Source organism: Streptomyces sp. NPDC056061, from assembly GCF_042266885.1.
In the GTDB taxonomy this organism is placed as follows: domain Bacteria; phylum Actinomycetota; class Actinomycetes; order Streptomycetales; family Streptomycetaceae; genus Streptomyces.
Genome location: NZ_JBHJWQ010000012.1, coordinates 57242 through 114912, shown reverse-complemented (window position 1 = coordinate 114912; position 57671 = coordinate 57242). Strand labels below are relative to the sequence as shown.

The following is a 57671-nucleotide window of genomic DNA, read 5'->3' as shown; positions in this document are numbered from 1 at the left end:
CGCCACGTTGATGAGGAACTGGCGTTCATCGTTGAACCAGGCCAGCGGATCGGCGAGCAGGTGATCGGCCTCGGCCGGCCGCCAGGAGACCAGGTCCATCTGTGAGATGCCCTGGAAGTCGACGCTGAGGGTGTCCGCGGCGAGGTCGGCGAGGTGCAGGCTCGCCCCGAGCAACCGGGTGAGCGCGGCCGTACGATCCCGTTCCGGGACATCCTGCTCCACCCGCTCCCTGCTGAACATTCGTACCAGGTCGTGAAGTTGGTAGCGGATTTCTGTGGCGCCCGCCGAACCGATCTCGACCAGGTGTACCTCGACCAGGTCGTCGAGGACGGCCTCCGCCTCGGACAGCCCCGCGTCCAGCAGCGCGGCCAGCGACCAGGCGGCAAAGCTCGGCCCGGGCAGCAGGGCGATCATTCGCAGAGCGTGTTGCGTGGCCGCGGCCATCTGCTGGTAGGTCAGTTCGAGGCTGGCTCGTACGGCGATGTGACCGACGGCCAACTCGTCGAGCTTGCGCTGCTCGTCGGCGAGGCCGCGCGCCACCTTGGCCAGGGGCCAGTGCGGCCGGGCGGCCAGCCGCGCACCAGCGACCCATACCGCCAGAGGAAGGCCGCCGCAGGTCTCCACGATGGAGCGGGCCGCCCCGGACTCCGCGTCGGTCCGGTCCCGGCCCAGCATCTCGCGCAGCAGGTCGAGCCCCGTCGCGGGGGCCAGTACGCCCAGGGGGAGCCGCCGGCCGCTCAGTTCCGCCATGGTCGTCCGGCTGGTGATGATGCTGGCACAGCCCATGCCGCTCGGCAGGAGGTCACTCACCTGCTGGACGCTGGCGGCGTTGTCCAGGACGACGAGCATCTGCTGCCCCGCCAGCAAGGTCCGGTAGAGGTGGACGCGGCCGGTCAGCTCCGCGGGCACGGAACCGCCGCGGATGCCGAGCGCGCGGAGAAAGGTGCCGAGGACCGTGAACGGGTCGGCCGGCTCGTCGCCGAAGCCCCGCAGATCCGCGTGGAGCTGACCGTCCGGGAAGCGGGAGGCGAACAGATGCCCCGTATGCAGGGCGAAGGCGGTCTTGCCCACTCCGGCGGGGCCGGTGACCAACAGCGTCGCCGGACCAGTTCGTTCCTCCCCCAGTAGCCGACGAGCCTCCTCCACCTCGTCCTCCCGGCCGACGAAGAGCGGCTGTTCCGCCGGGAGGAGCCGGGGTACGAGTTGGCGTGCCACCGGCGGGTTCACCACCGTGTCGCTCCTGCCGGCTGGTTTCGTGATGGCGGGTGGTGCAGCGACGTGGGGCGCTGCCAGCTCGGGGGCGTCGGCGAGGATCCGTTCGTACAGCTGCCGCAACGCCGTGCCGGGGTCGACACCAAGCTCGTCGGCGAGTCGCAGCCGAGCGCGCTCGTACACCTGCAACGCTTCGGCCTGCCGTTCGCACCGGTACAGGGCCAGAATCAGCTGACCGATCACCCTTTCGTCCAGCGGATGCGCCTCGGCCCGGGCGGCCAGTTCGCTCACCACCCCATGGTGCTGCGCCAGGCGCAGCCGCACGTCGACCAACTCCATCTGGGCGGCCAGCCGCTCGCCGTCGAGGCGTTGGCGCTGCGCGTTGAACCACGGGGTGTCCACCCCGGCGAACGCGCTGCCCCGCCACAGCGCCAAGGCTTCTCGCCACAGTGCCTCCGCCTGTTCGTCACTGCCCGCCTTCCGGGCACTGACGGACAGATCGCGGAAGCGCTGTACGTCCACCACCGAGGGCTCGACCGCCAGCCGGTAGCCGCCGCCCCGCTCCCGTGTGATGGCCGTGCCGTCAGCCGCCAGGGCGCGCCGCAGCCGGGAGATGTATCCGTACAGCTTCCGGCGGCCGTACGCCGGCTCGATGTCTCCCCACACACGGTCCACCAGCGCATCGGCCGACACCACCCGGCCCGATTCCACGAGCAGCGCCGCCAGCACGCGCCGCTGCATCCCGTGCCCCACATCGACAGAGACCCCGTCTCGCCGAACCTCGATGGTCCCCAGCATTGCGAAGCGCGTGACCATCACACCCCCTGCGTCACCCGATCATCTCCGTCACACTCTGTGCCCCCTCGACGTTTATTCCTAGGCGGATTCAAGCTTTTCCGAAGGTTTGCCGAAGGAGAGCCGACCTGAACCGAGAACTGCGGGCGCTGGTCACGCCGGAGGGGAAGCGTTACCCGGAGCTGAACGGGTGGACGAGAGCGGCGCGTTCGGTCTGGGCGGCTGAGGCGGAACGAGATCCCGCCGAACCCGCTGGTGCGAGGTCGCGTACGCCGACCCGCCCATGCCGAGCGGGTCGGTGGACCGGCACGCGTACGTGGTGTGCGTGCTGGAACAGCTGCGAGGGCGCGCAGAGCCCCGAACCGCACCGCCCTCCTCACCGTCTCACGGCCGCTTCACTCCGCTTTCCCTCGCTGACCACCGGGTGCGGCCCGATTCCAGACTTCCGGAAGGTTTCCCGAAGCCCGCCCCGACACAGTGAGAGCGCAAAACCCGCACGAACCCCGACAGCTCTGCGACGGGCCGAGCCCGGTCAGCCGTTGGGCGAGTGCGGGGGTTGGGCGCGGGGCGGCGATGCACTCGCCGGCTTCGCGCAGAAAGCAACAAGTGCCGTGCGGGAACAGTCGAGGGCTGGACCACGAACAGCACGGCATCGGCCAAGCAGGGATACAGCGGAAGGAGTCACAGATGACCAAGATCGTGCAGGCGGTCGCCGATCGCCTGGTGGAGCGGCTGGTGCCCGGGGCGACGGCTCACGCGGTCAAGTGCAAGCGGGCCGGCTCGAAGTGCATCAACGGCAGCTGCGCGGGCCAGAGCAAGTACACCCAGTACCGGGTGAACTGCGACGACGGCAGCTACTACTACGAATTCGGCCACTGCGGCTGCTGAGCATTCGGCCTTCGCCGGAACAGTGAGAGGGGCGCCGGCGGACCCCCGGCGCGGGTCCGCCGGCGCCCCTGATCTTCGTGAATCCTCGTACTCCACTGGCACGACGGGAGGGTGTGTCTCGACATGGAGTTTGCCGCAATGTCCTGCCGGATCCTGCTCGTGATCGTCTTCACGGTCGCGGTGGTGAGCAAACTCCGCGGTACGGATTCCTTCGGGGCGTTCGTGCGCTCCGTCCAGGGGTTCGCCGTGCTGTCCCCGCGTCGGGGACGCGCCGTCGCCCGCCTGGTGACCGGGGCGGAGGCGGCGGGGGTCGTACTGCTGTTGCTGCCGGGGCCGGTGGCGATCGCGGGGTTCGCGCTGGTGGGGTGCATGCTCGGGGCGTTCACCCTCGCCATCGGGGCTTCGCTCCGTCGCGGTGTGCGAGTGCCGTGCCGGTGTTTCGGGGCTTCCACGAGCGGCGCGGGCCCCCTGCATCTCATCCGCAACGGCTTCCTGATCGCCGTGGCGGTGACCGGTGCCGTCGGGACGTCCCACGGCCTGCCGGAAGCACCGGGCGGCCTGGCGGTGGCCGTCGGCACCGGCCTCGTCCTGGGCGTCGTGGTGACCGTCCTCGACGACGTCTCCGAGTCGCTGCGCGACGCCTTCCCCGTCGCCGCACGGAAAACACAGAGGTGATCATGTCGTATCTCATCGCGGCCGTCGTCCTCGTCGGCGTGCTGTGCCTGCTCGACCTTCTACTGACTGCGGGGCTGATCAGAAGGCTGCGCGCGCAGCAGGCCCCGCGCGCGTCCGCGGCTGCGGACGGGTTCACCGATGACGGGATTCTTCCCCCGGGCTCGATCGTCGGCCCCTTCGAGACCCGGACCGTCGACGGCCGCCCGCTGCGAAACCGCGATCTCGGCACCGGGACTGTCGTGGTGTTCCTGTCTCCCGGTTGTCCTCCGTGCCACGCGCAGTTGCCACGGGTGGTGTCCGCGCTGGGAGCGGTTCCCGCGGACGGGGCCGTCGCCGTCGTCGCGGGCGGGATGGACGGGGACGCGGATACCGAACACATGCTCAAGGAGCTGGGGCCGGTCACCAGGGTCGTGCACGAATCCATCGCGGGACCCGTGACCGAAGCGTTCGCGGCCAGCGCCTTTCCCGTCATGTGCCGGGTCCGTGCCGTCGGTGACGAACTCGTGGTGGAGGCGGTGGGGGAGCACCTCCTGCCGGCCCCCGCCCCCTCGGTCCTGTGAGGACGGCGCAGGCGTCGTCGGGGCTTCGGCGGCTGGCTGACGTCTTCCGCGCGGCGACGGGGCTTGCCTTCAGGGCGGCGCCCTGGCATCTCCTGGCTCTCATAACCCTCACCGCCCTCGGAGCGGTACTGCCCATCGCCTCCGCGTGGACGGTGCGGGCGGTGTTGGACCGGTTGGCCGCCGGCAGCGGGCTCGACGCGCTCCTCATGCCGGCCGGGCTGCTCGCCGCGACGGGAGTCGCCGCCACCGCGGTCCTGCAGATCGTTCAGTACGTCCAGGCCCAGATGCAGCGTGCGACCGGGCTGAGCGCCCAGAACTCCCTGTACCGGGCGGTGGACGCCCTGACCGGCCTGAGCAAATTCGAGGACCCGCGCTTCCTGGACCGGCTGGGACTGGCCCAGCAGGCCGGGGGCATCATGCCGACGCAAGCGGTCAACAGCGCGCTGGGGGTGCTGCGAGGGATGCTCACCATCGGCGGGTTCCTCGGCTCGCTGATCGTGCTGAGCCCGCTGCTGGCCACCGTTGTGCTTCTGGCCGGCGTGCCGGTACTGCTCGGTGAACTGGTGATAAGCCGTCGGCGGGCGGCGATGTTCTGGAGCATCGGCCCTGCGGAACGCCGGGAGCTGTTCTACCTCCAGCTGCTGACCAGCACGCAGGCCGCGAAGGAGATCCGGCTGTTGGGCATCGGCGGTTTCCTGCGCGGGCGGATGCTCGCCGAACGCCGTAAGGCAAACGCGGCCAAGCAGGAGGTGGACCGCCAGGAGCTCGTGATCCAGTTCGGCCTCGGGATACTCGCCGCGGTGGTCGCCGGTCTGGGTCTGCTGTGGGCGGTCCGGGCCGCGGAGCAGGGCCGCATCAGCATCGGAGGCGTCTCCCTGCTGGTGACCGCGCTGCCCGCCGTGCAGTCGGCACTCGCCGGACTGGCCAACGAGATCGCCAACGGGCACCAGGCCCTCCTCCTCTTCGATCATTACGTCGCGATCCGGGAAACGAAGGACGACTTGCCGGTCAGCACCCGCCCCCAGCCGGTGCCCCGCCTCCGGAAAGACATCGAACTGCGTGACGTCTGGTTCCGCTACAGCCCGGAACACCCCTGGGTGCTGCGCGGGGTGAATCTCACGATCCCCGCGGGCGGCTCCGTCGGCCTGGTGGGACTCAACGGAGCGGGAAAGACAACGCTGGTCAAGCTCCTGTGCCGCCTGTACGACCCGGACCGCGGCCAGATCCTGTGGGACGGGACCGACCTGCGGGCGTTCCACCCCGCCGAGGTGCGCGGGCGCATCGGGGCCACCTTCCAGGACTACATGGAGTACGACCTGACCGCCGGCGAGAACATCGGGCTCGGCGACCTGGACCGGATGACGGAGCAGGACGGCATCGAACGCGCCGCGCGCCTGTCCGGGATGCACGACGCCATCACCGGCATGCCCGACGGCTATCGCACCATGCTGAGCCGGACCTTCTTCTCCGAGGAGGACAAGGACGACCCGGGCACCGGCGTCGTCCTGTCCGGCGGGCAGTGGCAGCGCCTCGCCCTGGCCCGGTCGTTCCTCCGCGACGACGCCGACCTCCTGATCCTCGACGAGCCCAGCTCCGGGCTCGACGCCGAGGCCGAACACGAGATCCATCTGCGTCTGCGCGACCATCGGGCAAGCTGTACCAGTCTGCTGATCTCGCACCGGCTCGGCGCCCTCCGGGACGCCGACCTTCTCGTGGTGCTGGAGAACGGCCGAATCATCGAACAGGGCACTCACGATCAGCTGATGCGGGCCGACGGGGCCTACGCCCGGCTGTTCGCGATGCAGGCATGCGGCTACCGGTCCGGAACACCGGTGACCGCCCTCGACACCTGAGGAGGTGCTCCCATGCGGCCATCCGGCCTGCGGCCGTACCCGCTCGCCGTCATCGCGGTAGGGACGCCCCTGCTGGGCGTACTGCTGGCACGGCGCCGCTTCGTGGTGATCACTGTCGCCGGCGCCAGCATGGAACCGGCCTTTCGAAGCGGCGACCGGGTGCTGATCCGACGGCTCGGCCGGAGCGGGCGCACCGGCATCAAGAGAGGAGAGGTCGTCGTCGCGAGCTGGCGACCGCCCTCCGGCGACCCGCCGACAGAGCCCGCGGAGACGCCCGGCAGGCATCGCCGGCCGACCGGCGAGGCACCCGGTGCCCGAGGCTGGATGATCAAGCGCGTCGTGGCAGGCCCCGGCGACCCGGTTCCTGAGGGCCTGGGCCCCGCCCTTGTCGCTGAGGCCGGTAAGCCCGTACCGCAGGACCGGTTCGTGGTCATGGGCGACAACGCCGCTCACAGCCACGACTCCCGCCACACCGGCTACGTCGCAGCGTGCGACATCCTCGGAGTGGTGATCCGCAGGCTCGAACGCCACCGGTGAGGCGGACAGCGGTTATGGCGCCACTTCCGCAACGGCCATGACCGGCACGGCGGATCAACCGGGTGCCGAGCGGAGGGCGGCCCAGGTCGCCGGGCCGACTTCGCCGTCGACAGCCGGCATGGACCCGCGGCCGAGATTGACGTGTACAACCCGGCACCACCGCACCGAGTCCGTCCGGACACCAAAGAGCAGCATCCGCACTGCCCGGCGCCGCGCGCCCTCGCCGAGGGCGCCGCTCGGGCGACCGGCCCGCCAAGTCGCCCTCGTCCGACGGGCGAAGCGGCGTGACGCCCACGACGCAGACCACCGCGACAGAGCCGGCCCGAGTCACGGGCCGGCTCTGTCTCTCACTTCGTACGGCTGTCGGCGTTCGCCGTCACCGGTCGACCGCTCGGCTGCGAGGCGGCCTCGTCCGGGAGCAGCAGCCGGGGCGGCGGAGCCGCACTCCGGCGTACCCGGAGCGCTCGCACGGTCACCTCGCCCCCAATCGAGTGATCCGTAGGGGCAACAAGCCTGGCTTGAGCAGGATTCAGTGGCAAAGAGGAAGACCGGCTGCCACAGGACAGGTGCCCTGACTCTTCGATGCCTCATGGCCATCGCCGCCACTGACCTGTCGCCATGAAAGTTGAGCGTTTCTCACCGGCGGTTGAGCGCGTGTGGGTCCACTGTCCGATTCGCGCCGCTGAATGCGTCGTCCCGGTCCGGTGTCCGGCCGGGGGCCCGGTCGGTGTCGGAGTCCTGCCGTACGGCAGGTGGGGCGGCCGGGCGGGTGCCCTGGTCGAAGGCGGCGCCGATGGCGACCACGACGGCTCCGGCGATGAGGATGAGGGAGACGCCCCAGGTGGCGTGGGTCGCGCTGGCGCCGACGATGGCCAGGGCCGCCAGCGGGGCCAGACCGCCCGAGAGGGCGGCGCCGATCTCCCGTCCGGTGCCGACTCCGCTGACCCGGACGTCCGGCGGGAACTGGCGGGAGAGGAAGGAGCCCTGCGGGGCGAACATGGCCGGTGCCAGCACGCCTGTCGCGATGATCAGGCACAGCCAGATCACGGTGGAGTTCTGGGTGTCGAGCAGAACGAAGAACGGAAAGGCGAAGAGCGCCGAGGCGATGCCGCCGCCCGCGAGCACCTTGCGGCTGCCGAAGCGGTCGCTGGCCCAGCCGAAGAACGGCACGGTGACGATGGCGGTGGCACTGGCCAGGGCGATGCCGAATGCGCCGACGCTCGGTGAGACGTCTTGGTAGTCCGCGAGGTAGGCCAGTGAGAAGGTCTTGAAGATGTAGCTGAGGGCGTTGTATCCCAGCGAGACGGCCAGGACCACGAGGAGGCCGCGCCGCTGCTTGCGCAGCAGGGTGACGAACGGCATCTGCGGGGCGGTGTCCTGCTCCTGCGTCTTCTTGCTGCTGTGGAAGTCGGACGATTCGGGTACGCGGCTCCGCACCCACAGGCCCACGCCCGCGAGGGCGAAGCTCGCGAGGAACGGGACGCGCCAGCCCCAGGTCAGAAGTGTCTTCTCGTCCAGGGAAGTGAGCGCCGTGACGGTCAGCGACGACATCAGCAGCCCGAGGTTGAGTCCCAGGGCCGGCCAGGCGCCCTGACGGCCGCGTCGGTTCTCGTCGGCGTGCTCGTAGGCGACCACTGCCGCGCTGCTGTACTCGGCTCCGGCGCCGAGGCCCTGGAGGATGCGCAGGATCACCAGGGCGGCCGGCGCCGCGATGCCGGCGGTGTCGTACGTGGGCAGCAGTCCGATCAGCCCTGTGGAGATGCCCATCAGGACGAAGGTGATGATCAGTACGTTCCGTCGGCCGATGCGGTCGGCGAGGTGACCGAACATGATGCCGCCCAGCGGGCGGGCCAGGAATCCGGCCGCGAAGGTGGCGAAGGCGGCCATGGTGCCGGCCGCGTCGTCGGTCTGCGGGAAGAAGATCTTGCCGAAGACCAGCGCGGCCATGGAGGCGTAGAGGTAGAAGTCGTACCACTCCAGCGCGGAGCCCACGATGGTGGCGGTGGCAACGCGGCGGCGGGCGACGGCGGGGGACGGTCCGGGGTCCTGAGCGGCTGTGTGCGGGGCGTTCGCCATGGGCTGTCCTCGATCACCGTTGGAAGAGAGGGGCAGGGGCAGGGAAGGGGAAGGGGCGGCGGGTCCTGTGCCGGCGGGCGGGGAGCGGCCGGGCCGAGGTCAGGCCTCGGCGGACTCTTCGCGCACGGCCCGGGCGGAATCCCCGTGGCCGAGCTGTTCGAAGACGTCGGCCGCGATCCGGCTCCCGATGCGGAGGCTCGATGTGGCCGCGGGTGACGGCGCGTTGAGCACGTGGACGGCGCGCGGGGTGCGGTTGATGACGAAGTCGTCGACCAACTGCCCGTCCGCCGTGACCGCTTGTGCGCGTACGCCGCTTCCGTGCCGCCGCATGTCCTTGCTTTCGATCTCCGGGACCAGGCGGCGGACGTCGCGGACGAACAGCGGCCAGAGGAGCGACCGGCTGATCTCGGTGACCCCATGTCGCCAGAATCGCCGCGCGAGATGGCGCAGGGCCGGGTCCCGCAGCAGCTCAGCCACCATGCGGGGGTCGACGTCGCGCCAACGGTAGCCCTGGCGGGCCAGCGCGGGTACGGCGTTGGGCCCCACATGGACCGAGCCGTCGAGCATGGGGGTGATGTGCACGCCGAGGAAGGGCAGTTCGGGGTCGGGCACGGGGTACACGGGGTTGTTGACCAGCCCTCGGCGGCCGGGCCTGATTTCGGCGTACTCTCCGCGGAAGGGCATGATCCGTACCGTAGGGCGGTCACCGGCCGCAGCCGCGATCTTGTCGCTGTGCAGGCCCGCGCAGTTCACGAGGGTCCGGGCCCGGAGTTCCTCACCGGGCGTGTGGATCACGGTCCGGTCCGCGGTGGCGGTGAAGGAGAGCGCCGGTGACCCGAGGCGCAGCTCGGCGCCCAGTTCGGTCAGCTCGGCCGCCAGCGCCCGGCACACCAGGGCGAAGTCGGTCATCGCGGTGTCGGCGACCGACAGCGCGGCCACCCCGGAGACATGCGGTTCCCGTTCGGCGAACTCGGCGCGGCTCAGCCGCTGCACCGTGACACCGTTCGCCCGGCCGCGCTCCGCGAGCGCGTCCAGGCCGGGGAGTTGCGCCGTGGATGTGGCCACCACGAGCTTTCCGGTGCGTTTGACGGGCACCTCGTGCTGCTCGCAGTACCGGATCATTTCCTCGCCGCCGGCCCGGGCCAGCCGGGCCTTGAGGGAGCCGGGCGCGTAGTACAGGCCGCTGTGGATGACGTTGCTGTTGTGCCCGGACTGGTGGGCGCCCCAGCGCTCCTCCTTCTCCAGGACCGTGACGGACAGGCCGGGCCGGGCCCGCAACAGCGTCCGGGCTGTGGCGAGCCCGAGCAGTCCTCCTCCGATGACGGCGACGTCGACGGCACGTGACATCCTGCAGCCCTTTCTGATGGCGCGAACGCGAGATACGCAGCGACTGTATACATTCGCTGCGAGCGGAGTGAATGTATACAGTCGCTGCGTGGGTGCACAAGAGATAGAGTGCCGAGGTGACCCGAGGAGCCCGCACCCCCAGCTCGAGCAACAGCGCCGGTGTCATCGCCGATCGGCTACGCACAGCCATCCGCGACGGCGGACTGCTCCCTGGCACCCACCTGGTGCAGGAGAAGCTCGCGACCGAGCTGAAGGTGAGCCGAATCCCCCTGCGCGAGGCCCTGCACGCGCTGGCGGCCGAGGGCCTGATCGAATTGCAGCCGCAGCGCGGGATGGTCGTCGCCGAGCTCAGCCACGGCGAGATCGCCGAACTCTTCGAACTGCGCCTCCAGCTGGAACCGCACCTGGCCGAGGAAATCGTGCGCGGCTGCCGCGACCGGGACATCGACGAACTCCAGGACCTCGCCGACGAGATGCGCCGCCAGGGCGCCGACGCCGCGAGCCGGGCCTCCCTCAACTACGAGTTCCACCGGCGCGTATACGCCCTCTCCGAACAGCGGCTCACCCTGCGCTTCGTCGACCAGTTGCTGCACCTCGTCGAGCCGTACAGCCGACGCTGGGCGCGCTCGGGCCACGACCTCGAACGCATCGACGACGAACACCAGCGGATGGTCGACGTGTTGCGCGACCGTGACGCCGCCGCGCTGCGCCGCGTGATCACCGCGCACGTTGAAGGCGCCCGCGATCACGTCATGGCCGCCCACCGGGAAAAGTGACCTTCGGGCCGTTGCCGACGGCCGGACTCGCGGGCGCGGTAGTGAATTCGGCCGCAGTCCGGCAGCGCACCGGGCTGCGGGCCCCGCGCGAAGTACCACCCAGTCCCCGGGAGCTGGAACAGCACCGGAAGGGGCGTCGACTCCGCCCCGGCCGGCTCACGGCTGCGCTGTGCGCGACCCTCCGCGCGTACCGGCGGGCCGGGCGCCGGGTGCTCCACCCGGGCACGGGGCCGGTCGTGCGCCGGCTGCGGGGGCGGAGCGGCCCGGAGGCGGTCCACTCGGCCCGGGTCGGCTTGCGCGGCGCGGATGTCCGTCCTCGCTTCCCTGTGCCGGTACTTCGGCGTGCAGGATGTTCGCGAACTTCTCCGAGGGCTGTCCCGTAATCCCTGGCGAGCGTGCGACGACAGCTACGGCACCTCGCGGCGCTGTCGGAACCTCCGCATACACCCAGTATGCGGAGGTCCCTCCGCCTTGCGACGCACCGCATCCGACGCCGCGCGCTGATCGACCACGGATTACGGGACAGCCCTGGGCCGACGGATCCGGACGTCTTCACCGTGACGGAGTCGCCGTCGGCGAGCAGACGGGGCAGGAGCGGTGGCAGCACGTCAGGGGCGTGGGCCGATTCGATGCGCGGCGGTGAGGACGGGCGCGCGGCTTCGACGAGCGCGGTCATCCCCTCTGCGGTGTCCGCAGCGACCAGGACACCGATACCCACGCCCTGGCCGAGGAGTTCCACGACCGGCTGCGCGGCCGCGCCGGGTGGTGGCGACTGCGGTCGTGGCCGCGATCGCGAGACGGAGTGGCGAATAGGCGATCCGGTCAAGGCGCCGGAAGTGCGGTGGGACCGATCCCGGGGACAGCAGGTCGGTCCGCCCCGAGAGCCCGGCCGCACCGCGCACGCCGAGCACGGCCGCGACGCCGACCGCGCCGAGCCGGGACAGCGCCGGGCGCCGCCGAGGCCGTCCCGCGACCGGCAACGCCGCGGTTCCCAGCGCGCCTGCCACCGCGAAGCACGCCACGGGGCCGGGGGCGCCGCTCACCGGCGTCACCGGCCGCAGGACGGCCGACGTGCCGCTGCTCATCGGCACCACCGTCGACGAATTCCGTACCCCCTCGTCGGCCGCGGACGAGCTGAGCGAGGAGTCCCTTCACACGGCGGTCGCCGCGGTGGGGCTGGAGCCCGCCGATGTCGCCGACCCGGTCGTCGGCCACTTCGGCCGGACACCGGCCGGCCGGGCGGAGGCCGCCGGGGTCACCACGACCACCGAGCCGAGCTTCGACAGGGCCGACACCATCGAAGAGGCATGACACACCTCCAAGCCCGGCCCGCGCCATCCCCGCCGAGCCTGAGGCGCTCAGAAAGTGCTTCTCCATAGTTCCGTGTCGGAGATGGCCAGCCGGCCCGGTCGCTGAGTGGCGGTGTCCGGGACGACCGCTTTCACCAGGGGCTGGTCGCCCTTCTCCAGGGTCACCTTCGTGCCGTCGAACTTCGGCGCTTCGGCGCTGACGACCAATCGCAACTTGGCCTCCAGCCGTTGCGCCGTCGCATAGTCGTCGACTACGAGACAGAGGACTTCGGCATTCTTCGCGGCGGAGGTCGCCTGCTGGCCCACAGCGGCCAGAGATACCGGGTCGGAGGAACGGGACGGGGCGAAGTCCGCACGGTAGACGTCTCCCAGGCACTCGGCCGCGCGCCGGTATTCCTTGTTGTCGGCCAGGGAGGAGCCCTTCTTCGGAGTGACGGTCGGGACACGTTCGGAGTCCCTGGAGGAGTAGGAGATCTCGTCCCGCGAGACCTGGATGGAAATCCCCGTGTTCCCGGGACGCGTCCAGACTTTCTCGCCGTCCTTTTCGCTCTGCGTGTAGCCGTCGGACTTCAGCCGTTTGGTGATCGCCGTGGCATCGAATGAGCCTTCCAAGTGGCCTGTCCGGTCGGTGTCGACCGCGGTGTCGATCTGGGTCACTTTCAGGGTCTGCCCCAATGGCCCGGGCCCGTACTGGTTCAGCAGGACGCTGCTCGGATGCGCGACGGAGCTGAACCGCTCCGAGTCGCCGCTACTCAGTTTCCGTACCCTGGCAGCGTCGAGAAAGGTCACCTGCTTGACGCCGTTGTCGTCGACCAGGGTTCCGAGCCCACCCAGTAGCTTGGAACGGTTGTCTCCGTCGTCGGAGCCGGACGAACAACCGGTGAGCGCAGCCAGAAGGACAGTGGCGAAGGCGACGGCGCCGACGGCCGATCCGCGTGCTGTTATCCGCATGCTCAAGGACCCTATATCGGTGTCCGTCGCCGTGTCGGTGAGCCGACGACGTCGCCGCTCGACAGCGGCGGGAGCGCAGTGCATCCCAGCCACCGGGGTCCGGGTGGGCGGGCATCAGGTGCCGTCCGAGGCCGAGCAGGCTGCCTGCCGTTCGCCAGGGGCACCAATGCCTCGGCGAGCCGGATCGGCCCCGGCAATCCGTACTCGTCCTGGTCGGTGAGCCGCCGGCTGTTGAGGAAGGCGGTGCCGTGCACGGTGAAGTCGGCGAATCCGTCGTGCCGTCGCCGCCCAGCCGGTCCACTCCGACACCGCACGCTCGGGCGGGTCGGGCTGCGGCGGGCGGCCCCCACCGGTCGTGGGCGGGCCCAGGGCCGTCGAGGTCGCCGCTCGGTGGCAGCCTCGCGGCGGTCCAGTCGTAGACGCGTGATCCTTTTCCGCTCCGATGTCACGGCCACCGACGACGATTCCCGGCAAGAACCTGAACTCGCAGTCCTACGCAAGGGTTTCGCCCTCGTGCCGACCGCCGTGGAGATCACCAACCGACTGACCACAGCCACCCCGGCATGAGAAGACGAGCAGCGGGCGAACGTTGCCTGATGCGGCACTGGAGGTCGTACATGTTCGTCCGGCCGCGTGCGTGGTGACGTCCGGCGGGCCGACAAGTCCCCAACAGGCTGGTCGGGACGTCGGTGAGGCGATGGGGCAGGTCCATCAGCGGCGTCACCACGCCACATCCTCGCTGTCAGGCGACGGCCGCTTCGAGGGCCACGCGGACGCACTCCAGGGTGTGGTCCACGTCCTCCTCGGTGGTCGCGGCGTTGAGCCGCCGGTCGCCTGTGGGGAGGGCGGGCTGGAGCACTCCCTGTGCCGGCAGGGAGGTGTGGTAGCGCGCGTACCGTTCGCCGTCGGACTGCATGGCTTCCCGGAAGTTCATGGGCGCGTCGGCTCGGAAGCAGACGCACCACTCGGATCCGAGGCCCACCACCACGGCCTCGGCCCCGGTCTCGGCGATGGCTTTCTCGATGCCGGTGCGCATACGTTCGCCGCGGGCGTGGAGGATGCGGAAGACGTCGTCGGTCTCCATGATCTCCAGCGTCTTGTTGGCGGCGGCCAGCGCGTATGGTGAGGCGTTGTACGTGCCGTCGATGGTGGCCTCCGTCTTGGAGCAGGCGCCGAGGTGTCCCATCACGGCGTCGGAACCGGCGAGCCCGGCCAGCGAGTATCCGTTGGCGACGGCCTTTCCGAAGGCGGTGAGGTCGGGTGTGATCCCGCAGATCGACTGGTAGCCGCCGATCGCCGCGCGGAATCCGGTCTTCACCTCGTCGAAGACGAGCACCGTCCCATGGCGGGTGCACAGTTCACGCAGGAGTTCGAGGAATCCGGGCCGCGCGGGCACACAGCCGAAGCTGTGGACGTAGCCCTCGGCGAAGGCGGCCTCGACCCGGGCCTCGATCTGGTCACGCTTGCCGACCCAGGTCGGGGCGCTGCGCCGCGCGGCCCGGTCCCGGGTGGGGGCGTCGACCCCGACGCCCGACGCCTCCGGGCCGGACGCGTCGAGCAGGCGGCGCAGCCCCCCGCCGCCCTCATGGATCAACGGCGGGTCACCTCGTCCGGTGGCTGCACGCTGCCGCTGACCACCAGGAAGTCGGTCGTCACCGGGGAGAACCCAGGGCCCTCGGCGGTGATGATCCGGGGCCCGGTCTCGTCCTTGGCGAGGATGAGCAACTGGCCGATGAAGGTGCCGTCCGGCAGCGGAACCGTCGGCGCCGCCGCCGCGGTGATTCCCGGCTTCCAGGTGAACCGCACCGGCACGCCCGGCGGGAAGTCCTTGCCGCGCACCGAGGTGACGAAGCCGGGCTTGCCGACCTCCGGCACCGCGACGATGCGCGGTTGGAGGATGCGCAGTCGCTCCCGGGCGGTGTTGTCGCTCTTGTCGGCGTCCGTCCCGGTGGTGGTGAGCTTGCCGGTGACCTGGGCGGTCAGCGCCTTGTCGGGGCTGAGGACGACCCGGACGACAGTGCTCGCACCCTGGTCCAGGTCCGGCAGCACGCACACCCAGGACTTGTCGCAGCCCTCCGGCGGCCCGTTGTTCGGGATGCCCTCGGGCAGGCTGATGTGCAGCCGCAGCCCGGTCGCCAGCGCGTTGCGGCCGTTGCGCACGGTGTACGTCACCACGACGCGCCCGCCGACGTAGCCGGGGTTCGGCTGGGCCGTGAGGCGAAGTCCCGGCCCGGCGTCGGGCTCGGGCGGCGTCGGGGGCACCGTGGGCGGTGGCGTGGGTGTGGGCGGCGTGGGTGCGGGGGGCGTGGGTGTGGGGGTCGTCGGGGGCGGGGCCTCGACGACCGGCACCACGGTGCGGCCGGCGTTGTCGCTGGGCCGCGGATCGAGGACGCTGCTGGTGACCGACCAGTCGATCGGCGCGTCGCCGGGCATGACGCCGGTGACGGTGACGGTCACCGGCACGGTGGTGTCGGGTTGGACCACTCCGATGTCGCACTGGAGGGAGGCGGCGTCACAGGAGCCTCCGGGATGCGACAGCTCGGTGATCCGCGCGCCGGGCGGCGGCGCGGCGGTCAGCTTGGTGCCCGGGGAGGCGGCGGGGCCGTTGTTCACCACGTCGACGCGGATGGTGGTGGTCTTGCCGACGGTGACCTCCGGGACGGTGCCGGGCGCCTGGAGCGCGAGGTCCACGGACTGCTGGACGCTGGGTTCCTTCTGCCGGCCCGGGAGTTCCGCGGTGAGCGAGGTGAGGTCGCCGGACTCGACGTCCAACAGGCTCAGCTTCTCAGGGCTGTTGATGGCGGATTCGGCGCGGGAGCTGATCACCAGGCCCTTGCCGTCGGCCGTCCAGGCGGCGTCCCGCGGCTGGAACGGTCCGGTGACCGAGGTGTCCGGGAGCTCCGCGTGGCAGCCGTCGGGGACGTCGCGCGCGGCCGTGGGCACAAGCACCTTGCACTCGTCGCCCGACAGGGACGTCAGGAGGATGCCGTTGCGTTTGTCGCCGTCGTAGCCACCGCTCCTGCGGTTGAAGGCGAGGCTGAGCCCGTCCGGGGAGAACGCCGGGCTGTCGTCGACAATCGTGCAGCCGCCCGGGCAGATCGCGGCGCTCAGATCGCGCTGCCGGCTCAGATCGTTCACGGGCACGGCCCAGATGTGCTTGTTCCCGCCGTTCCCGTCGATCACCTCGGTGCGGGTGAAGGCCAGGGTGGTGCCGTCGGAGGACCAGGCGGGCTGGGCGTCGTTGCCCCGGAGCTGCCCGGCCGGCGGAGTGATCCGGCCGGTGATCGCACCCGTGGCCGCGTCCGCTATGAGGATACGGCTGGGGCCCGCGGCCTCCCCGACGCCGCCCGGCGAGGTCCGGGCGAAGGCGAGGTACTTGCCGTCCGGGGAGAACGTCGGGTCGGTGTCCCAGTCGTTCGCGCCGCGCTCCGCGAGCGGCATGGACGCCGCGTTGGAGCCGTCGGCGTCGACCATCCAGATTCGCTCGATCCGGCCGTCGGGACCGTCCTCGAAGCGGGTGACGGCGATCCGGCGGCCGTCGGGCGTGTAGGTCTGCCGCTCGGTCCACGGGTCGTGCTCGGCCTCGGGCTGGAACAGCGGGTCCTTGGTGGGATCGGTGTTGGTGTCGGCCGCCGGATCCTCGTTGAGGATCGTCACATCCAGGTCGCGGGGGTCGGACCCGTCCATGCGGGCATCCTGCAGCGTCACCACGTGCGCGCCGGAGAGGTCGTCGTTGGGGTCGTCGTTGGGGTCATCCGCCGTGGTGCGCTCCACCACCACGCCGCCGCCGTCGAGCGGTCCCCGCCAGGTGGGCGACAGGACTTCCCGGTCCTCGTTGAGCACCAGCTCGGGCTCCTGGACCGAGTGCGCCACCGACTTGAACACGTGGTCGTAGTCGCCCCGGCACGTGCAGGTGGTCTCGGGGCTCAGGAACACCAACCGGTCCCCGTCGGGCAACCACGATGCCCCGTGGCCACGCCACTGCGCGTACGCGCCCCCGAGCAGTGGTTCGTCGGAGGTCCCTGCCGCGTTCGCCACCCGCAGCCGGGGCACGCTCCGCTCGTTCTCGGTCGTCGTGGCGGTGTATGCGATCCAGTCCCGGTTCTCGTCGTCGTCCACCGGGTTCCACACCGGCTCGGACGCCCTGCCGTTGGCCGGGGAGGTGATCCGGGTGGCGGTGCCGCCGTTCAGGGGCCGTACGTAGATCTGCGCTCCGATCAGCGGGCTGCTGTCGCTGGAGTACGCCAGCCGCTGCCCGTCGGGGGAGACCGTCGGGTACTCCTCGTCGGAGGGTGTGTCGGTGAGCCGTGTCAGGCCGGTGCCGTCGGTGCGTACCAGCCACAGGTCGCGCTGCGTCCCCCCGTCCGCGCCGCCGGGTTCGGCCGAGTCGAACACCACGGCCTGGCCGTCCGGCGTCAGCCGGGGGTGCGCCGCGTCCCGGCCGCCGGTCAGACGGCGTACCGAACCGTCCGCGGAGCGCAGGTAGACCTGTGGGTTCTTCTCGTCGCGGCGGCTCGCGAAGACCATCCGGTCCCCGAGGGCGGCCGGCTGGATGTCGTTGTGGGCGGGGCCGTCACCGAACAGCGGCGTGCTGGAGGTGGTGGAGGCGACCATGCCGAGGCTGCGGTGCCTGGTGCCCGCGAAGACGACCCGCGTGTCCGCGGCGTCTGCCGCCCGCGGGGCGGATTCGGCGCCGCCCTGTCCGGAGGCCGCCGTCACCCCGAGCAGCGGGATCAACAGCAGCAACGACGTTCCGAGTCTTCCCAGCCAGTGCCGGCAGCCGAGGTCAGCCGTTGTCATTACGGTCCCTTCGCAGTCTGCTGCGGCATCCCGATGTACCCATCCGGATCGCCCCGTCCACCCTGCACCAGCCGTGCGCGGCACGGCAGGGCGGCAGGGCCCTACCCGGGGGAGGCGTCCGGTGTACTTTCGGGCAGTGCCTGCTTCCCGTACGACGTCAGCGCAGGTGTCAGATCAGCCCGTCGCGTGATGCGCTGCCCACCGCGTGGGCCCGGTCGCGCAGTTGCAGCCGCGTGTTGATCTCGTGCGGGACGTTCTTGACGGTCGGCGGCGGCGTCGTCGAGCCGGCCGGCCTCGGGACGCCGGCGCATCTGGTGGACGACGCCGACGCGCGGAACCGCATCCGCGGCTGACATCTCGTGGGGGTGCAGTCGGTGTGTGGGCCGGGGCTGGGTTCTTCCTCGCTTGAGACCGTGTGAGCGCGGGTTCGCGGGGGCGCAGGGCTGCCGGTCTGGGCATGTTTCGTTCTCGTCGGGAGTGCCTCCGCGTTCCTCGGATACCGTCCGCTCAGAACGCGAAGGCCACACGGCCGGGCACCGGCGCTGACCTGGCAGCAGCTGAAGCCGATCGCCACGAGCGGGCCGCCGGAGTACTTGGGGTGGAGCGAGCCGAAATCGTCGGCGTTGAAGTTGTGGATCACGTCGCGGAACCGGTTGTCACTGGTGAACGACACCTCGGCGATATTCGCGACCGGCATGCCCTGGGCGGACAGCAGCACCATCTGCGCGCGCCGCCAGGTCACCACGGAACCCGTGCCTCTGCGGACTATCCGCAGTAACCGCCGGCCCTCGTCGTCATCGATCTCGCGTACTCGTTCTGCCACCTGCATGGCTTGGCGGCCCGATGCCGCTGGAGCGCGGTGTTCAGGAGGAGTCGTTGGAATCGGCCGCGAGCGTCTTGCCCTCGACACCTGACCGGGAGGCGCCGTCGACCTCCGTACAGATGCCAAAGACACGATCGTGGCTGGTCCAGCCGTTGACGCGGCCACGGTTGTTGCTGATCTGCACCCGCTTCCGGGCGAGGTCCACAGACGACACCAAGTGCAAGTAGACCGTCCCTGCGACACGGGCGAGGACAATGTCCCCGACCTCCAACTTCGCCGGGGCGACCGGAGCGACGACCACCTGCTGCCGACTGCGTATCAGCGGGACCATCGAGGAGCCGCTGGGCCGGAACGCCACGGTGGCCCCGCCAGCAACCCTGCCTCCCACTGCGTCCAATGCACCCATCCGACGATCATGGCAAATTCCCCTGCATCAACCCACCGATTTACTTCTCCACCCTCCACCAGCAAGGCGAACGTTGCCTGACGCGGCACTGGCGGACGCCGACCCGCAGGTCCTTGGCAATCACCGAGCCCGCCTCGCCCTGGGCGAACCTCTCGGCCGCCATGGCATCAAGGGCCGTGCCGACCAGAGAGACCGATCACCAGGGCACCATCATCGATCCGGCGCCGGGCGAGCACGTGGCGATGCTGCGCAGGCCCGCGGCCGGACCCAGACTCACCTCGCTGCGCGGCAAGATCGAGGTGGGCGACCGGGCCCCGACTCCCGAGGTCGCCGCGGCCAGCTCGCGGTCACGCGGCAGCGGTGGGCCGTCGGGCAGCAGCCCAACCCCGTCGCCGAGGCGTTCAGTTCCCGCGACCGCGCGGGCACCCACCTCAACTTCGGAGACGTCGAACGCGGCCCGGTCGTCGTCGACCGGGCCATCGCCGCCGTGCAGTCCGCCCCGCTCGGCACAGCCGACCGCGACCTCGCGGCCGGCATCCTGAACCTGCGCGGGATGGCACTCGCCGGACGCCTCCAGGACAAGGCCGAGGGCAAACGCGAGGCCCAGCGGCACATCGAGTCCGCATGGCGCGCCGCCGGCTCGTTCCCGCGTGACATTGACGCTCACGGCCTCACGTCCGGGCCGCGGAACACGTTCACGCACGTCCTGGCGACCCACGTCGACCTCGGTCGGCCGCAGGACGTGCTCGCCCTTGCGGACGACCTGGGCGAAGCGCTTGAAGATCTGCCGCCGACCCGGGTCGCACCGACCCGGAACAACGCCGCGCGCGCAGCTCGACCTCGGCGACCGTGACCGCGCATTCGAGAACCTGTCCCATGCGTTCGACGCGGCACCCCAGATGGCCCGCATCCACCCCACGGGCCGCGAGGTACTGCGCGTCCTGGCCTCCCTGCACCGCCGTGCCAACCCCGAACTGACACGACACTCCCGGCTCTCCGGCATCCGCCTCTGAAACCCGCGGCAAGCCCGCCGCCTCGCGGAGAGGCGGACGGGGACGTGGTGGGCGGGGGCCGGACCGCTGCTGTCCGTGCCGGGGTCTGGTCCCCCGGTCTCAGAACGGCGGGCCCCGTGCTCGGGGGCGCCTCTGGGATCAGTTGCCGTCCTCGCAGTCGTGGTCGACGACCTGCCCGGCGACCCGGAGCGGGCCGACGACGAAGCCGTCACGGGCAACGGCACCATGAGCAGCCAGAAGCTGACCTGACACTGCGGTCCCGGGACGGGCGGACAGCTCGTCGTGGCCGAGTCGTCCTGCCGGTCGAGGGAACCCTGCCGGTCGGGTGAAATACGTACCACCCGGCTCCGTTCCGCGGTGTGCGGCCATACCCAGTGCGACGGACGGCATTAGCGTCGAGGCGTTCCCGAACCCCATCCGTCGCGGTGGCAGCACTCCAGGCCCCGGGCGGAGAACGGCGACGATCAGATGAACGTCCCTCGCGTCCCCTGTATCTCCGGCATGTCCCGCGTTCCCACGGCTCAGCGGTGACGACCCCGCTGCCGCAACTGGCGGCCCAGCTCCGTGCGGGGCTCGGCCCCCTGCTCCCCGTCCTCGCGGGCCTGCCCGACGACGCCACCCGCAAACAACGGCTCGCGCAGGCGCTCGGCCTTCCCGGCGGCGCCCTGACCCCGGACGCGCTGCTCGCACGGTTCGCCCTGCCGGACGCCGCGTCCCAGGGGGACGTATGGCCGATCCTCATCGACCTGCTGCGGACGGCGGTCGGGCAGTCGCCACCGGCCTGGCAGCTGGTCATCCAGGACGTGCTCACGCTGGGCCCCGGTCCGGTGCCGGCGCCCACCGCCACGGCCCTGCCCCCGACGATCGGCCTCACTTTCGACCTGACCGGCGCGCTTCCCCTCGTACCCGGACTGGCCGTGAGCGACGGGATCAGCCTCGTGCTCTCCCTCCCCTCCGCCACACCCGACGACTCCACGCTCACATTCCGGGCCGACGGCGTCGCTCTGGCATTCACCGGCGATGAACTGCTCGGACTCCTCGTCCCCGGCGGCCTCGCCCTCTCGGGCAGCCTCGCGGTCCAGCTCGACAAGAACGGACTGAGGCTCGAAGGCGGTGCCGCCGGCAAGGGCGTCGCGATTCCCCTGGACAAGGTGCCATCCGTGGTCCGCGCGCCCTCGCTCTACGTCTCCGCCCACGACGGCGGACTCCGGCTCGACGTGGCGTTCGGCGCTTCGCTGCTCGGCCTCGGCGACGCGACCGTCGACGGCGTCGGCCTCGCCATCGGCCCCGGCGGCGGCGGATTCACGGCGACCCCTGTCCCGCCGACGGGCTTCGGGCTCACCCTCGCCGTCGGCCCGGCCAAGGGCGGCGGATTCCTCGCCGTGCACGACGGCCGGTACGAGGGCGCGCTCTCGCTCAGCCTCGGCATCGTCGAGGTGCGGGCCTACGGCATCTTGGACACCGAGCCGGTGTCGATTCTCGTCGTGCTGAGCGCCCTGTTCACTCCGCCCGTCGAGCTCGGCCTCGCCGTCACCCTCAACGCCGTCGGCGGACTCCTCGGCATCGGCCGCGCGCTCGACCGGGCGGCCCTCGCGCAGGTCGTCCAGGCCGGCCACCTCGACGACCTCCTGTTCCCCGCGGACCCCGCCGCGGCGGCACCGCGCATCCTGGCCACCCTGGGCGCGGTCTTCCCCACCCGCCCGGGCAGCACGGTCGTCGGCCCCATGTTCCGGATCGGCTGGGGCCGCCCCGTCTCCTTCGTCACCGCCGACATCGGCGTGGTGCTCCAACTGCCCAGCGGCGTGGTGGGCATCCTCGGCCGGCTCCGGGTCGCCCTGCCCGCCCCCGAGGTGCCGATCCTCGACCTACGGGCCTCGGTCGCGGGCGTCGTCGACGCCGCGAACGGCCTGATCGAGATCATCGCCGACCTGGCCGGCTCCCGGCTCCTCACCGCCTCCGTCGACGGCGGTCTCGCCCTGCGCGTGAAGAGCGGGCAGGACGCCACCTTCGTCCTCAGCGCGGGCGGCTTCCACCCCCGCTTCACCCCACCCGCCGGTTTCCCCACCCCGAAGCGCCTGACCATCACCATCGCGGACAGCCCGCTGCTGCGCATCGTCTTCTCCGGCTACTTCGCCATCACCCCCGGCACCGTCCAGGCGGGCGCGGAGCTGTCCGCCGTCATCGGCTCCCACAGCACCGGAGTCACCGGGCGGCTTTCCTTCGACGCGCTGGTGCGCTGGGAACCCAGCTTCGGCGTCCAGCTCGACCTGAGCGGCTCCTTCGAACTGCGCTTCGCCTCCCGGACTCTGTGCGCGCTCGGACTGCGCGTCCACGTGGACGGGCCCACCCCCTGCTGGCACGTCGCCGGCCGGGCCAGCATGTCCCTGCTCTTCTTCGACGTCAGCTTCCCCTTCGACGAACGCTGGGACTGCACCGGCGAGACCGCCCTTCCACCGCCCCCGGACATCTGCCGGCTCCTGGAGCAGGCACTGGACGACCCGCGCAGCTGGGAGCCGCTCCTGCCGGACGGGGTGCGCGCGATGGTGTCGCTGCGCGCCGACGACGCGGCCGGGGGGCGGCTGCTGCATCCGCTGGGCCGGCCGCGCTTCAGCCAGCGCACGGTCCCGCTGGGCATCGAGGTGGTCCGGTACGGGCCGGGCAGGCTGCCCAAGCCGACCGCCTTCGGCGTGACCGTGACCTTCGCCGGCGGGGTGGGCACTGCGCAGCCGGTCGACGAGGATTTCGCGCGGGCCGACTTCTTCGACCTCACGGACGACGAGAAGCTCACCCAGCCGGCCTTCGAACAACTCTGCTCGGGCAGCGAACTGACCCCGCCCGCCCCCGCGGTGACCGCCCCCCGCTACTCCGTGCCGGTGGAGTACGAGACCAAGTGGCTCGGCGGCCCGGTCGGCACGCCGAAACCCCCGTGGCGGATCACCGACGCGGCCTTCGCCGCGGCGCTCCCCTTCGGGGCCGTGGGCCGCAGCCTCGTGCACGAGCTGAGCAACCGCTACCTCTCGCCGCCGATCACCACGCCGGACAAACCGGTTCTCAAGGACCGCTCGTACGCGATCGTCCTGACCGGCACCCTCAAGGACGCCGGGTTCCCGCGCAAGTCCACCTTCACCGAAGCCACCGCCCTGCTGGCGACCGTGTCGGGCCGGTCCGCACTGCAACAGGTCGTGCCCGCGTACGAGGTGAAGCCGTGACCACATACACCTTCGCGTCCTGGGACCGGTCCGGCGCCGCCGCCTCCCTGATCGACCCCGACGACCTGGTCCGCACCACGCCGGTACGGGGCTCGCTGGCGGCCACGGCCTCCGTGAACGGCCGCCCCGGCCGGCCGGTGCCGGTCCCCGCGCTCCAGCTGTACGGGCCGGGCGACGTCCGGGCCGTCGACCCCAAGGAGATCGTGCGGCTCTTCCCGCTGCCGGGCACACCGGACGCGGAGACCACCCGCTTCCCCCTGGTGGAGTTCGAACGGACCGAACTGCCCTGGCTGTTCACCCCGCTGATGCCGGGGTCCACCGGCGCCCTGCGTCCCTGGCTCGCCCTGGTCTGCGTACCGCTCGCGAAGGGGCGGCCCGAGCGCGCCCCCGGCGTCCCGCTGCCCGTCCTGCGGGTGGCGGGCAGCGAACTGCCCGACCCGGCGACCCTCCACCTCTGGGCGCACGCGCAGACGCTGCCGGGGTACGAGAACGACCCCCGGCGGTCCGTGTCCCGGCTGCTCGCCCCGCGCCGCCTGTTGCCGTACACCGGCTACACAGCCTGTCTCGTCCCCGCCTTCGAGGCCGGGCGGCTGGCCGGGCTCGGGCAGCCCCTGGACGGCGCGGGCCTGGCACCCGCCTGGGGCGTCGGCACGGAGACGCGCGATCTGCCGGTCTACTTCTCCTGGACGTTCGCTACCGCCGAGGGCGGCGACTTCGAGACACTGGCCGACCGGCTGCGGGCCCGCCCAATGCCCGCGCACGCCGGCCGCAGACCACTCGACATCAGCCGCCCGGGACTGTTCGCGACCGGCCCCGGGCCGGTCGTCCAGCAGGTGGAGAGCGCGCTGCGCGCACCCGGCACCCCGGCCCCGGACCCCTGGCCCGTCGGCCCCCAGAGCGCGCAGTGGCGCCAGCTGCTCGCCGACGCGCTGGTGCCGATCGCGGACGGCGAGGGCGACGAGGACCCCGATGTCCTGCCCCCGCTGTACGGAGGCTTCCACGCGCTGCGCAAGCAGGCCGACCCCACCTCGCAGGGCTGGCTCGACACCCTCAACCTCGACCCGCGGTGTCGGGTCGCGGCCGGGCTCGGCGCCCGCGCCGTCCAGGCCGACCAGGAATCCCTCATGGCCTCGGCGTGGCGGCAGCTCGCCGATGTCCGGGCCGCGAACCGGGTGATCGACCTGGGCCGGTTCGCCCGGCTGATCGCCGGCCGGCTGCACCTGAAGCACGTCAAGCCGCTCTCCGCCGACGAGGTACTGCGCCTGGTCACCCCGCTGCAAAGCCGGCTCCCGCTGACCGCGGACACCACCCTGTGGTCGTCAATCCGGTCGAGCCTGCTCCCCAATGCCATGGCCACCACTTCCTTTTTCCGCACGGTGCGCCCGATGGGGGTGCTCAGTCGGCGGGTGGCGCTCACCGCGGGGCTCGCGGCCGGACGGGCGGTGGGCGCCACGCCGCCGCCGTTCGCCACCGTGCTGACCTCGGTCGCCGCGTCCCCCACCGGACTCGCCGTCACCCCCCGCGACCCGGACGGCGCGGTGGGCTTCACCGTGGCGCCCGAGCAGGTCGTGGCCCCCGAGCGGCTGGACGCCGTACGGAAGGTCTTCGCGCCCGCGGACGGGTCGCCGGACGCCTGGAAGCAGATCGCCACCGACGCGGCCGGGCGTTTCCTGAAGCGGCAGGTGACCAGCGAACAGCTCGCCGCCACACCGCCGGTGCCCGCCGTCGCGCTCAACCGCGCCTTCCGCATCACGGACCTGCCCGAAACCGAGGCCCCCGCGGACTTCCTGGCCCGGAGCACGGTGACCCCGGAGGGCGATCTCGTCTTCCCCAGCGGCCGGACCGGTCCGGCCGGGCTCGGCCTGTTCACCGAGCGGCCGGACCCGGGCACGACACAGGGGAGCTTCACCGGCCAGTGGATCGGGCCGTGGGACTCGGTGGCCCATGGGGACGCTGCGGGCTATTGGAAGGGCTCCTGCCACGGAAACTGGGACATGGGGGCCGGCCGCTCGGGCAGCTGGAAGGGCGACTACGTGGGCACCTGGAGCATCAAGTCCGGTGCGGACGGCGGCGACCCCACCTGGCTCGCGCTCTACACGGGGACGTGGGAGTCCGATGCGGAGAGCGGGACCTGGCGCGGCGTGTGCACCGGCACGTGGAGCGAGGGCAACAACACCTCCGATGGTGTCTTCGCCGGGACCTGGCGGTCCACCGTCCGCCATGGAACGTTCCGGGGCAGTTGCCCGGGCACCTGGGACTGGGTCCCCAGCGGTGACAGCGGCCAGTGGTGGGCGGACTGCTTCGGCACCCTCCAGGTGTCCGGCGACGGCCCGGGAGGGGAACAGGATCCCTGGGACACCTCCGTCATCAAGGGCCTCGTCGACCAATGGGGCGAATCCGGGAAGCTCGGCCTCGGCGTCTTCACCGACCCGGGCGTCCTCACCGGACAGCAGGACCAACTGCCCGTCCCCGTCGTGGTCGGCGCCCAGCCCGAGGATCTGAGGGACATGGTCGTCTCGGCGCACGACCGGGTGCTCAAGCCCTCGGACGCGCCACCGGTCCCGCACCGGGACAACTTCCCCGCCCAGCAGACCCAGCAGACGATCGTGGACCTGACGGACCCCGCCGTCACCGTGCCCGCGGTCGTGGGCGCGCGCGTGGACCGGCCTGACGGCGGCGACCCGGAGACCCCGGTGCAGTGGGCGCCGGTCTTCGCCGACGCCATGTGGCCACCGCTGTCGGCCCGGTCCACCGAGTGGATGTTCGGCGGGCTGAACCACGTCCCGGCGGACACGGCGGTCCTGGCGCTCACCAACGCCCCCTTCGTCGCGGCGTACATGGTCGGCCTCAACCACGAGTTCGCCCGCGAGCTGCGCTGGCGCGAGTACCCGACCGACCAGCGCGGCACGTACTTCGCCTCGTTCTGGGGGTACGGAACGGATCTTCCGCCGCTGCACACCTGGCAGCTCGACCTGCCGCTGGGGGCGCATCTGACCGCCCCGCCCGACCGCGTCGTGCTGCTCCTGCGCAGCGCGCTGCTGCGCCGCTACCCCGGGGCGATCATCTACGCGGCGCCGCTGAACGGCACCGACCCCGACGAGGACCACGCCCGCCATCCGATCTTCCGCGGCGGCCTGGACCCCGACACGGCCATGCTGGGCTTCGACCTCACCGAGGCCGAACTCAAGGCGTCCCCATGGTGCTTCGTGATCGCCGAACAGCCGACCGAGCCCCGGTTCGGTCTCGACGACCCCAATCCCGCCTACGGCTGGGGCAGCACCTACCAGGCGCCGGACACCCCGGGCGACGAGGCGGACGACTGGAACAACCTCAGCTGGACCCACCTCTTCGACTCCGAGGCGGCGTACCTGGCCGCGGCCTACGCGCCGGGCACCGTACGTCCGAACGTCGCCTACAACGGTCTCGTGTGGGGCACCAGCGCCGCGGGGACCGCCCGACAGTGCTTCCGGCAGCCCGTCAGGATCGTGCTGCCCGCCGAGCGACTGCTGCACCCCGAGGAGAACGACCGATGACAGAACTCGGCACGCTGCGCCGGGCCGTGGCCGAGGCCGAGGAGCACCGTGCGCTGCTCGGCGCCCACGCCACCGCCGACGACCGCCGGGCCGCCTACACCCGGCTGGAGAAGGCCCGGCGCGCCTTGGACGCGGGGGTGCGCACCTTCGCCGGGAAGGGCTTCGCCCCGCTCCTCGCCGGGCTCGACCCCGACGTGCCGCTCGTGCTCATGCCCGTGCGGCTGGAGACGAGGCTGCGGCTCGGCGGCGGTGGGACGGACGTACGGGCGGTGCACACGCCGGAAGCCGGCGACCGCAAGGCGCACGACCGGAAGGCACACCACCACGGGATGCACGGGCAGGGGGCGCACCGGCAGAGCGCCGACGGGACGGCGATGGACGGGACGGCGATGGACGGGACAGGGAAGGACACACTGCTCGTCCGTATCTTCCCCGACGACATCCACGTCGACTCCCACGAACCCCTGCCGACCGACGGCGAGGTCCAGGAGGGCCGTCGCTACTGGCGGACCGTGTGGCGGGCCGGCCGCACGGAGAACGCGGACGGCGACCGTGCCAGGCTGCAGCTCGCCGCCTGGGGGCAGGTGGCCGGGATGCTCGGCGCCGAGCGGGCCCGGTGGCTGGTCCGGTTGCTCACCCCGCTGTCGGACACCCGGCCGCAGGCACCGGTGCCCGGCACCGACCCGGTGCCGGAGGTGCCGGAGCCGGACTGGCCGGCCGTACCGGTGCGCGCGCGGGGCTGGAACCGGGCGGCGACCGCCTCGACCCTGCCGGACCAGTTCGTCGTACGGGCCTACCAGGGCGACGTGCTGGTCGGCGAGGAGCAGGGCCAGCCGGTCCCGGACGTGGTGCAGATGGGCCCCGACCCGGATGCCGTGCCCCCGTCGAGCGGGCTGCCCCTCGACCCGGGGCTGCGCTGGCTGACGGAGTACACCGAGGCGGAGGCCAACGGGCTCGCCGTCACCGTGCCGCTGCGCGCCGACTTGGGATACGACCGGACCCGGGAGCCCCTGCTCACCCGCGTGGTCGTGTTCGGCGTGTCCGCCACCCTCGCCCCCGAGGCGTCCGCCGACCGGCTCACCCAACTGCTGTCCGGGCGCGACGGCGACGGCGAGGCCGCCTTCGTGTCGCAGGGCACGGCGACCAACCTCCTCGCGGGCGACGTGCCCGCGCCGCCCGCGCCGCCCGACGTCGACCGGCTGCTCGGCGCCACCCCCGCCGCCGCGCCCGACCCCTGGGCCAACAGTGTCCGGACCGCCGCCGCGCTCGGCGTGCCGGCCGACCCCCTCGCCGCGCTGCCCGGCGCCGCCGAACCGGAACAGGCCGACGCGCGCGCCCTGCAGATCGCTCTGTGGAGCGCCACCGGCGACTTCTACCTCGACGAACTCCTGGAGAGCGACCAGGGAACCACGGAACTCCCCGTCGACCGGAGCTGGCTGCGCCGCCACCACATCGAGCACGTCCGGGCTCGCGGCCCGCTGCCGGTGCTGCGGATCGGCAGACAGCCATACGGCCTGCTGCCGGTCACGGCCACCGCGCGGTGGCAGGCGGACGAGTTCGAGCCGTCGGGCCTCGCGGGACTGCATCGCGTGCTCGGCGTGCTGCGCCCGTTCTGGGAGGTGGGTGTCGGAACCCTGCCCCGGGTCGGCGGTCCCGACCAGCCCGGGGACACCCTGCCGCTCCCCAAGCCCGAGCGCGACGTCCTGCGCGCCCTGGGCATGGCCCCGGTGTCGCAGACCGTGTCGGTCCGGTCCGTCCAGGGCGGGCTGCTCGCCTGCTTCAAGGACATCGGACTCGGTCTGGCCGGCACCAACTTCACCACCACCGGCTTCTGCATGGGCGACACCCCGGAGGACGTGCAGTCCCGTGCCCTCGACGAGGCCCTGGGCATCACCTACCGGCCGCGGATCAGTCACCACGTCAACGGCGCGGCCGGCCGGCTCTGGCTGCCCTCCGTCCAGCCGGACCTGCCCGAGGGCCAGGACCCGGTCGAGGTGGTGAAGGACTTCCTGAACGGGGTCGTCACACGCTTCGACGTGCTGAACCTGGTCGTCGGCAACCAGGAGGCGCGCACCCTCCTGGAGGCGCTGCTGAAGCACACCGCCAACCTGGAGTACGGGCGGGCCGCCGCCGGGGTCAAGGACCCGGAGGAGGTACAGGCCCGGTTGCGGTTCGCCCAGGTGCTGTTCAATCCCGACAAGCTGCTGCCCACGCTCAGCGCGTCGGGTCTGAAGGCCAAGCCCTTCACCCTCGGCACGATCATGCAGCTGCCCGCGCCGACGACCGCCACCGGGACCGAGTCCACCCCCAAGGCCGGCCACACGATCAGGCACCCGACCGACACGGGGCAGGACGTCGACCCGGCGCCGACGGTGTTCCAGACCATCCTGGACGCACGCACGGCCATGGCCGGTCAGGTCCTCAAGGCGGTGACCCAGAACCGCGGGGTGCTCACCCTGACCGGAACCGAACGGCCCTGGAGCGTCCGGCTCGCGGAGATCGACGCGGCCCTGCAGTACCTCGCGGGACGGGTGACAGACTGGAACGCCCGCGGGGACGCCTTCGGCCCCCTGGAGCGGCTGCTCGGCGAATGCCTCGACCTGGTCTCCCACCGCCTCGACGCCTGGATCGGTTCCCTGGCCACCGCCCGGCTCGCGGCGCTGCGCGAACGACGCCCGACCGGGGTGCAACTGGGTGCCTACGGCTGGGTGGAGAACCTCTCGCCGCGCACCGACCCGCTCAGCCGGGGCTGGGTGCTCGCGCCCTCGCTCCCGCAGGCCGCCACCGCCGCCGTCCTGCGCAGCGGCGCCCTGTCGCACCCCACCGATCCCGGCGCCTTCGCGGTCGACCTCTCCTCACGGCGGATGCGGGTGGCCACGACCGTCCTCGACGGGGTCGCCCAGGGGCAGCCCTTCGGGGCGCTGCTCGGCTACCGGCTGGAGCGACGGCTGCACGACGAGGGCGAGGCGCCCGGCTCGACGCTGGTACTCGACCGGTTCGTCGCCCCGCTGCGCGCCAAGTGGTCGGTGCAGGGCGTCCAGCACCCGGGCACGGGAGCCCAGGAGTTCATCGGTGCCCACGACGTCACCGACGGCGCGCGGCTCGCCGACGTGCCGGAGGACGACGTCATCGCGTATCTGCGGGCGAATTCGGGCGACCCGCAGATGACCGGCCCGGAGGAGCAGGCCGTCCGGCAGAACCTCGCGGCGCTGCGCGACGACCTCGACGCCGTCGGGGACCTGCTGCTCGCCGAGAGCGTCCACCAACTGACCCAGGGCAACCCGGACCGGGCCGGCGCCACCCTGGAGTCGTTGGCCGCCGGCGGACAGCCGCCACCGCGGCCCCAGGTGCTCGACGCACCGCGCCGGGGCGTCCCGGTGGCCCACCGCGTCCTGGTCGTCGTGCCGAAGGAGACGCCGCGTGCGGCGGGCTGGGACAGTGCACCGCAGACCGAGCGGCCACGGGCGCAGGCCGAGCCGCGGCTCGACACCTGGGCCGGGCACCAGTTGGGCACCACCGACCGGATCAGACTCCGGGCCGCCTGGCTGCGCCCCGGCCAGGTGGACGCGCCGGGGGTGGCCACCGTCACCGAGCACGCCTGGCCGCTCACCGAGTTCTGCGCGCTCGACGTGGTGGCGCTTGCCGCCGGGGGCCGGCTGCGGGCCGCGCTGACCACCGCGCTCCTCTCGCAGCGGCCGCCGAACGTGCCCGCCGACGCCCTCCCCGTGCTGCGCACGGACCGGGGCACGGGCTGGTCGCGGACGACCCTGGGCATCCTTCAGGTGGAAGCGCTCGGCGCGGCGGTCGCCGGGGTGCTCGCGGCGGGCCGGCCCGGGACCGCGGCCGACCTGGCCCACGCGTACACCGCGCCGCTGGACACCGCGGACCCGGAACTGCACGCCCGGGCGGAGCAGGCCCGCGCCGGCCTCCACGCCGCCGTGACCGCGCAGGACCTGGACGAGCTCGCCGCGTTCGGGGTGACCGGACCGCCGGACGGAACCACGGAGGAGCGGGCCGACCAACTGGCCGCCGCACTGCGCGAGGCCCGGACGCGGCTGGCGGCGGCGGACGCGGCGGCGACGCCCGCCGGGCCGCGGGCCGACAGCGCGGTCCTGGAGGCGGTCTTCGGCTCCGGTTTCCGGGCTGTGAGCCTGGTGACGCCGGCCGACGCGGCGACGCTCGACGCCTCCTTCGGCACCGGGCTCGACCGCGGCGGCGATCCCACGCTCGTGCCGGGCGACTGGGCGGAGCTGATGGGCACGGTCCGCGCGGGCACCGGTGCCCTCGCCGACCTGCTGCTGCACACCGGGGCCGCGGCGACCGGCATCGGCCACACCCTGCGCATCGGCCAGATGCCCTTCGCACCGAACGACCGCTGGGTGGGTGCCCTGCGCACCCCCGCCGACGAGGAGAAACCGGCCACCGGCCTGGTGGTGCACGGCCCCGCCCAGTCGCTCGCCTCGGGCAGTGCGGCCGTCCTCATGGTCGACGCCTGGCCGGACCTGATCCCCGCTCAGCAGCACACGGCGGGCGCCACCTTCCACTTCGACGCGCCCGGTGCGCGCGCCCCGCAGGCCGTACTCCTGGCCGTACCGCCGGTGGTCGGCCTGCCCTGGACTCCGGACGTGCTCGCCGACACCATCGGCGAAGCGCTCGACCTGGCGAAGCTGCGCCTGGTGGACCTGGACGCGCTGGGCTGGCTGGGGCGCTACCTGCCCGCCGCCTATCTGCCCGAGTCGGCGATGGGGACGGCGCCCAGCGTGCACATGAAGGACCTGATGATGCGACCGGATCTGGCCACGGTCATGGCGCAGCTGATCAAGAAGGAGTCCTGATGACGTTCGACGTCATGGCCTTCGGCCAGTTCCACCGCGTGGAACCGGTGGTCCGGCCGAGCGGCACCGGTGGTCAGCTCGACGAGGCGCTCGCCGCCCGGGTCGCCGACCCGCTCTTCCTGCTCGCCCGGCAGTGGCAGATGGCGGAGTTCGCGGGCGAGGACACCGGTTCGCCCGTCCGATGCCGGATCAGCACCGAGAGCACCCCGCTCGACGCGTTCCGCGCGGGCGGCGACGCGCCGGGCGTCAGCCTGCCGAAGGGCATGCCGCTCGAGTACCTGGCGGAGGCCGGGGCCGCACCGGGCGAGGCCCTCCAGGAGCTGCCGCTGCGGGCCGCTGCCTGGGCCGGTCGGCGCTTCCTCGACACGCTGCGCACCCAGAGCCTTTCGGACACCGTCCTGGACCAGATCGACGCGGCGGTGCTCGCCAAGGCGCCGCTGCCCGAGCCGCCCGCGAACCCGGACGACGATCCGCTGCGTCGCGACCCGGGCGGGCAGGCCCTGCGCGACGTGCTGGCCGAGCGGGCGCCCGACGGCGTCGCGCTCGCCGGATACCTGGACGGCGGCTGGCACCCGCCGGGGCTCACCGACGCGCAGCGGACCGCCTTCGACCAGGCGGCACAGCTGTGGCGGGACTGGTTCCGGGCCCGGTACCAGCCGCCGGTGCCGTCGAGCTGGGCACGGGAACGGCTGGAGCACCGCTTCGCGGTCACGGCGGCGCCGGGCGGGCGTCCGGTCACGCTGACGGCGCCCGAGTACCCCGGTGGCACAGCCGACCCGTACCAGTTCGACCTCGACACCGGTACGACTCCGCTGCCCGCCCCGGTCGGCGGCACGCCCGCGGAGGTGCTGCCCACCCGGGTCGCATACCCGGGCATGCCGGCCGAGCGCTGGTGGGAGTTCGAGGACACGACGGTCAATCTGCCCGCCATCGGGGCGGGCGTGCCGGACCTGGCCCGGCTGCTGGTCGTCGAGTTCGCGAACATCTACGGCAACGACCACTGGATGATCCCGGTGGAGCTGGCGACGAGCGCGCTGCACCGGATCGCCGGGCTCACGGTCGTCGACACCTTCGGGGACGAGACGACGGTCGACCCCGTCGAGGACGACCACTGGTCGGTGTTCCGGCTGACGAACGCTCAGGACGGCACTCCTGGGCCGCCGTTGCTTCCGTTGCTGCCGACCGCCTCGGCGCGCCTGGAGGGCACCCCCGTGGAGGAGGTGCTGTTCGCCCGCGACGAGATGGCCAACCTGGGGTTCGCCATCGAGCGGACGGTGCAGAGCGCCACCGGCCGGCCGCGGGCGCGCGGCGACGAACCGCCCGACGACGATCCGCAGGTGTCGCCGACCGACCCGACGGCGCTCGCCTATCGGCTGGTCACGGCGGTCCCGGCGCACTGGATCCCGCTCGTGCCGGTGCCGCTGGCGACGGGTTCCGCGGCGGTGTGCCTGCGGCGCGGACAGATCCCCCGGTTCGGTCCGGACGGCACCCGGCTGCCGCAGCTCAAGGCGGCCGGCCGGATTCTGGAGCCGGAGGCGAAACGGGTGTTCTTCCGCGACGAGGAGGTCCCGCGCTCGGGAGTGACGGCCGGGAGAGTGCCGGTGGTGGCGCGCGGCGAGGACGGCCGGACCTACCCGTGGGTGGGCCGCCGGGTCAGGGCCGGCCGGGGCGAGGCGGCCAGCGCACTCGCATTCGACGACGCCGTACCGCCCGGGGGGACGTCGGCATGAAGGCGAACATGTATGCGATGGCGATGGCCGTGACCTCCGACGCGGTGGAGATCGTCGCGACGGACTCCACCGGACGCCTGTTCCGCTGGGACCGGGTGCGCGAGACCCTCCTGGCCGGTCCGGTGCCCCTGGTGCCGCACACGATCTGGGGCATGGTGCTGACGCCCGACGACCGGGAGGTCGTCACCGCGTCCAGCGACGGCACGGTGGGCCGCTGGGACCGGCTGACCGGCCTCTCCGTGGCCGCGCCGATCGCCGCCCACGAGGGCCCGGCCCTGGCCCTGGCCCGTACCCGCGACGGCGCCGAGATCGTCTCCGTCTCCCAGGACGGCACGGTCCGTCGCTGGGAGCTGTCGACCGGAGCGGCGCTCGGCGAGCCGCTGCGCGGACACACCGGCACGGTGCAGGCGGTCGCCGTCACCCCCGACGACGCCGAGATCGTCTCGGGCGGGGTGGACGGCACCGTGCGCCGCTGGGACCGGACGACCGGCACACCGATCGGCGGGCCGCTGCTCGGCCACAGCGGGCCCGTACAGTCCGTGTCGGCGGGCTCCGCCGGGCGGCAGTTCGCCTCCGGCGGCATCGACGGCACGGTGCGCCGCTGGGACCGGCACTCCGGGCAGCAGGTCGGCGGCCCGCTGGTGACGGGCTCACCGGTGCGTGGGCTCGTGCTGACTGGGGACGGCGAGATCACCGCCGGCTGCGCCGACGGCACCCTGCACCGCTGGGACCCGGGCGGGCAGCTCATCGGAGCGGTTCTTCCGGCGCACGGCGACGTCGTCTGGACCATGGCGACGACTCCGGACGAGGCCGAGCTGATCACGGCCGGCTGGGACACGATCATTCTGCGGTGGGAGCGGATCACCGGGGTGCCGCTCCGGCCGGCGCGGACGGAGACCCGGATCGAGCCCGTGCCCCGCATGGAGCTCCACGGCAGCACGCCCTTCTGACCCCCTTCCCGTTTTCCCACCCCCTCTCTCCGTCTCCTCTCCTCTTGCGTGGGAGCGCCGATGCCGACCATCACTCTCGACACCTCGCAGTTGACGTCTCCTCACGTCGCCGTCCTCGGAGCCCGCGACGACGCGGAGTACGGGGCCCGCGGCAGGCCCCGGGGCGGTCTCGTCGACGGGGCGGCCGATCCGCCGCCCGTGGTGGAGCTGCCCGTCGGCACCGGCTACCGGCTGCGGCTCGGCGACGGCATCACGGCCGCCGTCGCCTTCGACGTACGTGCGGACGGCACCCTGGACTTCGCGTCCCCATACGACGTCTTCCTCACCGGCCGCGGCAGCCGGCGGCTGACCGTGCGCGGCGCGCCGGTCCTCGTCGACGCTCGGAGCCTGGACCATCCGCTCACCCCCGACCTGCCGGGCGCGGCTCCACTGGCGCCGGACCGGACACACGAGCTGCGCCTGCTGCCCGCCTCGGGGTACCGGCTGAGGGTCGAGGCGGGCACCGCCGACGGGGGCCTCGGCTTCTCCGTCACCGCCGACGGAAGGGTCCGGCTCTCGCCGGAGGCGGCCGGGCTCGCCGAGGCCGCCGGGGACACCCTGACGGTCCGCGGGCGCACCGTCACCGTCGACGGGCGCGGCCTCTCCCATGGCCTGCTGCCGGTCGGCGTGCCGGGAGCTGCCGCAGGGGCCTTTCTGTCCCCGGCCGACTTGCACCGGCTCACGCTGCTGCCGGCCGCCGGATTCGGCTTCCACGCGGGCCCCGGCGTGCCGGCCGACTTCTCGTACACGGTCCGCCGCGACGGGACGGTCGACTACGACACGTCCTGCGACGCGTTCCTGACCGGACGAGGCACGGACACCCTTGTTGTCGGAGGGTTCCCGGTGGTGCTGTCCGCGGCCGACGCCGACAGCGACCTGCTCGGCCTCGCGGCCCTCCACGGTGGGCGGGATGCGATGCTCCGTGCGCCCCGTGAATTGGCCGCTGTCCTCGTTCCGGCGAAGGGCTATCAGCCGCGCACCGTGCACGGCGTGTGCACCGGCTTCCGCGTCGCCCGCGACGGCACCCTGAGCGCGGATCCGGCCGCCGCTGGATCCTACAGTGCCAGGACGGAGGTCCGCGTGCCGGCGACCCTGACGGTACGGATCGCCCGCATCGGGGCCGGCGGGCCGGCACCCCGCGGCCGTGTGACCTTCACCGCCGACGGGCTGCGTCTCGGCACAGTCCCGCTCGACGCGGTGGGCCTGGCGAGCCTGCGCACCGCGACCGTGCCGACCGGCGCCCGGGAGGTCGTCGTCACGTACGAGGGCGACGACGCCCACCGCCCGTGCACCACGACGTTCCGCTTCCGGAGCGGACGCGCTCACGAGGTCTGATCGGTGGACGGCTTGTCGGGTTCAGGGGGCGGCTCGGGGTTGGGGACCGGCGGGGAGTCGCTGACGATCCGTTTGCCGTCCAGGGTGTAGTCCCGGTGCCGACGGCGGGGCGTGTAGCCCTCGGGGCAGAGCCTTCGGCCCCGTACGGCCGAGGACGCGGGGAAGACAGGGGAGGGCGGCGGCGGGCCGGTCGCGTCGGGGGGCGGTGGTGACGCGGCACCTTCTCCCGCCAGGTCGGTCCGGACGCACTCGATGTCCGGATCGACCTCGGAGGGGATCACCTCGGGGCGGCCGTCCCCGGGCGGGACGTCACTCGACACCGCCGGGGCCTCCCCAGTAGAAGTTCGATCCCCAGGCCGTCGTCCCGGAGAAGTCGACAGCGATCTGGTAGGCGTTCGGGTTGGTCGCCACGGGATAGCCCGCCAGCGGCTGCATCGTGCCGGCCGGGTCGGACTGGTAGGCCATGTTGCGCATGTAGGCCGCGTGGCTCCATCCCTCGGACGGGAAGTGCCCACTGCCCATCTGGGTCCAGGTGGGATCGGGGTGGTGGACCTTGTCGTCGACGATCTCGCCGCCCCAGTTGATGTGCCCTGCCTGGTTGTACAGTCCGGAGGAATTGAACAGGCTGCGAGGGAAGCCGCCCATCCATTCGTTCCCGATGCGGACCCACCACTTGTCCAGATACAGCATGACCTTGACGGACAGTTCGTACTGGTCGCCGCCGTCGACGCTCTCCGCCATCCGGATGCCGGGGTAGACCGTGCTCGACAGCTGCTCCCAGCCCTTGACGTCCGGGGCGTAGCCGCCGAGGTAGTCGCCGCTCTGCGTGTAGTTGTTGGTGGTGTAGAAGAGGAACAGGTGCGGACCCCAGTCGCCGTAACGGTCGTAGTAGGTCATCGAGCCCACCTCGACGGTCTGCACATCGGTCCCGGCACCCGACCCTCCCGTTACCCACAGCTGACCGAGCGAGAACTCGCTCGACCACTGGACGTAGGGCCGCCAGGTGTTGATGACGCCCTCGGTGCCGTAGTGGAGCACCGGCTGCACGACTTCCGCGTACTTGTGCACGGGTTGGGTGCCGAGGGACCGGATGCCGGTGTCGTCCGGCGGCGTGACGCGTTTCGCGTAGGGCCCCTTCGACAGGTAGTCCTGCAGGGTGCCGACCGGGGTGATGCGGTCCAGGGGCTTGCGCAGCATCGGGACGGTGCCGGGCGGCCCGGTCCCGGCGTCCGGATCGGGCGATTCGAAGGGCTGCGGGAGCCCGCGGCGGTGGGAGCCGTACAACTCCGGCGGCTCGATGTCGGGTGGTTCGCCGTGGAACTCGCGGGGGACCCAGTCGAGTTCGTCACCGTCGGCCGTCATCGTGCGGGCGACGACCTCGCGCCGGGCGTACTGGTCCCTGAAGTACTGCCGGATCTCCTCCAGCCGTTCGGCGTCCTGGCGGTCCAGGTCCCGGCCGGCCTGTGGCCGGGGGAAGGTCCGGGGCGCGTCGGGATTGCGCAGGATCCTGCCCGCTTTCATCGTTCTCTCCTCCACGGGCCGGCCCGGTCAGGGGCCGACGGTGAACTCGACGTACTGGGGATCGACGAACTGGAACGTGCTGCCGCCCTGGAGCGTGTAACCGGTGGCGACCCAGTTCGTATCGTCGGGATGGCCCAACGCGCAGCTGAGGTAGTCGCCCCACAGATCGCCGTACGGCCCGTCGGTGCTGTCCCGCGTCCCGGCCAGCACCCAGGCCGGGTCTTCCAGAAACCCCACGACATGACGGGGGTTGAGCGTGCCGCCACCGCCGAAGAAGAGCGAGATCCCGACCTCGCCGTCGTCGTTGGGGCAGGTGGCGGGGTAGGCGTACGCGTTGTCGTGGTTCCACAGGTCCGGCTCGGAGACGACCGCCATAGTGGTGGTGTTGACCACGAGCGCCTTGAGCCACGGCTGCGGGTGGTCGCTCGTGGGCAGGGCGTGCCAGAGGAAGCCGACCGTGTCGCCCGCCACCCATCCCGCGGTGGCCCTGGCTGTCAGTTTGCCCAGCCAGTTGGAGCCGTTCGGGCAGCGCGACACGTAAGCGCCCAGCGTCGTACTGCCGGTCCAGGCGCCGGGCGTGGTGATGTCGGTCCGGGTCCAGGAACTGCCGTCGGCGTCCGGCCACCGGAAGATCCGTACGGGGTTCTGCACGGTCTCGGACATGAGGTACATGTCCGTGGTCGCACCGCGCGCGAGGCAGAAGGACGTGTCCGTCGTGGTGGTGTAGTAGACGTACGACAGCTGCTGCTGCGCCAGCTGCCCCAGCGAGATCTTGAAGACCATCGTGGCGGCCCAGGCCGTACCGCGGAACACGTTGTACGTGATGTAGAGGTGCTCGTTCGCGGTGGCGATGTCGGGTCGGTCGAACGTGGTTCCCGTGGTCCAGGTGGGGTCGAAGAGACCGGGGCTGAAGTCCCAGTAGGTCCACGATCCGGGGGCGGGCGTCCCGTCGGTGGAGACGGCCAGCCGGAAGATGTTCGACCCGTCGGCGTCCGCTTTGTACTGGAGGAGCCAGATCCACAGGTTCCGGGTGCGCTCGTGCAGGGTCATCTGATCGCAGCACAGGCCGCCCGCGGCGAGCGGGAACACAGCGAAAGGATCGACCTGTGTCCAGGTTGATCCACCATCCTGCGAACGGCTGGCGTAGGTGTTTCCGGTCAGGAAGGCCTGCCCCAGGAAGCGGGCGGCGGTCGGTTCGTCGTCCACCGACGTGATCAAGCCCGTCGCGGCGTTGTTCAGCCCGGTATTGAGGACCAGGTTCACGGAGGACATGTGGCGTCACCTCGTCTCAACCTGCTCGGCAGCCCTCAGGGGGGCGCCTCGTATCCGGGGACGGGCGGAACTTCGGTGGGCGGGACATCGGCGTGCCGAGGACGTGCGGGGATGAACTGCTGTTGCCGCCGTTCGAGCCTCGCGCGTTCGTGCCGTTCGACGTCCCCTTCCCGAGGGGGCCGCTCGTGCGGGAGCTTCGCAGCGTCCTCCGGGCTCACCGCCGCGATGACCGGACCGGGCCGCGGGGGCTCGTACTCGAAGGGGCCGCTCACAGGAGGGCCGTACAGGTCACTGCTCATGGGAACCTCTCGGCGCGTCGGATGCGGTGAAGAGGTCGCAAACACAGCCGGTCGCCGGTCTCCATTGTCCTCCCACCCGAATGCCGGCGCAGCCCGACGCCCGCGCGGGCCGGTGACCCACGTCCGACAGGGACAAACCACTCGCCTGTTTCCACTCGCCATGCCGCGGACGACGACCTGACCCGTGACCTGGTCAGGGGCGACTTCACCGCCCACGGGCCAAACTGGCTGTGGGGCACTGACCTGACCGTGATCCCCACCGGGGAGGGACCGTTGGGGCTGTCCGCGATCCGCGACGCGTTCTCCCGCCGGGTCGTGGCCCGGGAGACCTCCGCCCACGCGGATGCCGACCTGGTCCCCACCTCGCTCGAATACGCCCTGGCCAGCCGCGAAGTCACCCCGGTGAGCTCATCCGCCACGCCGGCCACGGCTGTCAATACACGTCCGTGAAGCTCACAACACGCTTGGTCAGGGCCGGTATCCAGGTGCCATGGGCTCGGTCGGCGACTCGTTCGGCAATGCCCTGGCGGAGAACCCGTGGATGGTCGTCCGACGCCGGCATGGTTGCGACGGGTGCTCGCGGCCGGTGTTCTGCGCACGGTGCGGGTGCAGCAGCTCACCTGCACCATCACCGAAGGCACTGAGGAGATGGCCTGGTGGGGAAAGCAACGGAAAAACCTCACACCAGCGAGGCAGCACCCCTCTGGCTTGAAGACGCGTCTGCGCCTGCTCCGCTTGGATGCCGGGCCAGGCACTTCGACGATGACGTTCAGATACCACCGAATCTGCGACAGAGCCGTTCGTTTGGCAGACCTGATAGACACGGTTGGCAGCGGCAGCCCTCTTGATCTGCCCTGCTCGGACCGACAACACTCCGCCAGTTCATCGGCTGCTCGGGTTGGCGTACCTCCGAGCCCGGACGGACGATGAAGACAGAGGCACTCGGCACCGTGGGCCGGACACGGACCGCGGTCGGCATGTGGAGGTCGGACATGGCCCGATCCGGTTCCCTTGCATCGTCCCCGATTCCCGACTCGCTCAAGCTCGGCGGGGTCGAGTCGGAGAACCACCCCTGGAAGATTCGGCTGGTCGAGCACCCCGAGCGCTTCGAGTCGTCGTTCTTCCTCGCCGCGAAGAGGACGGCGCACAAGATTCTTGACGAGATGAGTGACACGGATCTGCCGTACGGGCCCCGGCCCGCCGGGTCCGAGCACTGGGAGATGCACCATGGAGGCAGCCTCTGGGCCAAGGGAGCGGGCGGCTGGCGGATGTACCGGGCCCGGGTGGGCGTCGAGTGGAGCATGCAGTTCTGCGCCGAGCCGGTGAAGGTCGACCGGCTCAGGCAGGAGGCGGCCGACCTCGTCGATGCCTTCCCGCTGACCCTGCCGGCCCTCGCCGAGCTGGGATACGAGGAGGGCGACGCACTGCTGCGCACCCCGATCAAGGACGCGGACGGTGTGGAGGCGTGGACCGACTCGTTGTTCAACGCGTGCGTGCCCATGACCCGCGGCAACCACCAGGGGATTCTGCCCAAGGTGCCCGGTGAGCACCACTATCCCTGGCCGGTCAAGGGGGCGGACTTCGTCCGCTACGACGACTTCCAGCTGTGGGTGACCCTCCCCGACGGTACCCATGGCGCCGTAGCTCCGGTGGACCGGCGGGGTTCCGGAGACGGACACGTCCGCCTGGTGCACGTGCCTGAGAGCAGCAGGGCGGCGGAGACAGTGGCCGAGGCACAGGAGCGGGGGCTGATGGCGGTCCTGCCGCCGAACAGCTCCGCCGCGCTCCAGGCGTTTGCCGGGCAGATCGACCCCGAACGACGCACCGCAGCCGGCCATCTGGCCACGGGCCGGGCGCGCGGGAACGGCCGAGGCTCCCGCTGAGGGCTGTCCCGACGAGGAGCCGATATGCCACACAGGATCGTCATCTGCCCCGACGGGACGAGCAATCAGGTCGGCGCCTGCCACCCCACCAACGTGGTGCGGCTGTTCGACACGCTGGAGGCCGACGCCCTCTCGCACCAACTCCTCCAGTGCATCATGCCGTCCCGCTTGAATGCATTCGTGCCCAGCACCACGGTGGCAGCGTCTTGCCGACAGCACAGTTTTCACCGGACCGTCTTGAGGCACGCGCACAGGCGCGAGCGTCAGGCGGATGAAGTGCGCTACCGCCATCCGCACCGATCGGAGCACATCCCATGACCGACGACATCCGAGGTTTCTCGCCCAGGTCCGTGGCCACGACGCCGTGTGCGATCGTGCCACCGCATCTACTCGACCGGCTGGCCCGAGCTGAGGACCCGGCCGTGCGCGATCCTGCCCGCCGCACTCTGGCGCTCGACGCGGCACAACGCGTCCAACGCAGGCTGACGGCCGAGATCAGCCCGACCGTCGCCCCGCCGACGCGCGGCCCCGACCACTCCGACCGCACCATCTGCGACGTCGAGCACCGGCAGGAGTTGCCCGGCAGACGCATACGCGGAGAAGGAGAGGCCGACGTACCGGACGCCTCGGTCAATCACGCCTACGACGGCCTCGGAGCCACCTTCGACTTCTATCTGCAGACCCTGTCCCGCTCCTCCATCGACGGGGCCGGCCTCCCACTGGATGCCAGCGTTCACTACCGCCGCGACTACGACAACGCCTTCTGGGACGGCGAGCAGATGGTCTTCGGCGATGGGGACGGGCGCATCTTCGGCGACTTCACCCAGTCCCCCGACGTCATCGGCCACGAGCTCACTCACGGCGTCACCCAATACACCGCCAACCTGGCATACGTGGGCCAGTCCGGAGCCCTGAACGAGCATCTGTCCGACGTATTCGGGTCCCTGGTCGAGCAGTACGCCAAGGATGAGTCGGCCGAGGAAGCAAACTGGCTGATCGGAGAGGAACTGCTGCGCCCCGGAGTGCGGGGCGTCGCGTTGCGCTCGATGAAGGCGCCCGGCACCGCGTACGACGACGACGAGCTCGGCAAGGATCCACAGCCCGCCCACATGAACGACTATGCGCACACCTTCGCCGACAACGGCGGCGTGCACATCAACTCGGGCATCCCCAACCACGCCTTCTACCTCGCCGCGACTCAGCTCGGCGGCCACGCTTGGGATCGCGCAGGCCATGTCTGGTACGACGTGCTCACCGGTGGCACGCTCGCCAGCGACGCCGACTTCACGTCCTTCGCACGGCTGACGGCGGGCGCCGCCGATGCCTACGGGCCACAGGTGCTCGAGGCGGTACTCCAGGCGTGGGATGCGGTCGGCGTGCCCGCGGGCTGAGTCAGCCGGTGTCCCGGTAGAGCTGAGCGCCCGCATGGATCGGCACAAAGGGCTTCTGCACCTACGGCCGGGCTCTCGTTCCCGCCGACGAGGACCAGTACGAGTTCCTCGTTCGCCGCGGCATCGACGACAGCGGACCTCCTGTCCGAAGTCCGAAGTCCGAAGGGAGTTCGTGCGTGTAGGCCGTCCGGCGGCATCCGGATGGTGATCCGAAAGATCACCACGGACGATGGTGCCCGAGGGGCCCGGCGCAGCACCAGGTCTCCTGGTCCGCTGCGGGGATCGGACGCTCCGCGACGCCGCCGCGCGATGCGTGCCGCAGGAAGCCCGGCAGGCGCTCGCCAGACGCGCTCCACCCGTGCAGTGCCGAGTGACGGTCGAAGGAGAAATCCGTGGGTCCAGTTGGCGTAGGACGGTGCCTACCGGCGAGACTCTTCGCGGTCGGCTTGAGTGTGTGTTCCGGTCGCGGTCACCATCAGCGCCTGATGGACGGCCTGCGCCGTCCGGAGACGATCACGTGACGACTCCCCCCAGGGCCGGCGTCGGCTCGCACCTGCGGGCGCCACTGATCACAACGGGCACCAGGCGGTCACCGGCTGCCGTGGTATTGGTCCTGCTGGTCCTGCTTCCGACGGCGCTGCTGCTGGGTTGGTGGGGCATCGAGGACCTCAGCGCGGCCCTGACCTACTCGGGGCGCATCACCGGTGCCATCCTCATTGTGGTCTCGGCCGTCTCGTTGTTGGGCGCCGCCGCGGTCGTGGACCACTGGTGCCGGAGCAGCTTCCCCTATTCCGGGATGGTCGCGCTGATCGGTACGGTCGCGGCATCGTTGGCCAACGCCATGATCCTGCTCGAGACATTCAGGGACGGCGATTCCACGCTCTACCGGGTGCTGTACAGCCTGCTCACGGCTGGTTCCGCATGGGCTGTCTTCACGGTGTGGCGGACATCGGTCGTCATCCCCGCTCCGAAGCGGGTGGCCGCGGCACTGGTCGTCTCCTCGGGTCTCGCGATGGCCAATTTCGGCTACGAGCACCTCTACCAGCCGTCCCAGCACGGTGCCAGACCCCTCGTCAGTATCGCAGTGGGAAAGCCTGTGCTGAGTATGGACCATAAGGAATTCGCCGTACCGGTCGGCATCAGGATCGAGAACCACAGCGATGTGGGATTTTTCGTTCTCGGTACCGAATTCCACGCCATGGGTGAACGGGTGTCGCTCAGCCAGACGGACCGGCTCCGCAAGCAGTGGCGTGCAGATGCCAAGACGTTCCGTGACTTCCAGATACAGCACCCGCTCTCCCGAAGGGAGATCTTCCAGCCCGGTCAGTTGGTGTTGGCGCAGCCATGGGTACCTGCCGGGAACTGGATCGAGGCAAACGACACGTTCGTCACCCAAACGATTGTGCAACTGCCCATCAATACGCCTTATGACCAATTGGCGCTCTACGCCTCCGCGCATTTGGCGCGCAAGGACCGGCTCAGTCTGGAGCAGATCCAGGTGAAGGGGTATTCCTGGGGTGGCGGCAAGGTGCCCCAGTGGGTCAAGGAGGCTCAGGGCCTCGACTCCGTCGTTTCCCGCGGCCGGGTGTACGAAAACAATTCCATTGACCAGCATACGATGGACCCGCGCTACGTCACTGTCTATTGGCAGTTCGGCACGCATGGTGCAGGCCTGTCGGAATCCATTACGCGAAACGGTGAGGAAAACCGAATCCTGTCCGGAGCGGAAATTCGCAAGATGTTGAACCGGTACGGCTTGGTCACCGCCGAAACGGGCCCGATCAAACGAACGCTCTGGGACATCAAGAACCAGCGATGACCGGCATGACCGCACGGCGCACGTGGGAGTGCTGATCCAATCGCTCCAGCCACACCATGAGGGCGAGAGAACTGTTCACACGGTCCCAGGAATAGGAGTCTCCTATGCCGAACTGCGCCTCCCTCACCGCCCGGCACAGCGTCTCGACGTCGAACATCTCTGCGATCAGCGGATGCCTCGCGGAGCGGCAGAGGTCGATGAGTTCGTCGCCGTGTGTTCGCAGGCCGCGTGCGTAGAGCTGGTTGAAGGGGACCTTGACGGCCCGGCCGCCGATCCGGGGCGGAAGCAGGTCCGCCATCGCCTCGCGCAGCACCGCCTTCGGGCGGCCCGGATGGAACGCGGCCTCGGCGGGGAGGCGGCGCATCAGGGCGATGACCTCCGGGTCGAGGAAGGGATGTGAGAGGAAGAACCCGTCCTGCCGTGCACGGCGCCAGGACAGTGGGTCCGGAGCGGTGATGTAATTGGCGGCCTCGTAGAGGGACTGTTCGGGCTTGTGTCCGAATACGAAGCGGCTCTCCGCGATGCTGGCCTCACGGAAGCCGTGAGCCCGCGCGAATCCGGAACGCAGCCATCGGGGGCGGGCGAAGTTGCCGAGGCCGCCGAGTACCGTTCCGCGGCGGCGGACGAGCGCTGTAACCCGTTCGGCGGTCAGCGGAAGAGCCGGCTGCACCACGTAGGCGGAGACGATGTCCCACAAGCCCCGCTCGTTGCCCGCGGCCCAGTCACGTGCCTGCCTCGTCATCAGCCGGAGCTGTCCTGTGCGGGCCAGTCTGTGCAAGTGAAGTGGGTTGGCGTCCGCAACCGGATCGGCCCCGCAGCCGGTCAAGAGGGTATCGCAGCCCAGATCCGCCGCAGCGGCATGAAGCCTGCTCCAGAACGGGGCGCGGAAGGCGTGCGCATGAGGCTCGTCCGGGTCTCCCGCGTGGTGCTGGAAGTCGTCGAAGTCGGCCATGTCGTCGACATCGACTATCAACGGGCGGGCTGCGGGTGCGTGCCGACGGATCTCCGCCATCGCCTCGTCTATATAGGGCTGCTCGGCAGCGAGTTCTCCCCCTCCGAAGCGCCCGGCAAGCAGGACAAGGTCCCGAGGGTGGCCCTGCCCCGCAGCCAGCAGACGTGCCGCTAGCAGCGCGACACTGGTGGAGTCGGTGCCGCCGGAAACATGGCAGGCCGTAATCCTGCCCATACGGCGCCCGACAGCGTGCTCCAATGCGAGACGCAGGTCCTTCGCCGCCCCGCCGATGCCGGGTTCGTCCGCTCTCTGTACCGACGGGTCGTGGGACTGACGAACGTGTCGTAGCACCCGACCACGTATCCACCCCGTGATCGAAAGTTCCACCACCTCGCCACCGAGTATTCGGTGTACCCCGGCGAAGGGGGTGAGTTCCGAGTGGGGTTGCGCCATGTTCCCGGTCAGGTACCGGCAGAAGTAGCGCCGTTCCAGCTCTGCTCCGCCGCCCAGCTGGCGCGCCGATGTACTCACCGCGGTGACACGACCACCGGACTCCCTGAAGAACAAGGGGATGCGTGCATGCTCGTCCCGCATCAGCAGAATGCGGTCGCGGTACACCAGGACGGCCGCATAGTCGCCGGTCGGCAGACGCGGTGCCGCTTGCGGCCGACCCCAGTCGTCGAGTATGCCTCGCGCTCCTGCCACGCGTTCACGGACGGAGCCGACCCACCCAGCGACCACTGCGGTCCCGGCCCCTGAGGAAACCGTCGTCACGAGCCCCTGCCGCGCCATGGCCCCGGCTGCCCAGAGCTTCGGGACGCCCCCGTCCCACTCGATGCGGAGTGCTTCCACGTCACTGCCCTCCGCCGCCCACCGAGAGAACCGGCTCGAACGTGTGCCCGCGCGGATCGGCGTCAGGGATGCACAGGCCTGCCGAAGACGTCCAGGCGTGCAGGGCGAACGGGTGCTCGCGTACACCGACGTGAAGTACGGCCTTCACGCCGCGCCGCCTCAGCAGGACGAAGGCCGTCACAGCCTCGGCCTTGCAGTCGTCGTTGACGAACCAGCTTCTGCGACCGTGTGATTGCACTGCCCGTTTCAGCCGTTCGACGTCCTCCGTGGCGGCGGGGTCCGCACGGGCGTATACCGGGGCTGCCAAGGACAGGAGCCGAAGGGCGCGCCCGAATCCCATGGTCCGGATCAGCAGGCAAACTCCGCGCAGCCAGAGCCCGATCGCGATGTCCGACTGCTGCCTGCGGCGGGCCGCCGCACACCCGGCGTGGATGAGACCGGTAACGATTTCGGCGCGTTCTTCGGGGATTCCATCAGCGAACTTCCGAAGGTCCGCCGTCGCCACTCCAAGAAAACGTGTACGCCGCCAGTCCGCGATCAGCGCTCCGTCGGACATCCTGGTGACACGGCAATGCGGTGACAGGATCCGCGTCATGGCCACCAGGGCATCGGTGTCCTCTGCCACCGCACATCCTCCAAGGTCGGCCTGACGCCGTCCCCGCAGTGGACTCGGTCCGATGGCGGGGACGGTGTCAGGATTGGTACCCGTGACCGTCGTAGAAGCCGCCGCTGAAGCCCCGGATGAGACGGCCGTTGCCGAGAAGGACGAGCCCATGCGGCATACGGTGGCGCAGCAGTCGGAGAGACATCGCCTACCTCCAAAACAGGTAGTATCGATCAATTTCAGGCTACTCTGCCCTGATTGCCCCGCAACCGGACAAGGTGCTCTCGCCGTGAAGCGCTGGTGATTCGCGGCGCGGCCGAAAGCACGGGCCGGAGGTGGTGGGCCGCCGCGGGGACGGCTGCCGGGGCGGGGTGTCCCGTCTCCCTTGTCCCCGCGGCGGGTCGGGCACGGACGTGGCTCTCCGGCTTCGGTGCCACGGTCGGCCCCGCGTGCAACTTCCGCTCCTGGCCTGCGTGGCCGAGAACGAGAGTCGCCAGAACGTCGGCGTTCGGCGTGACCGGCGGGATGGATGTGGGGTGACGGGAGCACCGCGCCAGGCGCGGACGGGCGGGGCGCAGCGCTCCGGGGCGGTGCAGCCGGAACCACTGGTCCCGGCAGCGGGCGGGTGGTGGCCGGGTCCTGGTTCTGCCGGGCGATCTCGTCCAGGTGTGTGTCCAGGCGGGCCAGGTCCGGCTGGTCGAGTGCGGCCTGTGTCTGCGCCCATGTGGTGTTGTCGCGCCGGTACGGCCGCGGCGTGCCTCGGCCGGGTTCGCGGCGATCCGGTCCTCGGCGCACGTCTTGTGTGCGGGCTCCCCGGAGTGGGAGAGCATGGGTGTGGCCGTTCCGCACAGGGCGCAGGGCCAGCGGCGACGCCATCTGCCGATGCCTCGGCGGTGTGCAGTGGCGGCCAGATCGTCGCTCGTGCCCAGAGACTGGCCCAGGGCGAGGAGCAGCGTGGTCAGGAGGCCTGCGATCGTGCGCCGACCGCCGCGCCCACAGGTGGCGGATTCGGCAGTCCGTCCGATCCGGGCGAACCATCATATCTGCGCACGCACCGAGTCGGTGGCCCGGGCCTCGGGACGTCCACCGGCCGCCCGCACCGAGAGAGGCGCATATGACCGACCCGACCCCGGCCCAGCAGGTAGTCGTCGCCATTCCCGACTTGGGTCTGAGCAAGGCCGAACTCGCCGGCCTCCAGGAGAAGTTCCGCAACAACATCGTCGATTCCATGAAGGACAAGGACGCCGAGGCCAACGTCAAGGTGTCGGTCACCGTGTCGGTGGGCTTCTAGCCGTCCGGCCGTCACGGCAGCCTCCCCGGGCCCCGCCAGGTACCCCCTGGCGGGGTCGGCGTTCAGAAGGGATCACAGCGTTGAGAGTGTGTCTGATCAGCCCCCCGACCGTGACGGAGTACGAGGACGCCTCCGTGGCCGAGAGTCGCGCCCTGCAGGTGATCTCCGAGAACGCGCCCCTGGGCGTGCTCAGTTTGGCAGCAGTCCTGGAGAAGGGCGGCGGACAACCACTCATCGTCGATCTCAACCGCTGGTACTACGACTTCCTCCGCCAGGAGCTCGGCGGCGAGGAGAGCGCCGACGGGGCACCTGCGGACTTTGCCGCATACGCGGCTGGGCGCCTCGAACCGCTGCTGGTCGACGTCTTCGGGTTCAGCACGATCTGCAGCAGTTACCCCCTAACCCTCCGGATCGCCGAGCGCGTCAAGCGGGCCAGGGCGGACTCGGTCGTGGTGCTCGGCGGCCCGCAGGCCTCGGTGGTGGACATGGCGTCGATGCGGGCGTTCCCCTATGTCGACTACGTAGTGCGCGGCGAGGCCGAGGAGACGTTGCCGCTGCTCCTGGACGCGCTAGACGCCGGCACCCCGCCCACCGCTATCGCCGGGCTCACCTGCCGGACCGGGACCGAGGTGGAACGCACCCCGAACGCGCCGGTGATCAAGGATCTGGACGGCCTGCCGACGCCAGCGTTCCACCGCTACCCGTACATCGACCAGTGCCGCGACGTCTCGATCGAGCTCGGACGCGGCTGTCCGTTCGCCTGCGAGTTCTGCTCTACCAACGACTTCTTCCGGCGCCGCTTCCGGCTCAAGTCGCCGGGGCGGGTCCTCGACGAGATGCGGAAGGTCCGGCGGGAATATGGGATCACCGCCTTCGACCTCGTCCACGACATGTTCACGGTCGACCGGCGCAAGGTCGTTGAGTTCTGCGAGACGCTGCTGCAATCCGGCGAGAGCTTCCAGTGGTCCTGCAGCGCCCGCACCGACTGCGTCGACAACGAACTCATCGCGCTGATGCACCGCGCGGGCTGCCGGGGCATCTTCTTCGGCATCGAGACCGGCTCCGCCCGACTACAGAAGATCGTCAAGAAGCGGATCGACCTCCATGAGGCGATGGAGCGACTCGAATGCGCCGACCGGCACGGCATCAAGACGGCGGCCTCCCTGATCACCGGGTTCCCAGAGGAGACTATCGAGGACCTGCGCGGGACCACCGCGTTCCTGATGGACGCGCTGCGCCTCGACCATGTCGAACCGCAGCTGCACCTCCTCGCCCCGCTCGCCGACACCCCGATCCAGCGCCGCTACGCGGACCAGCTCACCCTGGACGGGATCTACTCGGACATGTCCCACCAGGGCTGGCAACAGAGCGCCGAGGACCGGGAGATGATCGCGGCGTACCCGGAGGTGTTTCCCAACTTCTACACTGTGCCCACCCCGTGGCTGGAGAAGGCATACCTCAAGGAGCTGCGGGAATTCGTCCTCGTCGGGATCCGACGCTTCCGGTGGCTGCTGGTCGCACTGCACCAGGACAGCGGAGACCTGCTGACCGTCTTCGACGCGTGGCGGGCGTGGCGCCGCTCGCATGGCGGCCGGACATGGCGGTCCTCCTTCGACGTGTCCGCCTACTACGCGCACCCGGACTTCCCGGAGGAGCTGTTCGAGTTCCTGGAGACCACCTACCTCACACCGGCCTCGCGCCCCGGCCACCCGGGCATCGTGGAGCTGGTCCGGCTCGAACGCGCGGTCCGTCGGCTACGGGATCCGGGCGGCGGGACCCCCGGCTCCGGGGTGCCACACCTCCCGCCGGGCGTCATGCTCCACCGGCTCGCGGTCGACTACGAGCAGCTGATCGGTTGTCTGCGCAGGCGGGAGGGCACCGCCCGCGTGGCCGATGGGAGTTCGACGCTGGCCAGGATCGCGAAGGACGACGGGATGGCCGCATACGTCTCCCTCAGCGGACTGTCGGTCCGGCTGCTGGAGCTCTGCGACGGAGCCCGGTCGGTCGCCGAGGTCACCGAGGCGTTCGCCCGTTCCGATCCCGAAACAGGCGGCGTGGACCCCAAGAAGGCGGGCCTGTTCGGCTTGGAGGTGCTCCGCCAACAGGGACTGGTCGGGGTGTGAGGCCCTCCGTCGCCCGGTCGACCCAAACTCCGGGGTCGGCGGGCCGCCGCCCGGTCGTCAGGCGGGCGGCGGCGCCTTCGCGGCAGATACGGAGGTGCCGATCGCGACGGCATGGGCGGCCAAGGACGCAGGTACCTCGATCAGCCGCTCGCCTTCCACGAGGTTGATGCCCCAGATTTCCAGGTGCTCGTGGCGGCGGGCCCCGGCGCCACGCCTCTTGGTCCACCACCGGCAGCAGGACACGGCCCAGGTATGCGCAGCGACGCCACAGCAGGCCGTGATCGGAGGCCACGGTCGATCCTCCCAACACAGAACTCGTAGCCGTCCGGTTCGGCCATGGCCACCCGGTTGCCTCTCTCCGGCCAATGTCGATTCGATTCGCTCCGAGGGGGAGTGGACGATCGATCTCGGACCTGCCGATCAGCGTGGACCGGCCGCGGCCTCCACCCGCTCGGCGTCGCTCTTTGATCCTCAAGAAGGTGATCAATCTTCACCCGGCAGCACAGTAGCCTCGCCCCACTGACGGCGTTGTCGTGGACGGTGGTGACGTAGCCCCCGCAGGCCGCCCGGGCCCCTTTTGCCTCCGCCCAGGTCGCCTCCTTCCACACCTCCACCGCCTCCTCGTCGCGCTCGGCGACCCGCCGCACGGGAACCTGTGGGGAGAACCCGAGCCGGTGCATCGGCCTCGTGGCACCCGAGACGCTTAGGAAACATGGAACTTCCGGCCGGTCAGCGTGGCCACCCGCGCAGCGGTCCACACCTGGTCCTCCGCCCAGCCGTGCGCATTCGGCCCCTCCTCCAGATACGCGGCGAGCTTGTCCAGGCAGCGCGGCGACAGACGGCACCGTGATCCGCTCGGCCCACGCGAGTCCAGAGCCCCGATCCCGCCGTCCCGCCACAACTGGTGCCACCGGTAGGCCGACTTCCGGCTCACCCGCAGCCGCAACGCGACCTCCAGCGGCTTGATCTCCTGCTCGAACAACTCGGCCGCCCGCCGCCGTACGGCCTCCCGACGCTGCCGCCCCGCAGCGGTCAGCCCGCCCCCATCCGCATACCCCGCACAACACGAGATACAGCCCGCATCCCAGGCCCATCAGGCCCATCAGGCCCATCAGGCCCATCGACAAAGACCACCCTGACGAGCCGAAGTCAGTAAGGCCGTCTTTTCCGGCGCATTGCACCAGCATGCAGCGGATCGTGGAAGGTCGCCGTACCGCGGCGAGCGAGAACCGGACAGTTGGGGCCTTCTTTCAAGGGGAAGGACTGCGGTCATGCCGCCAGGCGGGTGCCGCGGCGCCAGATGGCACGGGTGTTGAGGGTGTCGCTGATGTTGCTGACCGGGTCGCCGTCGACCAGCAGAAGGTCGGCGCGGAGTCCCTCGGCGATGCGGCCCCGGTCGCTGAGGCGGAAGCGGCGGGCTGTGGTCGCTGTGGCCGCGCGCAGGGCCTGTGAGGGCGTGAGGCCGGCCGCCACCAGGTATTGCAGTTCGTGGTGCAGGCTCGCTCCGTGTGCCAGGCCCCCGAAGAACGTCTCGGGCATGGAGACGTCGGTACCGGCCAGCACGTCGACGCCGGCGGCGTCCAGAGCGCGCACGGTGTCGTACGTGTCGTCGAGCTTGCCCTGCGGGCAGCGGTTGTAGCTGGAGCGCAGGGTCTGGTCCCACTTGCTGTCGAGGCGTGCGGCGACCCGGGGGTCGTCGGCGAGTTCGCTGCCGGTGATCCCCATCATCGAGGCATTGAGAGTGATGCAGGGAATGACGAACATGCCCGCGTCCTTGATGAGGCTGATGATCTCGGCAGTGTGCGGCTGGTCCATGAATACGTGGGCGAGGCCGTCGATGCCGGCTTCGGCGGCCATCCTGGTGGCCTCCACGGTCAGCGCGTGAGCCACGGTGAGGGCCCCGTACTTCTTGGCCTCGGCGACGCCGGCGTTCACGGTGGCCTGGTCGAGCGCGGGCAGCCCGGGGTGTCCCTCCACGCTGCCGTCGTCGATCATGAACTTGATGAAGTCGGATCCCCGGGCGAGGAGCTGGGGCACGAAGGCGGCCGCTTCCTCGGGAGTGGTGGAAAACGGCATCAGGGGCATCACCGGGGGGAGATCCCACTTCGGCCGGAAGCCTTCGGGCATCAGCTCGCTCGGGTGACCACCGGGCGGGGTGATGGCGAAGCCGGAAGAGCGCACGTCAGCCTGGGTGTCGTCGTCGGTGATGGGCCCCCGGTTCTCCCGTGTGTTCATCCCCTGCATCTCCAGTTCGGTCGTCACCCCGAACCGCAGGGCGAGCGCCAGGGAACCCGGGGCGGAGTGGACATGGGCGTCGATGAGCCCCGGCAGCAGTGTGGCGCCGCTGCCGTCGACGATCTCGCTGTCCTGAGGAGCGTCACCACCGACACGAGCGATCCTCCCGCCGTCGATGACCACGGTCCGCACGCCTACCGTCTTCTCTCCGTCGAAGATCTGCGCGTTGGTGATCGCGGTGAGCGCCATAGCAGTCCGCCTCGTTTCCTCGCTCGTTCAAGATTTGCATACCCGATGCTATGTATTTGCCTTGTGGTATGCAAATGTGCGGACCGGGCCTAGAATCGGTCACATGAACAGCGCGTCCTTCCCTGAACAGCCCTCCGACGACCTGGCGCTGGACCAGATCGGCCCGGCGCTGTCACGTCTGCGACGACGCGCACCGGCATCGAGCAAGGACCTCTCCCGCAACCTCGTACTCAATGTGATCGCCGATGCGCCGGGCGAGACGACCGTCGGTGGCCTCGCTGCCGAGATGGGCGTCACCCAGCCGGTGGCCAGCCGGACCGTCGCCGCCTGCATAGAGGACGGGCTACTGCGCCGGACGGCGTCCCAGTCCGACGGACGCCGCACCGTGCTCGAACTCACCGAGCACGGCGAGGCCGAACGCAACCGCTTCGCCACTGAACAGCGAAAAGCGTTCCAGGAGATCACCGCCGCCTGGTCGCCGGAGGAGCGGATCCAGTTCGCACGCCTCTTGGCTCGATACGGAGCTGACGCCACCACATGGTCCAGGAAACAGGCCACAAGCCGCGACTGAGCGAGCGGTGCCCCGACACCGCATCATGGCCAGGAGCCCAGGCATCGACGGACAGGTGGCCCCACGGTGCGCCCTGCCGGAACACGTGGGCCTGGCAGACGACCTATGAACGATTCCGCCCGCTGTGAGGCGGACGGAATCTGGGCTCGTCTGCTCGAACAGATCCAGGTCCGGGACGACTCCGTCAGGGCGGTCGACTGTACGGTGTCGGCCGACTCGACGACCAACCGGGCTCACCGGCAAGTCGCCGGCGTCCGTCAAGAGGGTGACGGCGGCGGGGGCGAAGCCGAACCGACCCCACCGGTCCGCGGCCGGATCGGCCGTAACCGCCGCGGCCGGACTTTCTGTTCGTCGACTGCGGCTCCGACCACGACATCTACTGCGACCAGCTCCGCGCCCGCGGCATCGTGCCCGCGATCGCCAGACGCGGAGCCCGGTATGGCACAGGACCGCGGACCTACCGCCGGGCTGTGGAACGGAACGGTCGTATCGCACCGCAAACGCCCTCGTCGGCACTTGCCTGCGGGCGAGGAGGCCGACAACACCGCATACCGCAAGGGGCATGCCCGAGTGGAGCGTGCGACCGGCCGGATGAAGGGTTTGAGCGTCTGCTTGCGGAACCCCTCCGTGGTGGGCCACGTCTTCCCTGCTGAAGATCATGGTCATAGGAGAGGGCACAAGGTGAGTGACCGCGAGCGAGGCCAGGACACCGAACCCGCGCCCACCGGAGACGCTCCCTGGTGGGCAGGGCTCGGGCCGACCGGAGGAGTGGTCCTCACCGTGAGCGGGATAGGGCTGCTGTTGTGGCTGATCCTGCGAGGAGGCACGGCTGACGACGACTGGTCCCACTACTACGGGGCCAGCAAGATCCTGGCCATCGGATGCGTCATTGCCGGTACGGCACTCCTGGCCCGCCGCCGTGGCTGAGCCTCGATCCACCGATGTGATTTCGAAGTAGTCTCCGAGGGTTTGCGGGATGGTTCCGGGACATTGGCTGGGTGCGGGCAGGGGGTGTCCGCTGGATGCTCCTATGGTTGTCAAGCCGCTGGAACGGGGTCGGTTTGAGTGGTTCGTTCCGTGGGTGTGGTGGTCAGGGCGCGGTAGACCTCGCGGGCGACGAATCGCTTGAGGCAGCGCATGATGTCTTTCTTGGACAGGCCTTCCGCACCGGGCAGCAGCGGGGCGTGTACGGCCAGTTCACCGAGGAACCTTCGGTGCACAGCGTGGAGCTGGAGCGCATGACCATGGGTGAACGCGCGCAGGAACGTGCCGAGCGTGGACGGGGCGCGGATCCCGCCGAACAGGGTCGGCATCGCGCCGTGGCGCAGGACGTCCAGGTCGTCGATGCTGTCCGCGCCCAGGGCCATCCCGGCGACGATGCTGGTGACCTGGCGTCCGCTGCCGCACCCGCACCGTTCCCCACCCCGCTCAGCCTCACCTTCCCCACGGTCAGCCGGGCAAGCCCGCACCGCTCGGCCAGCCGCATCATCGGGACCAGCCCGGCATACGCAACCAGATTGGCGTCATCGAACGCGGCGGACACCGCCGAAACGGCATGGGAAGATTGCATCTCGTGGGTGTTCTCTTGCTCTGTGGATGTGGAACCGTAGGAAGTCCCATCGTCCCAGCCCAGAGGGCATCCGCATATTCATGCCCAAGCCTTGGACCGGCTATTGCTCGGCGGATCGAGGCTTAGTCAGCCGCCCGCGTAGAGGGCTCTGAGCATGCCGGTGTAACTGTCGGCGACCTCGACACAGGCGCCGCCGTTACCGTCGCTGTAGCTGCTCTTGCGCCACGCAGCTGCGGTGAGGTCGGGGGATTCCATCACGACTCAATGAGTGCTGGGGACGCCTCCGGCGACAGCGCGGCGGCCCTGGCCCCAGCACTCGTTTGCCCCGCGTCCTTTAATCCCGCAGGGTCATGCTCAAGTCACCCTGATCGTCGGTGACCTCGCCTAGGACGGTCAGGTAGTTGCCGAACTCCTTCAGCTCCTTAACTTTGCACTCGAACTTGTTGCCCTTCTTGGCCTCTATCGCAGCGGGGCAGGCCACTCCGTCCCTGGTCGTCTTCCCGCTTCGTGCTTCTGCCGACGCCTGCCGCTCAACTGCTTCTTGATCCAGCAGATGCGGCTGCGGCGAGGCTGATACCACCTTCACCGTCACGATGACAGCGCAGACGGCGACGACGAGAGCAGACAGCCCAATGAGGGCACGGGTGAACTTTCCTTGTTCAGTCACACCCGGCTTCCTATCGCTCCTGTGACCGATGTGACAAGAGTCGGCCTACGCCACAGCCCCGCCGGTCAGGTCGAGGTACACCGCGTCCGTCGGGAGAGCGGAAGGCTCCGAATTGTCTGGCTGCCGGCCTGCTCTTCACGGTCCGTCACATCCCGTTCCACCGAGGCCACTCCCCGCCTAAGCCTCAATCCGCCGACGTGTTTTTGAAGTGGTCGTCGAGGGCTTGCGGGGCGGGTTCTGGGCTGTCGGCCGGGTGTGGACAAGTGGTATCCGCTGGATGGGGCCTTGACCCAAGGCCCCTACGCCAACTCACCCTGAACACAAGGCGATCGGCGGCACGAACCCGTGACCTGGCGCCAGGGCAGCAAGACCACGAAACACAACCCCCGCGCCGAGGATGCGCTCGCGGTTCCTGGCACTGCGGGTCCGACCCGCCAACCGGACGATCCGCCGCGTCGCCGACGGTTCCTTCCTGAGCCGGCCCGACCCTCTACGCGGTCCTCTGCACGTTCCAGGCTCTCCTGGCCACCTGGACCGGCGCCTGCTCGACATGCGGCCAATCCGCACCGACACCAGAACCACACCACAGAACCCAACAAAGTCCTACCAGATCGGACTCGGAGTCGGACGAGGAGGCAGTGACGGGGCCTGCAAGGCCTACGATTCACAAGAGCCGCTTCCGTCCCCACACGATGATGAACGTGACGACGGCCGCGGTGGCTGTGAGCATGGTGACTGCTCCCAGCCACTGCATCGGCTGCATCTGGGAGGCCGGGAGGTAGTCGGCCGCGTAGCCGATGACGTGCTTTGACTCCAGGCAGGACGTGTGGGCTCGGGTGTTCTCCATCTTGTCCAGGCACGTCGTCCAGTCCAGGCGGGCTCCCGAGTCGGTGAGGAAGTACGTGCCCTGGCCCTGCTGCACCGCACCGGGGGGCAGTTCCGGGTGCCGGGCGTCGGGGCCTACGCCCTTGTGGGTGGTGACCGACAGGACGTGGCCCAGGTTCAGGCGGAAGCGGTCCCAGATGAAGCCGATCGCCACCACTGTGCCGAGTGTGACCACCATCGACACCAGCGTGCGTCGCAGGAGCATGCCGATCGCGGCACCCACGGTGAAGGTGAGCAGGGCGTAGGCCGCCGGCATGATCCCCGTGACGTCGAAGAACGCGCCGCTCGTCCAATCCAGGTTGTCGGTACGGCTCCTGACCGGGTTCCACCACCAGGTGAAGACGGCGCCCAGCGTGGTGGTGGACAGGGCGATCAGCGCGGCGGGCATCGCGAGCTTCGTGGTGAGCCAGCGCAGGCGGCTGACGGACTGCGCGGCCACCAGCTTTGCGGTGCCGGACTCCAGGTCGCCCGCGATCAACGGGGCGCCGATCAGGACGCCCGCCAGGATGGGGGCGTAGCCCAGATAGCTTCCGACGCTGAACAGGCGGCCGGTGTATTTGTCGATGTCGGGCGGGAGGCTCTTCTGGGGGGACGCGGCGAGGTGGTCCGTCAGCCGGCCGCGCAGGTAGACCATGGCCAGCGTCGTCAGGAGCGTCAGGGCGAGCAGGGTCCAGAACGCCGCACGGTGCTGGCGCCGGACCAGCCAGATCGGGCCACCGAATCGGGGGCCCTTGCGTGAGGGGCGTGCGTCGGGGGTCGTACGGGCCGGGTCGTGGGTGAGCGTGGTCATGCGGTCACAGCCTTCTGCCGGTCGCGGGTGAGGATGTCGTGGATGTCGCCGACCTGGGCGCTGGGGGCGATCAGCGGCGGGGCGTCGGGTGAGCGCAGGTAGGCGAGCAGCAACTCCTCCAGAGTGGGCGGCTCGGCCTGTCCGCCGTACTGGATCGGGGCGCCGAGCCGTACGAGGACGCCGGGTCGGCCCTCGACGCCGGGCGATTCGGAACCGATGACCCGGTGCGGGCTCCCGGCCGGGGACGAGGCGTCCGGCGGGACCGCGAACAGGGCGTGTGCCGCCCGTAGTTCGTTCGCCTCGCCCGCGAGACGCAGGCCGCCGTCCGCGACGACGAGGAGGTAGTCGCAGATGTGTTCCAGCTCGGCGAGCATGTGTGAGGAGATCAGTACCGTCGTGCCGCGTTCGGCTGCCGCCGCCGTCAGCGTCGCCATGAGCTCGCGGCGGACCAGCGGGTCGAGGTCGGCCATCGGCTCGTCGAGGATGAGCAGGTCAGGGCACTTTCCGAAGGCCAGGGCGAAGGCGACGCGGGTGCGCTGGCCGCCGGACAGCGTGCCGATCCTCGCCGTCAGCGGCACCTGGCCCGCGCGGACGATGTCCTCGGCGACCCCTTGGTTCCAGTGAGGGTTCAGCTCGTGGCCGAGCCGCAGCGTCTCGGCCACGGTGAAGCGCCGGAACAGTGGCTTCTCCTGGGTGAGGAACGCGGTGCGCAGGACCGCCTCCGTCGAACCCGGGGCCGCGCCGAAGATCCGCAGCGCGCCGGCCGTCGGGCGGATCATGGCGGTGGCCAGGCCCATCAGCGTGCTCTTGCCGGCGCCGTTGGGGCCTACGAGACCGCAGACCCGCCCGGTCGGCAGCCGGAAGGAGACGTCGCGCAGGGCCCAGCCGCGCCGGTACTTCTTGCCGAGCCCGTGGGCCTCGATCGCGGGCTCGGTGGGCTGCGGGGACGTACTTGCGGGACACCGCGATCCCGGTCCGTTTCCCAGGTGCATCGTCGCGTGGTCCATGGGTGGGTGGCTCCTGTACGTGGTGGGGGTGGGGGCT

45 protein-coding genes and 2 pseudogenes (1 of these 47 cut by a window edge) are annotated in these 57671 nt (G+C 70.8%); 24 read left to right on the top strand and 23 right to left on the bottom strand.

The annotated features are described in order from the left end of the window. Nucleotides 1-1953: the 5' portion of a BTAD domain-containing putative transcriptional regulator gene (locus ACFC79_RS19000; RefSeq protein WP_376241505.1), read on the bottom strand. Its footprint begins 978 nt before the window's first position; only the first 1953 of its 2931 coding nucleotides appear in the window; its start codon is at nucleotides 1951-1953; its stop codon lies off the left edge, out of view. Nucleotides 1954-2694: 741 nt separating this feature from the next. Between ACFC79_RS19000 and ACFC79_RS18995 the strand changes: the two genes are divergently transcribed. The 5 genes from ACFC79_RS18995 to ACFC79_RS18975 all read left to right on the top strand — a co-directional run bounded on the left by ACFC79_RS18995 (nucleotide 2695) and on the right by ACFC79_RS18975 (nucleotide 6520). Beyond that, nucleotides 2695-2895 (top strand): hypothetical protein, encoded by a 201-nt coding sequence (locus tag ACFC79_RS18995; RefSeq protein ID WP_376241503.1) that lies wholly within the window; start codon nucleotides 2695-2697, stop codon nucleotides 2893-2895. Between the two features lie 123 nt (nucleotides 2896-3018). After that, a complete protein-coding gene (locus ACFC79_RS18990; protein ID WP_376241501.1) occupies nucleotides 3019-3570 on the top strand; it encodes a MauE/DoxX family redox-associated membrane protein in 552 nt (183 codons plus the stop codon). Between the two features lie 2 nt (nucleotides 3571-3572). Beyond that, nucleotides 3573-4130, top strand: coding sequence for a peroxiredoxin family protein (locus tag ACFC79_RS18985; RefSeq protein ID WP_376241499.1), 558 nt, complete (start codon nucleotides 3573-3575; stop codon nucleotides 4128-4130). Next, nucleotides 4127-5983 (top strand): ABC transporter ATP-binding protein, encoded by a 1857-nt coding sequence (locus ACFC79_RS18980; protein WP_376241497.1) that lies wholly within the window; start codon nucleotides 4127-4129, stop codon nucleotides 5981-5983. The genes ACFC79_RS18985 and ACFC79_RS18980 overlap by 4 nt, the downstream gene beginning before the upstream one ends. A 12-nt stretch (nucleotides 5984-5995) precedes the next feature. Continuing rightward, complete coding sequence (locus ACFC79_RS18975; RefSeq protein WP_376241495.1) at nucleotides 5996-6520, top strand: S26 family signal peptidase; 525 nt, start codon at nucleotides 5996-5998, stop codon at nucleotides 6518-6520. Nucleotides 6521-7156: 636 nt separating this feature from the next. Here ACFC79_RS18975 and ACFC79_RS18970 read toward each other — a convergent pair. Together ACFC79_RS18970 and lhgO are read right to left on the bottom strand one after the other, a co-directional pair. Next, nucleotides 7157-8596 carry an MFS transporter gene (locus ACFC79_RS18970; RefSeq protein WP_376241493.1) on the bottom strand — a complete coding sequence of 480 codons (1440 nt, stop codon included), beginning with the start codon at nucleotides 8594-8596 and terminating at the stop codon, nucleotides 7157-7159. Between the two features lie 99 nt (nucleotides 8597-8695). After that, nucleotides 8696-9943, bottom strand: coding sequence for an L-2-hydroxyglutarate oxidase (gene lhgO / locus ACFC79_RS18965; protein WP_376241491.1), 1248 nt, complete (start codon nucleotides 9941-9943; stop codon nucleotides 8696-8698). 116 nt (nucleotides 9944-10059) lie between these two features. Here lhgO and ACFC79_RS18960 point away from each other — a divergent pair, with 116 nt between their 5' ends. Then, nucleotides 10060-10719: a GntR family transcriptional regulator gene (locus ACFC79_RS18960; RefSeq protein WP_376241489.1), complete on the top strand. Its 660-nt coding sequence runs from the start codon at nucleotides 10060-10062 to the stop codon at nucleotides 10717-10719. Nucleotides 10720-11327: 608 nt separating this feature from the next. Here ACFC79_RS18960 and ACFC79_RS18955 read toward each other — a convergent pair. Beyond that, a complete protein-coding gene (locus ACFC79_RS18955) occupies nucleotides 11328-11804 on the bottom strand; it encodes a DUF3995 domain-containing protein (RefSeq protein WP_376241487.1) in 477 nt (158 codons plus the stop codon). On the opposite strand from ACFC79_RS18955, the gene ACFC79_RS18950 reads away from it, so the two are divergent. Beyond that, nucleotides 11791-12030, top strand: coding sequence for a hypothetical protein (locus tag ACFC79_RS18950; RefSeq protein ID WP_376241485.1), 240 nt, complete (start codon nucleotides 11791-11793; stop codon nucleotides 12028-12030). The two genes, ACFC79_RS18955 and ACFC79_RS18950, sit on opposite strands and share 14 nt — an antisense overlap. 47 nt (nucleotides 12031-12077) lie before the next feature. Here the strand turns inward: ACFC79_RS18950 and ACFC79_RS18945 are convergent, their stop codons facing one another. From ACFC79_RS18945 to ACFC79_RS18920, 6 genes are all read right to left on the bottom strand, one after another. Then, the gene (locus ACFC79_RS18945; RefSeq protein WP_376241483.1) at nucleotides 12078-12980 is read right to left on the bottom strand and encodes a hypothetical protein; all 903 of its coding nucleotides are present in this window, start codon (nucleotides 12978-12980) and stop codon (nucleotides 12078-12080) included. A 742-nt stretch (nucleotides 12981-13722) separates the two neighbouring features. Beyond that, complete coding sequence (locus ACFC79_RS18940; RefSeq protein WP_376241481.1) at nucleotides 13723-14574, bottom strand: aminotransferase class III-fold pyridoxal phosphate-dependent enzyme; 852 nt, start codon at nucleotides 14572-14574, stop codon at nucleotides 13723-13725. Next, nucleotides 14571-17780, bottom strand: coding sequence for a hypothetical protein (locus ACFC79_RS18935; protein WP_376241479.1), 3210 nt, complete (start codon nucleotides 17778-17780; stop codon nucleotides 14571-14573). Before ACFC79_RS18935 ends, ACFC79_RS18940 begins: the two co-directional genes overlap by 4 nt. 169 nt (nucleotides 17781-17949) lie before the next feature. Next, on the bottom strand, nucleotides 17950-18501 hold the full coding sequence (locus ACFC79_RS18930) for a hypothetical protein (RefSeq protein WP_376241478.1): 552 nt from the start codon (nucleotides 18499-18501) through the stop codon (nucleotides 17950-17952). 142 nt (nucleotides 18502-18643) lie between these two features. After that, a complete protein-coding gene (locus tag ACFC79_RS18925; RefSeq protein ID WP_376241476.1) occupies nucleotides 18644-19009 on the bottom strand; it encodes a S26 family signal peptidase in 366 nt (121 codons plus the stop codon). A 196-nt stretch (nucleotides 19010-19205) separates the two neighbouring features. Next, nucleotides 19206-19727, bottom strand: a complete 522-nt coding sequence (locus ACFC79_RS18920) for a hypothetical protein (protein WP_376241474.1) — start codon at nucleotides 19725-19727, stop codon at nucleotides 19206-19208. A 34-nt stretch (nucleotides 19728-19761) separates the two neighbouring features. Between ACFC79_RS18920 and ACFC79_RS18915 the strand changes: the two genes are divergently transcribed. The 7 genes from ACFC79_RS18915 (at nucleotide 19762) to ACFC79_RS18885 (ending at nucleotide 35653) form a co-directional block, all read left to right on the top strand. Further along, on the top strand, nucleotides 19762-20022 hold the full coding sequence (locus ACFC79_RS18915) for a hypothetical protein (protein WP_376241472.1): 261 nt from the start codon (nucleotides 19762-19764) through the stop codon (nucleotides 20020-20022). 527 nt (nucleotides 20023-20549) lie between these two features. Beyond that, on the top strand, nucleotides 20550-23231 hold the full coding sequence (locus tag ACFC79_RS18910) for a DUF6603 domain-containing protein (protein WP_376241470.1): 2682 nt from the start codon (nucleotides 20550-20552) through the stop codon (nucleotides 23229-23231). Further along, the gene (locus ACFC79_RS18905; protein WP_376241468.1) at nucleotides 23228-26764 is read left to right on the top strand and encodes a hypothetical protein; all 3537 of its coding nucleotides are present in this window, start codon (nucleotides 23228-23230) and stop codon (nucleotides 26762-26764) included. The genes ACFC79_RS18910 and ACFC79_RS18905 overlap by 4 nt, the downstream gene beginning before the upstream one ends. Continuing rightward, nucleotides 26761-31599, top strand: coding sequence for a hypothetical protein (locus tag ACFC79_RS18900; RefSeq protein WP_376241466.1), 4839 nt, complete (start codon nucleotides 26761-26763; stop codon nucleotides 31597-31599). Before ACFC79_RS18905 ends, ACFC79_RS18900 begins: the two co-directional genes overlap by 4 nt. Beyond that, on the top strand, nucleotides 31599-33329 hold the full coding sequence (locus ACFC79_RS18895) for a hypothetical protein (protein ID WP_376241464.1): 1731 nt from the start codon (nucleotides 31599-31601) through the stop codon (nucleotides 33327-33329). Before ACFC79_RS18900 ends, ACFC79_RS18895 begins: the two co-directional genes overlap by 1 nt. After that, on the top strand, nucleotides 33326-34279 hold the full coding sequence (locus ACFC79_RS18890) for a WD40 repeat domain-containing protein (RefSeq protein ID WP_376241462.1): 954 nt from the start codon (nucleotides 33326-33328) through the stop codon (nucleotides 34277-34279). The genes ACFC79_RS18895 and ACFC79_RS18890 overlap by 4 nt, the downstream gene beginning before the upstream one ends. 60 nt (nucleotides 34280-34339) lie before the next feature. Beyond that, nucleotides 34340-35653 carry an Ig-like domain-containing protein gene (locus ACFC79_RS18885; RefSeq protein ID WP_376241461.1) on the top strand — a complete coding sequence of 438 codons (1314 nt, stop codon included), beginning with the start codon at nucleotides 34340-34342 and terminating at the stop codon, nucleotides 35651-35653. On the opposite strand, the gene ACFC79_RS18880 is transcribed toward ACFC79_RS18885, so the two are convergent. Genes ACFC79_RS18880 through ACFC79_RS18870 form a run of 3 tightly spaced genes read right to left on the bottom strand, consistent with a single transcriptional unit; the run spans nucleotide 35641 to nucleotide 38446 of the window. After that, nucleotides 35641-35973: a hypothetical protein gene (locus tag ACFC79_RS18880; protein ID WP_376241459.1), complete on the bottom strand. Its 333-nt coding sequence runs from the start codon at nucleotides 35971-35973 to the stop codon at nucleotides 35641-35643. The two genes, ACFC79_RS18885 and ACFC79_RS18880, sit on opposite strands and share 13 nt — an antisense overlap. Next, nucleotides 35963-37174 (bottom strand): neprosin family prolyl endopeptidase, encoded by a 1212-nt coding sequence (locus ACFC79_RS18875; protein WP_376241457.1) that lies wholly within the window; start codon nucleotides 37172-37174, stop codon nucleotides 35963-35965. Before ACFC79_RS18875 ends, ACFC79_RS18880 begins: the two co-directional genes overlap by 11 nt. A gap of 27 nt (nucleotides 37175-37201) precedes the next feature. Then, nucleotides 37202-38446: a hypothetical protein gene (locus tag ACFC79_RS18870; protein ID WP_376241455.1), complete on the bottom strand. Its 1245-nt coding sequence runs from the start codon at nucleotides 38444-38446 to the stop codon at nucleotides 37202-37204. A 362-nt stretch (nucleotides 38447-38808) separates the two neighbouring features. On the opposite strand from ACFC79_RS18870, the gene ACFC79_RS18865 reads away from it, so the two are divergent. From ACFC79_RS18865 to ACFC79_RS18845, 5 genes are all read left to right on the top strand, one after another. Beyond that, nucleotides 38809-39195: a DDE-type integrase/transposase/recombinase gene (locus tag ACFC79_RS18865; protein ID WP_376241671.1), complete on the top strand. Its 387-nt coding sequence runs from the start codon at nucleotides 38809-38811 to the stop codon at nucleotides 39193-39195. Between the two features lie 542 nt (nucleotides 39196-39737). After that, nucleotides 39738-40628 carry a DUF6424 family protein gene (locus tag ACFC79_RS18860; protein WP_376241453.1) on the top strand — a complete coding sequence of 297 codons (891 nt, stop codon included), beginning with the start codon at nucleotides 39738-39740 and terminating at the stop codon, nucleotides 40626-40628. A 24-nt stretch (nucleotides 40629-40652) separates the two neighbouring features. Then, nucleotides 40653-40946 (top strand): hypothetical protein, encoded by a 294-nt coding sequence (locus ACFC79_RS18855; RefSeq protein ID WP_376241451.1) that lies wholly within the window; start codon nucleotides 40653-40655, stop codon nucleotides 40944-40946. Then, nucleotides 40943-42019 carry a M4 family metallopeptidase gene (locus tag ACFC79_RS18850; RefSeq protein WP_376241449.1) on the top strand — a complete coding sequence of 359 codons (1077 nt, stop codon included), beginning with the start codon at nucleotides 40943-40945 and terminating at the stop codon, nucleotides 42017-42019. The genes ACFC79_RS18855 and ACFC79_RS18850 overlap by 4 nt, the downstream gene beginning before the upstream one ends. A gap of 517 nt (nucleotides 42020-42536) precedes the next feature. After that, nucleotides 42537-43838 carry a hypothetical protein gene (locus tag ACFC79_RS18845; RefSeq protein WP_376241447.1) on the top strand — a complete coding sequence of 434 codons (1302 nt, stop codon included), beginning with the start codon at nucleotides 42537-42539 and terminating at the stop codon, nucleotides 43836-43838. Here the strand turns inward: ACFC79_RS18845 and ACFC79_RS18840 are convergent. Further along, a complete protein-coding gene (locus tag ACFC79_RS18840) occupies nucleotides 43822-45642 on the bottom strand; it encodes an asparagine synthase-related protein (RefSeq protein WP_376241445.1) in 1821 nt (606 codons plus the stop codon). The genes ACFC79_RS18845 and ACFC79_RS18840 overlap by 17 nt on opposite strands. Before the next feature lies 1 nt (nucleotide 45643). Then, nucleotides 45644-46267, bottom strand: a complete 624-nt coding sequence (locus ACFC79_RS18835; RefSeq protein ID WP_376241443.1) for a lasso peptide biosynthesis B2 protein — start codon at nucleotides 46265-46267, stop codon at nucleotides 45644-45646. 1093 nt (nucleotides 46268-47360) lie between these two features. Here ACFC79_RS18835 and ACFC79_RS18830 point away from each other — a divergent pair. Continuing rightward, complete coding sequence (locus tag ACFC79_RS18830; RefSeq protein ID WP_376241441.1) at nucleotides 47361-47537, top strand: hypothetical protein; 177 nt, start codon at nucleotides 47361-47363, stop codon at nucleotides 47535-47537. A 110-nt stretch (nucleotides 47538-47647) separates the two neighbouring features. Further along, nucleotides 47648-49660, top strand: a complete 2013-nt coding sequence (locus ACFC79_RS18825; RefSeq protein WP_376241439.1) for a B12-binding domain-containing radical SAM protein — start codon at nucleotides 47648-47650, stop codon at nucleotides 49658-49660. A 57-nt stretch (nucleotides 49661-49717) separates the two neighbouring features. Here ACFC79_RS18825 and ACFC79_RS18820 read toward each other — a convergent pair whose 3' ends face one another. The 3 genes from ACFC79_RS18820 to ACFC79_RS18810 form a co-directional block, all read right to left on the bottom strand. Beyond that, nucleotides 49718-49903: a hypothetical protein gene (locus tag ACFC79_RS18820; RefSeq protein ID WP_376241687.1), complete on the bottom strand. Its 186-nt coding sequence runs from the start codon at nucleotides 49901-49903 to the stop codon at nucleotides 49718-49720. A gap of 460 nt (nucleotides 49904-50363) precedes the next feature. Further along, a complete protein-coding gene (locus ACFC79_RS18815) occupies nucleotides 50364-50696 on the bottom strand; it encodes a helix-turn-helix domain-containing protein (protein ID WP_376241669.1) in 333 nt (110 codons plus the stop codon). Between the two features lie 233 nt (nucleotides 50697-50929). Continuing rightward, nucleotides 50930-52144: an amidohydrolase family protein gene (locus ACFC79_RS18810; RefSeq protein WP_376241437.1), complete on the bottom strand. Its 1215-nt coding sequence runs from the start codon at nucleotides 52142-52144 to the stop codon at nucleotides 50930-50932. A gap of 103 nt (nucleotides 52145-52247) precedes the next feature. On the opposite strand from ACFC79_RS18810, the gene ACFC79_RS18805 reads away from it, so the two are divergent. The 3 genes and pseudogenes from ACFC79_RS18805 to ACFC79_RS18795 all read left to right on the top strand — a co-directional run bounded on the left by ACFC79_RS18805 (nucleotide 52248) and on the right by ACFC79_RS18795 (nucleotide 53642). Continuing rightward, entirely contained in the window at nucleotides 52248-52715 is a 468-nt protein-coding gene (locus ACFC79_RS18805; RefSeq protein WP_376241435.1) for a MarR family winged helix-turn-helix transcriptional regulator, read from the top strand. A gap of 297 nt (nucleotides 52716-53012) precedes the next feature. After that, nucleotides 53013-53197, top strand: a pseudogene (locus ACFC79_RS18800) (IS5/IS1182 family transposase); the annotation flags it as partial. Between the two features lie 199 nt (nucleotides 53198-53396). Then, a complete protein-coding gene (locus ACFC79_RS18795; RefSeq protein WP_376241433.1) occupies nucleotides 53397-53642 on the top strand; it encodes a hypothetical protein in 246 nt (81 codons plus the stop codon). Between the two features lie 245 nt (nucleotides 53643-53887). Here ACFC79_RS18795 and ACFC79_RS18790 read toward each other — a convergent pair. From ACFC79_RS18790 to ACFC79_RS18770, 5 genes and pseudogenes are all read right to left on the bottom strand, one after another. After that, nucleotides 53888-54100, bottom strand: a pseudogene (locus ACFC79_RS18790) (IS1380 family transposase); the annotation flags it as partial. 311 nt (nucleotides 54101-54411) lie between these two features. Further along, nucleotides 54412-54540, bottom strand: coding sequence for a DUF397 domain-containing protein (locus ACFC79_RS18785; RefSeq protein WP_376241431.1), 129 nt, complete (start codon nucleotides 54538-54540; stop codon nucleotides 54412-54414). A 79-nt stretch (nucleotides 54541-54619) separates the two neighbouring features. Continuing rightward, nucleotides 54620-54952 carry a DUF4333 domain-containing protein gene (locus ACFC79_RS18780; RefSeq protein WP_073783854.1) on the bottom strand — a complete coding sequence of 111 codons (333 nt, stop codon included), beginning with the start codon at nucleotides 54950-54952 and terminating at the stop codon, nucleotides 54620-54622. Nucleotides 54953-55616: 664 nt separating this feature from the next. Then, the gene (locus tag ACFC79_RS18775; RefSeq protein WP_376241429.1) at nucleotides 55617-56627 is read right to left on the bottom strand and encodes an ABC transporter permease subunit; all 1011 of its coding nucleotides are present in this window, start codon (nucleotides 56625-56627) and stop codon (nucleotides 55617-55619) included. After that, a complete protein-coding gene (locus tag ACFC79_RS18770; RefSeq protein WP_376241427.1) occupies nucleotides 56624-57634 on the bottom strand; it encodes an ABC transporter ATP-binding protein in 1011 nt (336 codons plus the stop codon). The genes ACFC79_RS18775 and ACFC79_RS18770 overlap by 4 nt, the downstream gene beginning before the upstream one ends. Between the last annotated feature and the right edge of the window lie 37 nt (nucleotides 57635-57671).

Coding starts and splice junctions, on each gene's coding strand:
- ACFC79_RS18995 (WP_376241503.1), top strand. CDS start 2,695: ATGACCAAGATCGTGCAGGCGGTCGCCGATCGCCTGGTGGAGCGGCTG.
- ACFC79_RS18990 (WP_376241501.1), top strand. CDS start 3,019: ATGGAGTTTGCCGCAATGTCCTGCCGGATCCTGCTCGTGATCGTCTTC.
- ACFC79_RS18985 (WP_376241499.1), top strand. CDS start 3,573: ATGTCGTATCTCATCGCGGCCGTCGTCCTCGTCGGCGTGCTGTGCCTG.
- ACFC79_RS18975 (WP_376241495.1), top strand. CDS start 5,996: ATGCGGCCATCCGGCCTGCGGCCGTACCCGCTCGCCGTCATCGCGGTA.
- ACFC79_RS18970 (WP_376241493.1), bottom strand. CDS start 8,596: ATGGCGAACGCCCCGCACACAGCCGCTCAGGACCCCGGACCGTCCCCC.
- lhgO (WP_376241491.1), bottom strand. CDS start 9,943: ATGTCACGTGCCGTCGACGTCGCCGTCATCGGAGGAGGACTGCTCGGG.
- ACFC79_RS18955 (WP_376241487.1), bottom strand. CDS start 11,804: ATGAGCAGCGGCACGTCGGCCGTCCTGCGGCCGGTGACGCCGGTGAGC.
- ACFC79_RS18945 (WP_376241483.1), bottom strand. CDS start 12,980: ATGCGGATAACAGCACGCGGATCGGCCGTCGGCGCCGTCGCCTTCGCC.
- ACFC79_RS18935 (WP_376241479.1), bottom strand. CDS start 17,780: ATGACAACGGCTGACCTCGGCTGCCGGCACTGGCTGGGAAGACTCGGA.
- ACFC79_RS18930 (WP_376241478.1), bottom strand. CDS start 18,501: ATGGTGCTGCTGTCCGCCCAGGGCATGCCGGTCGCGAATATCGCCGAG.
- ACFC79_RS18925 (WP_376241476.1), bottom strand. CDS start 19,009: ATGGGTGCATTGGACGCAGTGGGAGGCAGGGTTGCTGGCGGGGCCACC.
- ACFC79_RS18900 (WP_376241466.1), top strand. CDS start 26,761: ATGACAGAACTCGGCACGCTGCGCCGGGCCGTGGCCGAGGCCGAGGAG.
- ACFC79_RS18895 (WP_376241464.1), top strand. CDS start 31,599: ATGACGTTCGACGTCATGGCCTTCGGCCAGTTCCACCGCGTGGAACCG.
- ACFC79_RS18890 (WP_376241462.1), top strand. CDS start 33,326: ATGAAGGCGAACATGTATGCGATGGCGATGGCCGTGACCTCCGACGCG.
- ACFC79_RS18885 (WP_376241461.1), top strand. CDS start 34,340: ATGCCGACCATCACTCTCGACACCTCGCAGTTGACGTCTCCTCACGTC.
- ACFC79_RS18875 (WP_376241457.1), bottom strand. CDS start 37,174: ATGAAAGCGGGCAGGATCCTGCGCAATCCCGACGCGCCCCGGACCTTC.
- ACFC79_RS18870 (WP_376241455.1), bottom strand. CDS start 38,446: ATGTCCTCCGTGAACCTGGTCCTCAATACCGGGCTGAACAACGCCGCG.
- ACFC79_RS18860 (WP_376241453.1), top strand. CDS start 39,738: ATGGCCCGATCCGGTTCCCTTGCATCGTCCCCGATTCCCGACTCGCTC.
- ACFC79_RS18855 (WP_376241451.1), top strand. CDS start 40,653: ATGCCACACAGGATCGTCATCTGCCCCGACGGGACGAGCAATCAGGTC.
- ACFC79_RS18850 (WP_376241449.1), top strand. CDS start 40,943: ATGACCGACGACATCCGAGGTTTCTCGCCCAGGTCCGTGGCCACGACG.
- ACFC79_RS18830 (WP_376241441.1), top strand. CDS start 47,361: ATGACCGACCCGACCCCGGCCCAGCAGGTAGTCGTCGCCATTCCCGAC.
- ACFC79_RS18810 (WP_376241437.1), bottom strand. CDS start 52,144: ATGGCGCTCACCGCGATCACCAACGCGCAGATCTTCGACGGAGAGAAG.
- ACFC79_RS18805 (WP_376241435.1), top strand. CDS start 52,248: ATGAACAGCGCGTCCTTCCCTGAACAGCCCTCCGACGACCTGGCGCTG.
- ACFC79_RS18785 (WP_376241431.1), bottom strand. CDS start 54,540: ATGGAATCCCCCGACCTCACCGCAGCTGCGTGGCGCAAGAGCAGCTAC.
- ACFC79_RS18775 (WP_376241429.1), bottom strand. CDS start 56,627: ATGACCACGCTCACCCACGACCCGGCCCGTACGACCCCCGACGCACGC.
- ACFC79_RS18770 (WP_376241427.1), bottom strand. CDS start 57,634: ATGGACCACGCGACGATGCACCTGGGAAACGGACCGGGATCGCGGTGT.